We start from the raw sequence: 55,920 nt of genomic DNA on the forward strand, positions 1-55,920 counted from the left end.
GCCTGGAGAGTATTGTCCACGTTGAAGCGCGGGCGGTCGACGCTTTGGATCTGGAGGGTGACTGGTCCGATCAGGGTCTGGTGCTGACCAATCCTCCCTACGGCGAGCGGTTGAGTGAGCGCAGGGAGCTGGGCGCCCTGTATCAGGCCCTGGGTGATGCAGTGAAACGCACGGTTCCGGGCTGGCGCCTTGGCGTATTTACCGGCGCCCCGGAATTCGGAAAATCCATCGGTTTGCGGAGCTATAAGCAATATCGACTTTTCAACGGGAAGTTGCCCGCTCAGTTGCTGCTGTTCGAGATCAATGACGTCAGCGCCATGACACCGCGGGCACCTGATATCCCCGGTGAGATTACTCCTCGCATTGCCAACGAGGAGCGCGCGGCCATGCTCCGCAACCGCCTCAGGAAAAACATGAAAACCGTTGGCCAGTGGGCAAGAAAGCAGGGCATTGGTTGCTACCGCCTTTACGATGCCGACATGCCGGAATTTGCCCTGGCAATCGATATCTACGAGGGCAGGGTTCACGTGCAGGAATATGCCGCGCCGAAATCGGTGGACGAGCGTTCCGCTCGTGAGCGCCTGGCCGAAGCTCTTGCGGTGATTCCTGAAGCACTGGGCGTGGAGCGGGAAGAGATGGTGTGCAAGCAGCGCCAGCGCCAGACGGGCACCAGCCAGTACGAAAAGCAGGCGGCCAGTGGCGAGTTCTTCAAGGTTCACGAACATGGCTGCGTGCTGAAGGTGAACCTGAAGGATTACCTGGACACCGGTCTGTTCCTCGATCATCGGCCGGTGCGGCACTGGATTCAGCAACACTCGGCAAACCAGCGGTTTCTGAACCTGTTCTGCTATACCGGCGCGGCTACCGTTCATGCCGTGGTTGGAGGCGCCAGCCGGTCTCTGAGCCTGGATATGTCAAAGACCTATGTCGGCTGGGCCGAGGAAAACCTGGCCCTGAACGGCGCCGATCCGAAGAAGCATCGGGTAGAGCAGGCGGATTGCCTGGCTTGGCTGGCAGACCGGAAAACGGCGGAACAACGGTTTGATCTGATCTTCATGGATCCGCCGACCTTTTCGAATTCCGCCCGCATGGCCGGCGTTCTGGATATCCAGAAGGATCATCCGACGCTGGTCAGGCAGGCCATGGCAAGGTTGAGTTCCGACGGGTTGCTGATCTTTTCCAACAATTTCCGACGCTTTAAGCTGGACGAAGCGCTGGAGAATGAGTTCGAGGTTGCCGAGGTTACCCGGGATACCCTGGGCAAGGATTTTCAGCGTAACGCCCGGATCCACCGGTGCTGGCACATTCGCCACAGGGCGTAACGGGTATCGAATAGTAGGTCGAATGGTAGGTCGGATTAGCGAAGCGTAATCCGACAAAATATAAGCGGCATTACGTATCAGCAGATTGTCGGATTACGCTTCGCTAATCCGACCTACAGTTAGAATTCGTAGCGCACGCCGCCGGAGAACTGGAAGGTGTTCACATCCGTTGCGGTGTCTTCAAACAGCTTCCCGCCTTCAAAAACCAGGAAGGTGTCGTCCGTCACTTCAAAGTCGAGACCGGCAATCCAGCTGACACTGAAACCGCTGTCCGGAAATTCGCCGTCGAGATCAAGGTAGGCGTTGTTGCGGTCATTCGCCGGATCGCTAATCTCGCCTTCACCGTGGATGTAGGAAAAGCCGAACTGGCCGTAAAGGTTGGCGTAGTCGGTGATAGGGTAGTGCAGGCCCATGTACCAGCTGGCGTAATAGTCAACGCTCAGGGTGAGGTCGCTGTTCGGGACCTCGGCGTCTTTGAAACCGCCGCCGGCTCGCAGCTCGGCGTGGAACAGATCGGTGATATGGCCACCCAGCACCAGGGTTCCGCCAGTGCCCCAGGCGGTTTCCTTGGTGTTTTCACCGATGGTGCGGTGGTTGTAGGTGGTTGCCAGCAGACCGATGTAGTGTTTGTCGGCCCTCGGGGTCTCCTGGGCCAACGCGACCTGAGAGGCGAGAAGCAGGCCAGGGACAATCGGGCAGATGAGGGGCGTTCGCACAACCTTGTTCATTGTTATCGGGCTTCCTGACGTAGGCGAATACGGGCTGATTCTGCCTCGTGTAACCGTTTGTTACGTCGACCCGTGTCACACTTCCCTGTGTCGGTTTTGCCCGGTTAAAGGTCTTCGTCGAACAGGCCTTCTTCCCTGGCCATCAACAGCAGGGCGTAGACGCCGTTTTCAGGCAGCTGGGGTTCCAGGCTCTCTTCGAACAGCAGCTGGCGACGACGATCTTCCAGGGTTTCGCTGTCCAGGCCCGTTATTAGCTCACTGATGGGGGCGATTTCGAATGGGGCCTCCTGCGCCACAGCAGTGAAGATCAGGTCTACCAGAATCTCGTCCGGATCAAGGCCGTCCACGAAAACGGTCTGGTCTGGCAGGTCCTGGTGCAGTTCCCGGGCTAGTTCGATCAGGGGCACGCCCTGTTCTTCAAGATAGAGAAGGTCGATATCGCCCAGATCACCGTCCTCCGGGAGCCAGTCATCGGAAGGGGCGATCACCACGGTTTTCATTCGGCCGTCTTCCAGCGACCAGGCCATGGCGGTTGGGAACAGGGCGTCATCGGTCTGGCAATATTCAATGTCGAGAAATCTCGGTGCAGGCACGTTGGGCTCCCGGTGATGGTTGATTTGTGACCCGGTTATAGGGAATGTCCGTTGACCCAGTATGAGGCTTTCCGGCTTCATGCCATACTGTTGAAGCAATTATCTTTTAATCAGGGACATCATGGAACACGCTGAATTTAACAAAGATTTATTGAAGTTTCTGAACACTTCCCCCACGCCCTGGCATGCGGTCGACACCATGAAGCAACGGCTCAGTGCGGCCGGATTTCAGGAACTGGATGAGCGGGAGGACTGGTCACTGGCCAGCAACCAGGGCTACTACGTGGTTCGCAATGGCTCCTCAATCGTCGCCTTCCGTACCGGCAGCAAGGATGTCACCACCTCCGGCATCCGCATGGTGGGTGCCCATACCGATAGCCCCTGCCTGAAGGTAAAACCCAATCCGGAGCTGCGCCGCAAGGGCTTTTTCCAGTTGGGTGTCGAGGTTTACGGCGGCGTTCTGCTTAACCCCTGGTTTGATCGGGATCTTTCCCTTGCCGGCCGGGTTACCGTGCTGGACGAGGACGGCAAGGTTCGGGATACCCTGGTGGATTTTCGCAAGCCAATCGCCTTTATTCCCAGCCTGGCCATTCATCTGGACCGCGAAGCCAACAGCAATCGGACGGTCAACCCCCAGACGGATCTGCCGCCGGTTCTGATGCAGGTTCCGGAAAGCGACACGACCAGCTTTGTTGATCTGCTCTCACAACAGGTCAGGACCGAATCCGGAATTAGTGCCCGCAAGGTTTTGGGTTATGAGCTGAGCTTCTACGATGCCCAGGAAGCGTCGTTCGTGGGCTTGCGCGATGATTTCATTGCCTCGGCGCGCCTGGACAACCTGCTGAGTTGTTACATTGGCCTGCAATCGTTGTTGAAAGCCTCCGGTGACGAGGCCGCGCTGTTGGTCTGTAACGATCACGAAGAAGTTGGCAGTATGTCGGCCGAGGGCGCCCAGGGGCCGTTCCTGACCGCGGTTCTGGACCGCTGGGCCGGTGCTGGCAAGGCGCGAGCCATCGCTCGTTCGATGATGGTGTCGGCGGATAACGCCCACGGGATTCATCCGAACTACATGGATAAGCACGATGAGAATCACGGGCCGATTCTTAACCAGGGCCCGGTGATCAAAGTCAATCACAACCAGCGCTACGCGACCAATAGCCGCTCTGCTGCTGTTTACCGTCACATCAGCGATGAACTCGGGCTGCCGCACCAGACCTTCGTGGTTAGAAGCGATATGGGTTGTGGCAGCACCATCGGGCCGTTGACGGCGGGGAATCTGGGCGTGACCACACTGGATATTGGTGTGCCTCAGTTCGGTATGCATTCCATTCGGGAACTGATTGGTACCGAGGATGGTTTCACACTGTTCCGCGTGCTGACCGAATTCATGCAGCGCGAACAGATTTTCTGAGGTCGGAAACGAAAAATGCCGCTGATTCATTTGAAACAGCGGCATTTCGGAATAAGTGGCTCCCCGAGCTGGGCTCGAACCAGCGACAAACGGATTAACAGTCCGTTGCTCTACCAACTGAGCTATCGGGGAACAGCATCAAGTGGCGCGCATATTAAGCGCTTTGATTTACGGGGTCAACCCCCTGATATGAAAGGCTAAAAATTGTACGAAAGCAGGACCCTTCACTACCGTCCACCGCCCTGGTTGCGCAACGGCCACGTCCAGTCTGTCTGGCCCACGCTGTTTCGCAAGGTTCCGATGGTGGATCCGGAACCGGAAACTATCGCCACACCGGATGACGATGAACTGCATCTGGACTGGTACCGGCAGGGCAGTGATCGCCTGGCCATCGTATCTCACGGTCTGGAAGGTCACAGTCGCCGGCCCTACGTACTTGGCCTAACCCGGGCCCTGCTACGGGAGGGCTGGGACGTTCTGGCCTGGAACTTCCGCTCCTGCGGCGGTGTGATGAACCGACAGCCAAGGTTTTACCACAGTGGCGCCACCGAAGACCTCAGCCTGGTGATTGATCATGGTCTGGCCGGTACCTACGACACTTTGTTTCTGTCGGGGTTCAGTATGGGGGGCAACCTGACGCTGCTCTATTTGGGGGAGCAGGGAGAGCGGGTGGACAGCCGGATCTGCGGTGCCGTTGCCTATTCGGTTCCCTGTGATCTGGCCGGTAGCGCCGATATGCTGGCTTTGCCCAGTCGAAAGATCTACATGCAGCGCTTTCTTCGGGATCTGAAGGTAAAAATGCAGGAAAAGGCGGAAAAGTTTCCGGATCTCATAGATGTTTCGGGGTTTGATGCCATCCGCAGCTTTCACGAATTTGATGATCGTTACACGGCGCCTCTGCATGGCTTTCGCGATGCCCGGGATTACTGGGCCCAGTGCTCGGCACTGGGGCGCATGCGCGATATCAGAGTGCCGGCGCTGATGGTGAATGCCGCCGATGATCCGTTCCTGTCGCCGCAGTGCTTTCCGGAGTCCCGCTGGCAGCTTGGTGCACATGTGCGCTTGGAAGCCCCTCGTTGGGGCGGCCATGTGGGGTTCGTCGAGCATGCGAAGGATGGCTTCTACTGGTCAGAGCGGCGGGCCCTGGCTTTCCTGCAGGGATTAAGCTGATCCGGCTTTATTGCAGGATCGGTTCGAGCACAGGCCAGACGTTTTCGAGCAGTTTGGCCTGGGCTTCCTCGGTAGGGTGAATGCCATCGTCCTGCATCAGCCCGTCCTGGTTGTAGATGCCGTCCAGGAAAAAGGGAACCAGAGCGGTGTCGTAGCGGTCTGACAGCTTCGGATAAATGTCAGCAAACATTTCGGTATACCGCTGTCCGTAGTTCGGTGGTATTTGCATGCCCACCAGCACAGCACGGGCGCCCGAGCTCTGGACCTTTTCGATCATGGAGGCGAGATTGGATTCGATCACGTTGGGCGGAAAGCCGCGAAGGCCATCGTTGCCACCCAGTTCGATAATCACCACTTCGGGGTCGTTCTCCTCAAGGAGTTCGGGCAGCCGGCGAGCACCGCCATCGGTGGTTTCGCCGCTGATGCTGGCATTGACTACCTCCCAGTCTGTTAGCCCGTTGTTCTCCAGTCGGTTACGCAGCAACTGAACCCATGCAGTTTCGGAGGGCACGCCATAGGCCGCACTGAGGCTGTCGCCGACAATCAGCAGCGTGCTCTGGTTGGCCGCTACCGGCAGGGCCAGCAGGGTAACTACAAGAAAAAGAATTGATCTGACGTATACCAATGCCGTATGCATAGACAACCAATACACCTTTAAGCCGTTTTCAGGACCCAGGATCGGGAGATTCCGTGAACCAGATGACCAATGTTAACCCGGATAGCCAGAGCCCAATGTTACGGGTAAATAGCCTGACTCACCGCGTCAGTGTTGAAACCGATACGCTCACGATCTTGCAAGGGGTCACTCTCGAAATCAATCGGGGAGAGTCCGTAGCTATTGTCGGGCGCTCCGGTTCCGGCAAAACCACGCTCCTGGGTTTGCTCGCGGGCCTTGATACGCCCACTGAGGGCACGGTTGAGCTGGACGGCTCGGTGATCAGCAAGCTCAGCGAAGACGAGCGGGCAAAGCTTCGGGCGCACCGGGTCGGGTTTGTGTTCCAGTCGTTCCAACTGTTGCCAGCGCTTACCGCGCTTGAGAATGTCATGTTGCCACTGGAGCTTGCCGGTATGCAGTCACCGGAAAAGAGAGCCCGTGAGCTACTGGAGCGGGTGGGGCTTGGCGAGCGACTGACCCACACACCCAGGCAGCTCTCCGGTGGTGAGCAGCAGCGGGTGGCCATCGCCCGGGCGTTTGCGTCTGACCCGTTGATCCTGTTTGCCGATGAGCCGACGGGCAACCTGGATAACCGAACCGGCCAGGCAGTTTCCGATCTGCTGATGGCGCTGAACCGGGAGCAGGGCACAACCCTGGTGATGGTTACCCACGACGAACATCTGGCGGCACGCTGTAATCGGCAGTTCCATATTGAAGCCGGCGTTCTTACCGAACCGGAAGCAGCTCAGGAGATGGCGCACTGATGGCTGCTGCAAAGAAGCTTATGTCGGTCCGCCGGGACTGGCGGGAACGAGATGTTCGCGTCGTTCTGGCTGCCCTGATCATTGCCGTTGCCACGGTTGCCACCATCGCCCTGTTTGCCAGCCAGCTGCAGCGCACCCTGGTTTCCTCAGCCAGTACGTTCCTGGCGGCGGATCGGCAGCTCGAAGCGGAGAATGGTCGCCCGATACCGGATTCCTGGCTGCAGGAGGCGACTGATCAGGGGTTGGCAACCGGCCGGATGGTTGAATTCTCCACCATGGTGTTGGGCGCCGATAATTTCCAGCTGGTGTCGGTGAAAGCGGTCAGCAACGAGTATCCGCTTCGGGGTGATATCGAAATACAGCGGGAGCCAACGGGGCCCAGGGAACTGGTAAATCAGGGTCCCGGGCCTGGCGAAGTCTGGATCAACCCGCGCCTGCTCAGACTGCTGGATCTCGAAATCGGCGAGTCCCTGGAAGTCGGGAATCTGAACCTGACGGTCTCCGGCCTCCTCATTCGCGAGCCCGATGGTGGTTTCCGGCTTTCGGCGCTGGCGCCACGGGTGATGATGCACGTGGATGATGTCTCAGCCACCGGGGTCATTCAGGAGGGCAGCCGGGTTGAGTACATCTACCTGTTTGCCGGCGAAGAAGCCTCTCTGGAATCTTACTATCAGTGGCTGCAGCCCCGGATGGAGCCGAGTCATGAATGGGAAGGGGTGCGGGATGGTGAAACCTTCTCCCGTTCCCTGGAGCGTGCTGAACGATTCCTGTTGCTGGGCGGCAGCCTTGCGGTTCTGCTCGCAGCTGTGGCGGTGGCCGTGGCAAGTCGGCAATACGCCCTGTCCCAGCGCGACACCGTCGCACTGCTGAAAACCCTGGGCCTGAGCGGGGCCGGAATTGGCGGTCTGTACCTGAGGCGTCTGGCACTCTGGGGCGTAACCGGTATCGTCGGTGGTCTGCTGGTGGCCATACCGCTTTATTGGTTGCTGATTCGTATGCTCAGCGAGGTACTGGAGCGTCCCGTGGACTTCCAGCTTGACCCTGCCGCTCTGGTGCCTGCGCTGTTGACGGCCCTGGTTTCCCTGTTTGCCTTTGCCTATCCGCCGGTGCGTCGGCTTCGGAATGTTCCAGCCATGCGTGTATTGCGCAGCCAGCCTGGTGAAACCGGGCGTGAGGCTTTGCCGGATATCGTGATCGCCATTGTGGCGGTCTTCGGGCTGGTCTGGATGTACGCCGGAGAACTGGCCCTTGTTGTTTCCCTGCTCGGTGGTCTTGCCCTGCTGCTTGGCGCGCTGGGCCTGGTGGGCTGGCTGATGGTGGCGACCCTGCGCAAGGTCCGTGGAGGCGGCAACTCCTGGCGACTTGCCCTGGTTGGCCTGTACCGGCATCGCCGGGCCAGTCTGTCCCAGATCGCCGTATTTGCGATGACGCTGATGCTGGCTGCCACACTGATACTGGTGCGGACGTCACTGCTGGCGGACTGGCAGGCTCAGTTGCCCGAGGATGCTCCCAATCATTTCCTGATCAACATCGCACCGGAAGCGGTAGAGGAAGTGGATGCGTTCTGGCAGGAGCGTGGCCAGCCGCTGGACAAGCTTTACCCGATGGTTCGCGGGCGCCTCACTGAACTCAACGGTCAGCCCGTCAAGCAGGCGGTCAGTAAAGACGAAAATGTAAACGCGCTCAATCGTGAACTGAACCTGACCTGGATGTCGGCCTTGCCTGAAGATAACGAGATTATTGAAGGCACCTGGTTCGACGAGAACCAGAAAGATGGCGTCTCGGTGGAAGCTGAACTGGCCCGGCAGCTTGGCCTGTCACTGGGCGATGAGCTCACCTTTACCATCGGCTCCGAGAAGGTGACGGAAACTGTCACCAGCATCCGCACGGTTCAGTGGGACAGCATGAAGCCCAACTTCTACATGGCCTTTCCGCCCGAGGGCGGCCTGACGGACATGCCTGCAACATGGATTACCAGCTTTTACCTGCCCAAGGACAGGAAGGATGCATTGAATGAATTTTCCCGGCAGTTCCCGACCGTATCGGTACTGGAAATCGACCACATTATCGAGCGAATCCAGGAAATCGTCCGGCAGGTAACCCAGGCGATTGAAGCAATTCTCGCGCTGATTCTTGCCGCTGCACTTGTGGTGATGGCAGCGGTGGTCAGTGCCACGCTACGCGACCGTCAGAGGGAAGGCGCGTTGCTGCGAACACTGGGCGGACGGCAGAGTCTGCTGGTGCGAAGCACCATGCTCGAGTTCGCATTGCTGGGCGGTTTTGCGGGTTTACTGGGCGTGGTTGCCGCCGAGGCGGCAGTCTGGGCACTTCAGTTCCGGATGTTCGAGGGGGCGTTCCAATGGCACTGGCACGTGGTATTGCCTATCCCGCTGATAAGCGCTGTCGTCCTGGCCCTGTTTGGCCGCTGGCAGCTCCGTCCGGTTCTGAGCGTGTCGCCGATGCTGTTGCTCAGGCGTCTGGAGTAACGGCGGGGACTATCGGTAATTGGCGAGAATGGCGTCGAGTTCGCCATTCTCCTTCATCTTCGCCAATTCTTCATTGAATCTATTGGCAAAAGAATGCCAGTCCTTCCGTAGCATCAGCCTGAATCCGTAATTACTGATGCTCTCGCGGGTTATGTCGAAGTGCTGTCTCAGCCCCTCGTTCCTGAGGATCCATTTGCCGACGAGCCGGTCGGCGACAGCGGCGTCGAACCGGTCGCCATGCAGCACGAAGGTGAACATGTCTTTGTCCCGGGAAACATCAAAGCGGCGAATCCGACCTTCTTCGAAGTAGGGCTCGAGCAATGGGTATCGGTAGCCAAGATGAGTGACGATGGTTTTTGAAACCAGATCATCGGGGCTCTCGTACGAGAAGCCCGATTGCGCTGGAACGAAAAACACCTCTTCAATGTCCACCACCGGGTCAGTAAACAGGAATTGCTCCGGATCGTCGGCCCACTCCCGGGCCCTCGGCGTTCCGTCGATGTACCCCTCAAGCAGCATCTGATCAACCCGTTTTCGCGGTATCTGCTCCGCGATTACCGTGTAGCCAAGGCGGCGGGCAACCACGGACACCACATCCCACATGATTCCTGAGGGTTGGTTCTGATGCACGATAAGGTAAGGCGGGTAACCGTTTGGAGAAACATTGAAACGGAAAACCTGCTCTTCCTGAGAGATTTCTTGAGAAGCAAATGCAGAGGGCGAAAGTGTCACCAGAGCAAATAGGAGGGTGCCCAGAGTGGCAGATAAACGGCAGGAAAGTCGGTTTTGCATGCGGAAGGGGCTCTCTACGGAACGGTACTGTAGGTGGAAAACGAACCCGGCTATCATCCCTGCCAGAAGATCTTAATTGTCCTCTGTTCCTTTGTTAATTTCAATGATTTGATTTCTATCTTCAGACTACCCGAGCAGAGGGCCCCTGGCGAGGCCCCTGCATGACAGGTCAGGCCCAGGCACGTCGCAGGACGGCGCGGGCATCTTCAAGGGTGACTTCCTTCGGATTGAACATGATGGAGCCATCATCCAGCGCCATTTCGGCGATGTGGTCCAACTGGTCTTCGGTTACCTTGCCGGTTTCTTTCAGAGTCCGTGGCAGTTGGCATCGCTTGTACAGGGCGTCCCGCAGCTTGCGAATAGCAGAAATGCTGGCCTCGGCCCTTCGGCCCGCTGGCGTCGCTGCGAATACTTCCGGGCCTTCCAGATACAGCAGCAACTCGCTCAGGGGTTCCCGGATGGTCTCCAAGTTGTATTCCAGCACGTAGGGCAGGTACAGGCTCATACACAGGCCATGGGGCAGGTGGCAGATAGCGCCGGTGGCGTGCCCGAGCGCGTGCACCAGACCTACCATGGAATTTGAGAAGGCAATGCCGGCCATGGTCGACGCCTGGGCCAGTTCCAACCGGCCGTCACTGTCTTTCGGGTTGTCCATAACGTGGAGAAGCGAGTGGCTGATCTTTTTGATCGCCGACGTGGCGTAGGCATCGCTCAGCGGGTTCTTGGCCATGCAGGTAAAGGCTTCCGTTGCATGGGTCATGGCGTCCATCGCTGTTGCCGCGGTGATGTGGGCCGGCAGGGTGAGGGTCATACGCGGGTCAATAATGGCCGCGTTCGGAAGCAGGAACGATGACGTAAAGGGGAGCTTGACGCCCTTGGCCTCATCGGTAATCACGGCAACAGAGGTAACTTCGGAGCCGGTGCCGGCCGTTGTCGGCACAACGAAAAACGGCTTCAAGGGGTGCTTGAGCACGCCGGCACCGCTGTATTTCGCAATATCGTCGCCACCCTCGGAGACCAGAATATTGACGGCCTTGCCGGTATCGATCGCCGAACCGCCGCCGACGGCGATGATGGAGTCGCACTTCTCCTGGCGATAGATGCCGGCGATATCGCGCACCACGGTGGTGGACGAGTCTGGCGGAACATCATCATAGATGGACGTAATCTCCAGTCCACTTTCCTCACAGGCCGCGATAACGGGTTCCAGCAGGCCGGCAGCCCGTACGCCCTTGTCGGTTACGATCATCGGCCGCTTGGCGGCCATGCCGGTGAGTTCGTAAGGAATATGTTCAAGGGCGGCCTTGCCGGCAATGACTTTTACCGGGCAGAAGAACTCATAGTATTTATTGGTCATTACGCTCTCACTGTCTCGACGAAATTGGTGGCAACTTTCAGGTAAATACGCGCGGCGCTGATCAGTTTTTCCGGAAGGTGCAAGTCGGCCGGGTATTCCTTGACGGCCCGCTCGGCAATCAGTTTTGGCAGAATGAAGGACTCAAGCCGGTTCAGCACCCGGGTCATCCGCACTGCATAGCTGATGTCGCCATCGACCAGCATGCGGTCATTGGCGAATGCAACCGAGGTTTTTTCCTGGAAAGACAGCACCAGAAACGCATGGGCAATGTGTTTGAACTGAATCGACAGGTCGACCGGGCGGGGTGCCTTGTCGCCGTGATAACGGAAACGTCCCTGGCCGGTGTGCTCGACAATCAGCTTCGAGCCGTCCGGCATCACCATCATCTCAAACAGAAAGCCATCAGGCAGAGCCCTGGCTTCGTTCTGCACCTTTTCGTCCACTTCACTCACAGCCTGCAGGGCTCGCCCCATTACCTGGAACATCAGTTCCACATACAAGCGACGCGCCTGGAAAACCATGGGCTGGATACGTTTCGCTAACATGTCCGTCATCCAATCATTGTTGATGTCATCTGATTTTTAGAGTTATTGCTCTAAAAGTCAATGGAGCTGATGACAGAAGTTGCGCGTCAGCCCAGCAATCTTGATTCCGGACAATAAAAAGGCCGGAATCCTTCAGGACTCCGGCCTTTTCAAGTCAACGATTCAGGGGACAGTTATTGCGTGAGCGCCGCCAGTTTGCGTTTGGCCTCCTCGGCAACGTCCCCGCCAGCTTCGGCAGCCTTGCTGTAATAGGCAATAGCCTCATTTCGATTGTTCTGCTTCACTGCAACATCGCCCAGGCGCAGAAACGCAATGGAGGTGGGCACCGTTTCATTGGCTTTGGTGAGGTTTTCCCTGGCCTTGTCGAGATTGTTGAGTCTCAGAGCATTCAGGCCATTGTACAGACGATACTTGAACATCTCGGGGTAGAGCTCCACCGCCTTTTCAAAGTCGGCAGCGGCTTTCTCGGCTTCCTTCTGATCCTGATAGATGCGGCCGCGCAGCGCATAGAACATGGCTTCGCGCGGTAGCAGGCGGATGGCCTCGTTGACCTTGTCCAGCGCAGCCTTCATCTCACCCTTGGAGGCCAGCTCCATGGCTTTGTCGTGGGCATCATAAGCGGGCTGCAGCGAACGGAGTTTGGCCATCTTTCGCTTGTAGACATCCTCGCCACGATAGCCGCCGGCACCAACTTTCTTAACCAGTTCGCGGTTCTCTTGAACCCGTTTTGCCGAGGGAGGGTGGGTAGCGAACAGGCCATCAATGAAACTGGACTGGCGGCCTTCGGAGAGTTTCAGAAAGAGCTCCTGCAGCTCCACAGCCGCCTGGGGGTCGTAGCCCGCCTCTTTCATGTAGAGAATGCCGTAGTGGTCTGATTCCAGTTCATCGCCCTGGCTATACTGCGCCAGCGCGAGCTGGGCTCCCAGTGCAGCGCCACCCATGATCAGCCCGGCCCACTCGTTATCCGACAGGGCAAAACCGAGGCCGGCAACACCGGCACTGATCAGCATTCCCTGCTGCATGCGCTGGACACTGTGTCTGGCGGCGGCATGAACAATCTCATGGCCAAGAACGGAAGCCAGCTGGGCTTCGTCTTCAAGTTCTGTCAACAGCCCGCGGTTGATCGCAATCTTGCCCCCGGGCAGGGCCCAGGCATTCGGTACGCTGCTGTTAAGGACCACGAACTCATAGGGCAGATCCGGCCTGTCACTGACCTCCGCCATTTTCTGGCCAACCTCGCTCACATAAAGCGTCAGTTCCGGGTCCACATAAAACCGGCCGCCCTGGGTTTGTTGGGTGGGCACGTATTGCTCCGCGCCCATGGCGAGTTCCTGACTTTCCCCGATCAGCGAAAGCTGCTTTTCCCCGGTAACCGGATTGACCGAGCAGCCACTGAGCGTCACCGCCAGGGCAAGAGCAACGACGCTGGTTTTAATAGCAGACAGGTTCACAATGAGCTCCCTTTTCGATAATGCGATGTCGGGCACTGCCATAAAACTTTGCCCGATTCCTGAATGGCCAGTTTATAGCACATGATTGCCCCCGGGTGGATTACCTCACCCTGTTCAGCGGTGGTGGCGAGCAGGCCCTTGGCGTATCATAAGCCTCTGTTCCCGCACTGTTTCGCCAATTTCGAACCTAAGGCAACCCATGGGTAATCTACTCGAATTAATCGCTTTGCTCTGGTTCCTGGTTTGCTGGCTCGGCTACACCGAATACTCCAAACGCCGAGCCGCAGATCGTCCCTGCCTCTCCAACACGCTCGATCTTTACCGGGAAGACTGGATGCGCGTAATGCTGCGCCGGGAAAACCGGATTGCCGATGCCTCGGTGGTTGGCAACCTGGAGCGGAACGGCGCCTTTTTCGCCTCCAGTTGCCTGCTGATTCTGGCGGGTATTATCACCGCTCTTGGCTATACCCAGGAGGTGATGGAAGTGTTCAGCACCATGCCATTTGGCACATTACCCACCCGGGAAGTCTGGGAACTGCGCATGGTTGTTCTGTTGGTCGTATTTATCTACGCCTTCTTCAAATTCACCTGGTCCATGCGGATGTACAATTTTGTGTCGGTGATGGTGGGCAGCGCCCCGCCACCGGACGATACCAAAACCAGCCCGGCAGGGCGGGAGGCGTTTGCCCGTAGTGCCGGCAATATCTGTAATCTCGCGGGCGATGCCTTTAACCTTGGGCTGCGATCCTACTATTACGCACTTGCCGTGGTAGGCTGGTTTATCCATCCGATCGTTTTCATGGCGGCATCCACCCTGGTGGTGATCGTCCTTTACCGCCGGGAGTTCTGCTCCACGGCTCTGGAAGCGTTGAGGGCAGGGAAGGTGTTTGAGGAGCCAGTGCCCGGCAAGGCGGAAAACAGCCCGAAACCCAAAAGTTGATCCACAGGTTGAACCTGAATGAACGATGATATCCGACGGAAACGGGTCACCCGTTTTATCGACACCCTCAATCAGGCCAAAGAGCTGGGTCTGACGGTTACCGAGGCGAAAAAAGGCAGCCTCACACTTTGCCTGCCCTACAGCGACCAGATTATTGGTAATCCGGACACCGGCGTGATTCATGGCGGCGCCATTACCACATTGATGGACACCACTTCAGGCTGTGTGATCCTGTGTGCGTTGGAAGATTTTGAACTCTGCCCGACGCTGGACCTGCGTGTGGACTACATGCGCCCGGCACAACCCAGAAAGCCGGTCTATGCAAGGGCTGAAACCTACCGGGTAACCCGAAACATCATTTTTACCCGCTGTGAGGCCTACCAGGAGGGCGGTGAAACCATTGCCAACTGCGTTGCCACCTTCATGCGTATCGGCAAGGATGCCAGCCCGAAACACTATCGGGACCTGATTACCGGAGGTGAAGAATGACCGATCCTGAAATCCTCCGCTATACCCAGGAAACCGGTGACTTCAGCCGAATGCTCAAAAGCATTCCCTACGCCACCTGGATTGGCCTTCAGTGTGAGCGGTTCGGCGACGATCTGATTTTCCGCCTCCCCTGCAAGGACTCCAACCTTGGTAACCCGATCCTGCCGGCCATTCACGGTGGCGTCATTGGCGGCTTCATGGAAATGTCTGCCAATATCTACCTGATCATGTCCCAGGAAAGCCTACGCATGCCGCGCATCGTCGACTTTTCCCTAGATTACCTCCGTGCCGGTTTGAATCGCGAAACTTACGCCGAATGCCGCCTGACCCGCCAGGGCAATCGGGTTGCCAATGTTATGGTCAGCGCCTGGCAGAAATCCCGTTCGCAACCCATCGCAACCGCCCGCGCCCATTTCCTCCTCGAAGACTGATTTGCTGATGCGCTGGGGCTTGAAATGCCCCGGTGCGCCCCCACTTTTTGCTCAGACTGAGATTTTTGTGCAGGAGCGAGCACGGAGGCCGTTCCGAAACACGCTGTGAATACGTCCATGTACGCTCGGCTCCGCCATCCATGGCTCCGCACGGTTTCGGAACGGCCTCCGCGCTCACTCTCCAAACTATGAGGTAACTCGGGCGCCCCTCTTTGCCCGTTTATTTGTATCAGGAGACATAAACGTCATGACGGTTGAAGCCAATAAAGAGACGCTTGGATTCCAGACTGAAGTGAAGCAACTGCTTCACCTGATGATTCACTCGTTGTATTCCAACAAGGAAATCTTCCTTCGTGAGCTGATTTCGAACGCCTCAGATGCCGAAGACAAACTGCGCTTCGCGGCGCTGAAGGACGACAGCCTTTATGAAAGCGATCCTGAGCTGAAGATTCGCCTGGATTTTGATGAAGAGGCGAATACCGTCACGCTGACCGATAACGGTATCGGTATGACCCGTGACGACGTCATCCAGAACCTCGGCACCATCGCTCGCTCTGGCACAGCGGAGTTCCTGAAGCAGTTGTCCGGTGACGAGAAGAAGGACAGCAAGCTGATCGGTCAGTTCGGTGTTGGTTTCTACTCGTCGTTTATCGTGGCCGACAAGGTGGATGTTTTTACCCGCCGCGCTGGTGCGCCGGCCGAAGAGGGTGTGCATTGGGAGTCCAAGGGCGACGGTGAGTTTTCTATCGAACAGGTCAAACTGGAAAACCGCGGTACCCAGATCGTGCTGCATCTGAAATCAGACGCCAAGGAATTCGCCAACGGCTGGAAGCTGCGCAGTCTGGTGAAGAAGTACTCGGATCATATTTCCTTCCCGGTCGTCATGAAGGCCGAATCCGACGAAGGTGAAAAGAAAGACGAGTACGAAACTGTTAACGATGCGACCGCGCTCTGGACCCTCCCGCGTACCGAGATCAAGGACGGGGAGTACAAGGAGTTCTACAAACACATTGCCCACGATTTTGAAGATCCGCTGACCTGGTCCCACAACAAGGTGGAAGGAAAGCTGGACTACACCAGCCTGCTGTATATCCCCGCCCGGGCACCGTTTGATCTTTACAACCGGGAAGCGCCCCGTGGCCTGAAGCTGTATGTGCAGCGTGTGTTCATCATGGATGACGCCGAGCAGTTCCTGCCGCTGTACCTGCGCTTCGCCAAGGGTGTGATCGATTCCAACGATCTGTCCCTGAACGTGTCCCGTGAGATCCTGCAGAACGACAGCACCGTGGAAAGCATCCGTACCGCGCTGACCAAGCGGGTTCTGGATATGCTGTCCAAGCTGGCCAAGAAGGATCCGGAGCAGTACCAGAAGTTCTGGGGCGAGTTTGGCACTGTATTGAAGGAAGGCCCGGCGGAAGATTTCAGCAACCGCGAGAAGATTGCAGGTCTGCTGCGTTTTGCCTCCACTCATACCGGCGAGAGCGTGCAGAATGTGTCGCTGGATGACTACATCGGCCGCATGAAGGAAGGCCAGAAGAAGCTCTACTACATTACCGCGGACAATTTCACGGCGGCCAAGAGCAGCCCGCACCTGGAAGTGTTCCGCAAGAAGGGCATTGAGGTGCTGATCCTCACAGATCGCATCGACGAGTGGATGATGGGTTATCTCAGTGAGTACGACGGCAAGCAGTTCCAGGACGTCGCCCGCGGTGATCTGGATCTCGGTGAAGTTGAGACCGAAGAGGACAAGAAGCACAAGGAAGAGGCGGCTGAAGAGCACAAGGACCTGCTGGAGCGCATCAAGAATGCCCTCAGCGACCGGGTTCAGGAAGTGCGGGTGACCAACCGCCTGACCGATTCACCGGCCTGCCTGGTTGTAGGTGATTTCGACATGGGTGCGCAGATGAAGAAGATCATGGAAGCTGCCGGCCAGAAAGTGCCAGACAGCAAGCCGATCTTTGAGATCAACGTTGATCATCCGCTGGTTCAGCGCCTGGAAAGCGAGAAGGGCGAAGAGCGGTTCAACGAGCTCTCGGCGGTCATTCTGGACCAGGCCACCCTGGCCAGCGGCGAGCAGCTCCCGGACCCGGGCGCCTACGTTACCCGCCTGAACCGTCTGCTGCTTGAACTGGCGAACTGATAGCCGATGCAGCAGATTATTGTGGATATCAGCATCAGCCCTGATGAGTGGATCAAACTCTATCAGGGCGTTGCCACCGATGTTCACACCACGGCCCGGGACGGACGCTCCGTCCGGTTCCCGGCCCGTATCCTTTCCCGTTTTTACCTCCGCGACGGTATTTGCGGCAGTTTCCGCATTGTTTTTGACGATGCCGGCAAGTTCTCGTCGATCGAACGGCTTTAAGTAGCCGACGCGCCTCCCATAAAGAAAAACTTTCACAAATTTATTTTTAATTAATTGTATTGGGCGTTCGACCTCGCGCTATGGTGGAGGCGTTCTCGTTAGGCAGGAGCAGATCCATGTCCAATGCATTTTCACTTAGCCGTTCTATCGCCTGGCCGGATGTTCTCGGAATCCTGTCGGATTATTCAAGTGATTACGCTTGTGCCCATTAACGGAATGAAGCCCGCAAAGTATGCGGGAAACGCTATAGGCACACGCTATCCCGGAGATAAGAAATACTCAGAGCAGAGTATTTGTTGTGTCCTATAGTTAGAAGTGCCTGAATCGAAGCAGTGTCGTTTTGCCAACCCCAATGAGGAGAGAGAAATGACCGACAATAACAGTGCGGGTGGAAAGTGCCCCGTAATGCACGGCTCGAACACACAGGAGAAGGCCGATGTGGCCGCCTGGTGGCCTGAAAATCTGAACCTCGATATTCTTCATCAGCATGATCGGAAAACCAATCCTCTGGGTGAGGATTTCGATTACCGCGAAGAGGTCAAAAAGCTCGACCACGAAGCGCTTGAAAAAGACATGCATGAGCTGATGACCAACAGCCAGGAATGGTGGCCTGCTGACTGGGGGCATTACGGCGGCCTGATGATTCGTCTGGCTTGGCATGCGGCTGGTACCTATCGACTGGCCGACGGTCGCGGCGGTGCAGGTACTGGTAATCAGCGTTTTGCTCCTCTGAACTCCTGGCCCGACAACGGCAACCTCGATAAGGCCCGCCGTCTGCTGTGGCCGCTCAAGAAAAAGTATGGCAACAAGGTAAGCTGGGCCGATCTGTTTATCCTGGCCGGTAATGTTGCCTATGAGTCCTTCGGCCTGAAGACCTTCGGTTTCTCCTATGGACGGGAGGATATCTGGCACCCGGAAAAAGACATTTACTGGGGTGCGGAAAAAGAGTGGCTGGCGCCGTCTGACAGCCGCTATGAAGACGTCGACAAGCCCGACACCATGGAAAACCCACTCGCTGCGGTGCAGATGGGTCTGATTTATGTGAATCCTGAGGGCGTGAACGGTCAGCCGGATCCACAGAAGACTGCCGAGCAGGTGCGTGTCACCTTCGCTCGTATGGCCATGAATGACGAAGAAACTGCAGCCCTGACCGCCGGTGGCCATACTGTCGGTAAGGCCCACGGTAATGGCGATGCCGATGCACTTGGGCCGGAGCCGGAAGGAGCAGACGTTGAAACTCAGGGCTTTGGCTGGATGAACCCGAACCTGGACGGTAAGGCGACAAATGCCGTGACTTCCGGAATCGAAGGCGCCTGGACAACTAACCCGACCAAGTTCGATATGGGCTATTTTGATCTGCTGTTCGGCTACGAGTGGCAGCTGACCAAGAGCCCGGCTGGTGCAAATCAGTGGGAGCCGATCGACATCAAAGAAGAGCACATGCCGGTTGATCCGACCGACCCGTCCGTCCGTCGCAAGCCGATGATGACGGATGCGGATATGGCGATGAAAGTCGATCCGAAGTACCGCGCAATCTGCGAGAAGTTCATGGCAGATCCGGAATACTTCAGGGACTGCTTCGCCCGGGCCTGGTTCAAGCTGACGCACCGCGATATGGGGCCGAAGTCCCGTTACATTGGTCCGGGTGTGCCGGATGAAGACCTGATCTGGCAGGATCCGGTTCCCCAGGGCGAGACCAATTACATCGAAGAGGTGGTGAAGGAAAAAATCGCCGGAGCCGGTCTGAGCCTTAACGAACTGATCTGTACCGCGTGGGACAGTGCCCGCACATTCCGCGGGTCGGACATGCGTGGTGGTGCCAACGGTGCCCGTATTCGCCTGGCACCCCAGAAGGATTGGGAAGGTAATGAGCCTGATCGTCTGGACAAGGTGCTCAAGGTCTACGAGCAGATCTCGGCCGACACCGGCGCCAGCGTTGCAGACGTGATCGTACTCGGCGGTAACCTCGGTATCGAGATGGCGGCGAAGGCAGCCGGCCATGAAGTTCATGTTCCCTTCCTGAAGGGCCGTGGCGACGCCACCGACGAGATGACGGATGCTGACTCCTTCGATCCCATGGAGCCGCTGGCTGATGGCTTCCGTAACTGGCAGAAGAAGGATTACGTGGTCAAGCCGGAAGAAATGCTTCTGGATCGTGCCCAGCTTATGGGCCTGACCGCGCCTGAAATGACAGTCCTGCTCGGTGGCATGCGGGTACTTGGAACCAACTATGGCGGTACCAAGCACGGCGTATTCACGGATCGCGTTGGCCAACTGACCAACGACTTCTTCGTGAATCTGACCGACATGTCGAACCGTTGGGAGCCTACTGGCAAGAACTCGTACAACATCGTGGATCGCAATAGTGGCAATACCAAGTTCACCGCGACCCGTGTTGACCTCGTGTTCGGTTCCAACTCCATCCTGCGAGCCTACGCAGAGGTGTACGCCCAGGACGACAACGAAGAGAAGTTTGTGAAAGACTTCGTTGCAGCCTGGACCAAGGTCATGAACGCCGATCGATTCGACGTTAAATAAGACCTGTAAGCAGATGGTTGGGCGCCCCGGTAACGGGGTGCCCGTCTATCAACTTCCCGCCAAATTCCTTACAATCCGCTCCGTCTGATTTTTGATCAGTCTCACCCTGAACAGACCCTGTTAAGACTGGAGCACTCATGCGGATTATTCTTGCCCCGATGGAAGGGCTGGTTGACGCACCTATCCGTGAAACCCTCACCGGGGTAGGCGGTATTGACCGGTGCGTAACCGAATTCGTCCGCGTGACCCACGGCATGCTGCCGCCCAGAGTGTTCTACAAATACGCCCCCGAGCTACATAACCAGTCTCTCACCCAGGTGGGTACCCCCGTTGCCGTCCAGTTACTGGGATCTGACCCGATCCAGATGGCACGCCATGGTGTGCGGGCTGCGGAACTGGGCGCCACCCAGGTCGATATCAATTTTGGCTGCCCGGCGAAAACGGTGAACAAGCACAAAGGTGGTTGCGTCCTGATGCGCGAACCGGAGCTCATGCATGAAATTGTGGCCGCCGTACGCCAGGCGGTGGCAGGCCACGTGCCCGTCACGGCCAAGATGCGACTGGGCTATGACGACCGTTCCATGGGTGTGGCCTGTGCCCAGGCCCTGGAGGCCGCAGGGGCTGAAGAAATTGTCATCCATGCCCGCAGCAAGGTGGATGGTTACAAACCGCCTGCCTACTGGGAGGAAATCGCCCGGGCACGGGAAGCGGTAAAGACCCATATCATTGCCAATGGCGAAATCTGGACAGTGGCGGACTACTGGCGATGCCGGGAGGTCTCCGGCTGCGACGATGTCATGATTGGCCGTGGGCTCATAGCCAGGCCAGACCTGGCTCGTCAGATCAAAGCCAGCCAGCAGGGCGAAACATTACCGGATATGACCTGGCCGGAAGCGGTGGCCCTGGTTCGTGAGTACGCCACGGTTCTGCAGGGCTGGCTGGAAGACCTCTATGTGACAGGCCGCATCAAACAGTGGCTCAACTTCCTTCGCCAGGGCTTTGCCGAAGCTCAAATCCTCTGGCCCGAGGCCCGCAAGATCCGCCAGGTGGCACCCATGATGGCCTGTCTTGAACAGCAGGTTTCAGTTCCAGGTTCCCGCGCTGCCTGATACCGATATCCCCCTTGTCAGTTTTCCCCGGCTACACTGGTATTAACGGTTGTGTCGTTCGTATCAATGTCAGCACCAACAATAAAACGAGTGGGAGGACGAACACCATGCTATCAACACGTTTACGCCACACCCTGGCGTTTGCCGGCGCCGGTGCCTGCATGCTACTTGGCGCGGCCATGCCGGCTGCCGCTGATGATCACGCGGTGAAGGTCACACCGCTGGGCAGTCACGATGGTGAGTTCTGCAGTCGGGACCGGGCGCTGGTGTTTGAAGATCCAAATGGCACCCGAATTCTCTACGACGCTGGCAGAACCGTCGCCGGGCCGGACGATCCCCGTCTGGGCAAGATTGATGTTGTTCTGGTTTCCCACATGCATGGCGACCACGTGGGTGACCAACGTATCAGCAAGACAAACGAAGGCACCTGCGGGTCTCCGGACACTGGTGTTTCAACGCTGCCACAGTCGAACACCGTGGACATTGCGGTGAAGCATGGCGCGAAAATAGTGACCGGCAGTGAAATGCCCGCATTCTTTGCCGCCAAGCTCAAAGACGCGGGCGGTGACCCTGCAAACTCCATGCTGGTGCGTTTCGGTGGCGAACGTGAGGTCGGCGGGGTGGCAATCACCACGGTGCCGGCGGTTCACAGCAATGGCGTTTCGCCTTCCTTCCTGACCGGGCCATTGGCGGAATACCTGGCGGCTGCCGGTGTCGGCGCGAGTGTCGGGCCACCAACCGGCTATGTGCTGAAGTTTTCCAACGGGCTGGTGGTTTACCTGTCTGGTGATACCGGCATCACAGCAGAGCAGAAACTGGTGGTGAAGGATCACTATGGCGCCGGCTTGGCGGTGATGAACATTGGCGATACGTTCACCACCGGGCCGAAACAGGCGGCTTACGTCATCAATGACCTGGTGCAACCGAAGGCGGTCATTGCCTCCCATGCGAACGAACCGGCTACCTCAGGTGGCAAGGTGCAGGACGGCACGCGCACGGCCCTGTTCCGGGATTCAGTGACCGTGCCGGTCCATGTGCCCCTCAGTGGCCGTACCATGGCATTCAATAGCATGGCGAGCTGCGTCTCTGGCTGTAACTGAGGAAACACGCCCACGCAGGGCAGTTGCCGATCAGTCTTCCATTTCCGGTCGGTAATTGCCCGAGCGCGCTGCACCGTTCAGGCGGGCGCGCTTCAGCATCGCTGCCTGCGCCTCTGGACCATTATCCAGACTACCGGCCCAGGCTTTCTGGGCCGGTTCCTGAAGGGCCCGACCATAGGAGAAGCTGAGCTCCCAGGGCTGAGGCCCCATGCTGTTCATGGCATTCAGGTTGATGGTCGCTTCTTCCGCGGTCTGGCCGCCCGAGAGGAAGAAGATGCCGGGTACCGCCGCCGGCACCGCCCTGCGAAAGACATCAAGGGTTGCTGTGGCCACTTCCTCCGGTGATGCCTTGGGATTTTCCTTGCCCGGTGTCACCATGCTGGGCTTCAGGATCATGTGTTCCAGTTGCACTTTATGCCGAAAAAGGGCCTGGAAAACTTCGCGAATCACCGCTTCACTTACTTCCGCGCAGCGCTCAATGGTGTGATTGCCATCAATCAGTACCTCTGGCTCGACGATGGGCACGATGCCCAGGGATTGGCAGATGGCAGCATAGCGGGCAAGAACCTCGGCATTCGCCTCGATGGCCTGCCGCGAGGGCAGGGTGTCGGAGATGTGGTACACATCGCGCCATTTGGCAAACCGAGCACCCTGGTTCTTGTAGATTTCCAGGCGATCTTCCAGACCATCCAGGCCAAAGGTGATTTCATCACCGGGGGCATTAACCAGGGGGCCCTTGCCCTTGTCTACCTTGATTCCCGGCACGATGCCCTTGCTGGCCAGAAGCTTCGGCATGGCCACATTATCCAGACTGTTCTGGCCCAGCGTTTCTTCGAAAAGAATTACCCCACTGATGAATTCTCCGAGCCCGGAAGCAGAGAAAATGAGGCTCCGGTATTCCCGGCGTTTATCTTCGCTGGATTCTACGCCAACGGCTTTGAAGCGTTTGGCAATGGTGGGGTGACTTTCATCCGCCGCGAGAATTCCCTTGCCGGGCTGAACCAAATCCCGGACGGTGGTGTTCAGTTCTTCCTGAATGGTCATAGTGAGCTCCTGGTTGATCCTTGAAGGTCTGATTGGTCGTTCGGCCCGCCACCTTATTGTAGACGTTGAATAGCGGTCTGGAATTTGATCTGGGCTAAGGCATAAACCGGTCCTGTGATTTACGCTGTAAAGATAACAACAGGGAAAAGGGAAGCCTGAATATGAAAACCGTTGTCAGTGTCAGCCAGGGATCTTCAGAATACGATTACGATCTGGAAACCTCCTTCCTTGGCCAGCCTTTCAGGATTATCCGTATTGGCACAGACGGCGATCTCTCCCGTGCCGAGGCGGTTCTGGAGTCGGTGCACACGCAGGCAGACGCCATTGGTCTGAGCATGGTCCACGATCACTATGAGGTGGGCCGGGAGCAGCTTGAACATCCGGATACCGCTCGTCTGGAGGCCTGTGTACCGGACAAACCCGTTACCACCGGTGCGGGCCTGAGGGCGATCCTGCAGGAATGGGCCGTACGCCATACCCAATCCGAACTGGGGCATTTCTTTGACAATGCCCGTGTGCTGTTCATGAATGGCCAGGCCGGCTATCGAATCGCGAGGGCGCTATCGGAGCATACCGAAAATCTCTACTTTGCCGATCCTTACACGGATTTCGGAGTGCCCAGGCTGCTGACTTCCCTGAAACAACTGGAAACCTATACCTCGCTGACCGCACCCATCATGTTCAGGCCGGCGGCCGTGAAAGCTGTGGAGACCATTCTCCGAACACCGCTGTATCGATTGGGTGAGAATTTGGTGAAAGGGTCTCTCCATCATGCTGTATCGGAGGCCCATGTCATCGTGGCTTCCATTGGCGATCTGGAGAACTTCACTGAGAAAGAGTTGGATGGAAAAACCGTGATTACCTCAAGGGTCACGGATGCTGCGTTGGACTGGATGCGTTCCCGCAAGGTTGCCATGGTGGTGGACTACAGTCCGTGGCTGGAGGGCCGGCCCGTGGGCGTGAATGTGATGGAGGCGATGATCAGTGCGGCGCTTTCCAGGACACCGGACCAGTTGGGACCCGACGACTATCTGGATGTTATTCAGAGCCTGGAGATTGAGCCGCGGATCCTTTACCCGAACGGTTATCGCCGGGTTAACCGGTTTGCGTTTGTCATTCATCCCCTGTCGCAGCAATACCTCACCAAAACACCGCCGCTGGACTGGATTGCTAATGTTTCGCCGCCTGTGGTGATGAACCTGGTGGAAAAGGCCATCGCCTATTCACCACCGTTCATCTACTCCAAGGTATCCGGAATCCGGTCACCAAATGGTGATGAGGTGGAGGGCTGGCTCATTACCGTGGGCGGCACCCCCCGCGAAATCATGGCCCACGGGCCGGAATTTACCTACGCCAGGCTGCTACAGGCGGCAAAACTGGCGAAGAAACTCGGTGCCCAGATCATGGGCCTGGGTGCGTTCACCAAGGTTGTGGGAGACGCTGGAATTACGGTGGCCAAACGGGCACCGCTGCCGATCACAACCGGCAACAGCTATAGCGCCTCCGGCGCACTCTGGGCGGCCCATGACGCCATGAAGAAAATAGGGCGGGTGAGTATTGGTCCCAGTGGCAAAGCGGCCGGCAAGGCCATGGTGGTTGGCGCCACGGGTGCTATCGGTTCCGTCTGCGCCAGATTGTTGGCCAAGGCAGTGGACGAGGTTTACCTGGCCGCACCGGAGCCGGCGAAACTGCTCGCGCTCAAGGAAAGCATCGAACAGGAAACGCCTGGGGCCATCGTGCATGTGGCCGGTTCTGCCGAACGCGATCTGGCTGACATGGATATGATCGTGACTGCCACCTCCGGCGCCGGCAAACGTATTCTCGACATCATGAAAGTGAAGCCCGGCTGTGTGATCACCGACGTAGCCCGTCCCCTGGATATTCCGGCAGAAGATGTGGCGAAACGTCCGGATGTGCTGGTCATCGAATCCGGCGAGATACAGCTACCGGGCGAGGTGCACATGAAAGACATCGGGCTGCCAAAAGGTATTGCCTATGCCTGCCTCGCAGAAACCATTGTGCTGGCCCTGGAAGCGCGTTTCGAGAACTTTACCCTGGGTCGGAACATCGAGTGGGAAAAGGTGCGGGAAATCTACAAACTGGGCCTGAAGCACGGCATGAAACTGGCCGCCATCTCCGGGGTGAACGGTGTGTTCACCGAGGAAGACTTCGAACGGGTTCGAGTCCTGGCGGCCAGTGCAGAAGAACCTCAGGCGGAGGAATCTCAGGCAGAGGGATCGAGCACGCCGGCGTAGCGTACGCCGCTGAGCAGGGCCATCTCCCGATGCCAGGTAGACAGGTCATCAATATTCAGTTTGCTCAAGCTGTCGTGCCCGCAGGCCCGTGCCATAACCTGCATCAGTGAGACTGAGGCCTCGAGGAAGTTCTGCAGCTGTTTGGCAGACTGCTCAACGTTCAACCGTTGGCGCAGATCCTTGTTCTGGGTTGCAATGCCCGCCGGGCAGTTGTTGGTGTTGCAGATACGGGCGGCAACGCAGCCAATGGACTGCATGGCACTGTTGGCAACGGCAATACCGTCAGCGCCCAGGGCCATGGCCTTCACGAAATCAATGGGCACACGCAGCCCTCCCGTCACGATCAACGTGACTCGTCCGCTGGCGCCGCGATTATCCAGATAGCGACGGGCGCGAGCCAGGGCCGGAATGGTGGGCACACTGATATGGTCCCGGAAGATTTCCGGGGCAGCACCGGTGCCGCCGCCACGGCCGTCCAGAATGATGTAGTCGGCGCCGGCATCCAGTGCGAATTGTACGTCCCGCTCGATGTGATTGGCGCTGAGCTTGAAGCCCACGGGAATACCACCGGTAATTTCCCGAACATGGCTGGCGAAGCGCTGGAAATCCTCAACCGAGCGCAGGTCTTCGAACGTGGGCGGGGAAATGGCCGCTTCACCCTCCGGAATGTTGCGAACCTCGGAGATCTTGCCCGTATTTTTGTTGCCGGGCAGATGGCCGCCGGTGCCGGTCTTGGCGCCCTGGCCACCCTTGAAGTGGAAAGCCTGGACTTTCTTCAGCAGCTCTTCTTTGTAGCCAAACTTGGCGCTGGCCAGTTCATAGAAGTAACGGGAGTTTTCCTGCTGCTCTTCCGGCAACATGCCGCCCTCGCCAGAGCAGATGCCGGTGCCCGCAAGCTCGGCGCCCCGGGCCAGGGCAATCTTCGCCTCCTCGGACAGGGCTCCGAAACTCATGTCTGATACGAACAGGGGCATACTCAGGGTCAGAGGCTTTTTGGCCTCAGGCCCGATCACCAGCTCTGTTGATACCTCGGCATCATCGGCCAGCGGTTTACTGGCCATCTGCGCTACCATCAGCTGAAGATCGTCCCAATGGGGCAGGGTGTGGCGGGGTACGCCCATCGCAGTCGTGGGGCCGTGGTGGCCCATGTTGCTCAGCCCTTCACGCGCCAACTGGTGAATAAATTCAACGGTGGGTTCTTCTTTGGTGGATTTGGCTTTCGGTGCCGCATCGGACTTGTCGTCGCCATCATCGTTGGAATCCGGCGCCTCCGTGCCAACCTGGTCATCGCTGAACTGCTGGTGGGTGCCATCGCAATAAGGAGCACTGCCGGTCTGTTTGCATTGGCACAGCACCGCCTCCTCGTCTTTCTCCGCTTTGAAGACTTTGGGCTTGAACCCCGTGTCTCCGTGGGAACCGTCGCAGAAGGGCTGGTTTTTGGAACGGCCACAAACACAGAAGGCGTATTCCTTGCCTTCTTTCAGGCTGACTTTCTTGGGCTTGTTATCAGCGATCACCGGATTGCTCATTGCAAGGCTCCTTGTTTGGCGTATGCCGGTAAATGTACAAAGGTGTACGGGCATTAAACGCAAATAGGCTACTTGTAATGATCCAGTGTGGATCAGGAATGTCCGCGCCGCCAATGCGGCGCGGTTGGCTCAGCGTCCTGTTACTGCCGCAGGCCTGCCCTGGCTGCACGGGCGGCATGCAGCTTCCGGTAGCTCTCAATCAATCGCTGGTGCTTCTCCAGCCCGTCCAGTTGCATGTTCGTGGGCTCCAGGCCGTGGAAACGAACGCTGCCATCCACCGAGCCAACAACGGCTTCCATGGTTTTCTCGCCGAACATGCGGGTGAAGTTGGTGATGTAGTCGTCCAGCTCCATCTCGTCATCGAGAGTGACTTCGAGCACTGCGTACATGGCGCGGTAGAACAGGCCACGCTCAACGGTGTTGTCGTTGAACTGCAGGAACATGTCGACGAATTCCAGCGCCTCCTCGTGCCACTGCAGGGCAAGGCAGATCAGGATCTTCAACTCCAGGATGGTGAGCTGGCCCCACACCGTGTTCTCATCGAACTCCACGCCAATCAGGGTGATGATGGTCATGTAGTTGTCTAACTGGCTGGCTTCCAGGCGTTCCACCAGGTCGGCCAGTTGCTCATCGTCCAGACGGTGCAGGTTGAGGATATCTTCCCGGTAGTCCAGGGCCATGTTGGTGTTATCCATGATCAGGTCTTCCACCGGATACACCTCGGAATAGCCTGGAACCAGAATCCGGCAGACCGGCGCGCCCAGTTCCTCGTAGACGGCGACATACACTTCCTTGTCCAGATCCCGAAGAATGCCGTACAGGCACTCGGCTTCCTCGGCGTTGGTGCCGGAAAAGTCCCATTCCACAAAATCGTAGTCTGATTTCGCGCTGAAGAAACGCCAGGAAACAACGCCGGTGGAGTCGATGAAGTGTTCTACGAAGTTGTTCGGCTCGGTCACCGCCAGACTGTTAAAGGTTGGCGCCGGCACATCGTTCAAACCTTCAAAGCTTCGGCCCTGCAGTAGCTCGGTAAGGCTCCGCTCAAGGGCCACTTCGAAGCTTGGGTGGGCGCCGAATGACGCAAACACGCCACCGGTTCTCGGATTCATCAGGGTAACGCACATTACCGGGAACTGGCCGCCAAGGGAGGCGTCTTTCACCAGGGTCGGGAAGCCCTGGGCTTCCAGGGCTTCAATGCCTTCCAGGATGTCCGAGTATTTTTCCAATACCTCCCGGGGTACGTCTGGCAGCGCGATTTCCTCTTCGATGATCTGCTTCTTCACCGCCCGCTCGAAAATCTCTGACAGGCACTGGACCTGTGCTTCGTTCAGCGTGTTGCCCGCACTCATGCCGTTGCTGAGAAACAGGTTTTCGATCAGGTTGGAAGGGAAGTACACCACCTCGCCGTCAGATTTTCGAACGTAGGGCAGGGAGACGATGCCCCGGTCGGCTCTGCCGGAGTTGGTATCGATCAGGTTGGAGCTGCGCAGCTCGCCGTCCGGGTTGTAGATGGCGAGGCAGTGGTCATCCAGAATCCCGTCGGGCAGCTCGTCGTTGGGGCCGGGTTTGAACCACTTTTCGTTCGGATAGTGGACGAACTCGCTGTTGGCGATTTCCTCGCCAAAAAACTGGTCGTTGTAGAAAAAGTTGCAGCTTAGCCGTTCGATGAACTCACCCAGGGCAGAGCACAGGGCGCTCTCCTTGGTAGCACCCTTGCCATTGGTAAAGCACATGGGTGAGGCCGCGTCGCGAATATGCAGGGACCACACGTGGGGCACGATGTTCCGCCAGGACGCAATCTCGATCTTCATGCCCAGCTCTTCGAGGATGCCGGTCATGTTGGCGATGGTCTGCTCCAGGGGCAGGTCCTTGCCTTCGATAAAGGTCTGGCTGCCGCCTTCCGGCTGGGTCATCAGCAGTGCCTGGGCATCTGCGTCCAGGTTCTCGACGGTTTCAATTTCGAAGGTCGGGCCGGTCTGGACCACTTTCTTCACGGTGCAGCGATCGATGGAGCGTAGAATGCCCTGGCGGTCTTTCTCGGAGATGTCCTCGGGCAGCTCCACGGAGATCTTGAAGATCTGGTTGTAGCGGTTCTCCGGGTCCACGATGTTGTTCTGGGACAGGCGGATGTTCTCGGTGGGAATGTCCCGCGCCAGGCAGTAAACCCGAACGAAATAGGCCGCGCACAGGGCAGAGGAAGCCAGGAAGTAATCAAACGGGCTGGGCGCCGAGCCATCGCCTTTGTAGCGTATAGGCTGGTCCGTTACCACCGTGAAATCGTCAAACTTGGCTTCTAGTCTGAGGTTCTCGAGAAAGTTGACGTTGATTTCCATTACACAGAGTCCTGGATCGGAGAATTTGGCGCGCCATGGCTTTTAATGGCCGCCATTATCCAGTTTTTGCAGGCGTTCGTCTTGGTCGGTCTTCTACGGATGGTTCAATGCCAGTTCGACCGCCTGGGCAGCGTGTATTTCCGTGGTGTCGTAGAGCGGAACCCCGGTGTCGGCCTGGCTGATCAGCAAGCCGATCTCGGTGCACCCGAGGATCACCGCCTGCGCGCCGCGCCCGGAAAGAGAAGAAACAATGTCCAGATAGGCATTGCGCGAGTCCGAGTTGATCTCGCCCCGGCAAAGCTCTTCGTAGATGACACGATGCACCTCATCCCGCTGGTTTTCCTCCGGGATAAGAACTTCGATACCGGCTGCCTCCAGGCGGTCCCTGTAGAACGCTTGCTCCATGGTGAATCGTGTACCCAGAAGGCCCACGCGGGTAACGCCATCCTGCTTGAGAACCTGGGCTGTGGCATCGGCGATGTGGAGTAATGGAATCCCGATCGCCTGTTCAATCTCTGGAGCAACCTTGTGCATGGTGTTGGTGCCAATAACAAGAAAATCCGCACCGGCTTTTTCCAATGACAGGGCGGCTCCGGACAGAATGTCGGCAGTAGCCGACCAATCACCTTTGTGTTGAAGCGCTTCGATCTCGGCGAAATCCACGCTGAAGAGCACCAGCTTCGCCGAATGCAGCCCGCCCAATCGGTCTTTCACGCCCTCGTTGAGCAGCCGGTAGTAGGTTTGGGTGGATTCCCAGCTCATGCCGCCGAGAAGGCCAATCGTTTTCATGGGTAATCTCCTTATTATCCGCTAATTGTCACGATAATCAGCGCCACTGCATAGACCGAAAGCATCAGGGCGCTTTCAAACCCGATCTTGCCAATTCCATAGCGTTGGCGCCGGACCATTCCCATTAACAACGTGGCTGTCATCAGTATGCTGACAAGCCCCCAGGTCATCTGTATCGGGGTAATGTCGTGATAGATGGAACCGCCAGGGTAGCCCACATCGGCTGAAGCGATCACCAGCATATTAAAACAGTTGGTGCCGAATATATTGCTTACCGCCAGGGTCAGCGCGTTCCTGCGGATGGCAGCAATGGTGGTGACCAGCTCGGGTGAGGAGGTAGCGAGCGCGGTAAACAGGCCGCCAATCAGGGTATCGGACAGGCCCGTTTCGTCACTGATCACTTTGGCCCCTTCCATCAGTACCCATCCAGCTATGCCTGTAATTGCCGCCAGAATAATGAAAGTGACCCAGGCCTGGGCAAGACCGCCGCGAAGATAATGACCAGGCTTGTCGGGAACGGTCTGGCGGGTCAGTCGGGGAAACCACATGGGTTTACTGTCTGTTGTGCGAACCAGGTGAAGCCCGAACAAATACGCTGCGGTAATCACGGGTGTGATTGGGTGTATTCCCCAGAGGGAAACTGGTGGACTCGCAATTGCCAGTAGCGGCAAAGCCAACAGAACGATCAACAACGCGGCCAGCATCAGGTTGGTGGAAGATGCAGCTGCGTGCTCCAGGTTGGCCTTCCGGTACATGATGTCTGCAATGCCCAGAAACACCAGGTTCGCAGCCATGCTGCCCATGACATTGCTCATGGCCAGATCCGGCCTTGAATCCATGGCCGCGCTCAGCGTGGCGGCGAAGTCGGGCAGTGAGGTTACCCCGGCCAGCAGAAAGATGCCGAACAACGCCTCGCCCAGACCTGTGCGATCAGCGAGTTCATCGGCGACCCGCGCAAGTCGGCTGCCGGCTGTCACAATAACGACGGATGCGATGGCAAAAGCTATGATGCCGGTAGTCAGTGATGGAAACACTCAAGGCCCCAGACTGTTGCGATTGCTTGAATTGCTTACGGTAACTATAGCGGTTGCGGAATGGCCAGGATGAATATCGGTGCCCGGAGAAAGATTCCGGCTTCTATAATAGATTCAGGAAACCGGGTGACAGGGTCGGGGCAAAACGGGAGCGATGCATGAGCAATCTGATGAATACTGTTGAACAGAACTGTGATTCGGCCGATGCGCCGTGCAGCGCCATCGAAACCATTTTGAGCCCCCGGGTTGCCAATCTGGGCGGCTTCTCCGTACGTCGGCTGTTGCCAACCGCGAAGCGGAAAATGGTAGGCCCCTGGGTATTCTTTGACGAAATGGGCCCGGCGGAATTTCCGGCTGGCCAGGGTATCAACGTACTGCCGCATCCCCATATTGGTATTGCCACGGTTACCTACCTGTTTGAGGGCGAGATACTGCACCGGGATTCCGTTGGCAGCTATCAGCCAATCCGGCCCGGCGATATCAACCTGATGGTAGCCGGTAGCGGCATCACCCATTCTGAGCGGGAGCGCCCCGAAGTCACCGCAATGGATCACCATTTGCATGGGCTCCAGCTCTGGCTGGCTCTACCAGAAAGCCACGAGGAAACGGAGCCAGCGTTCCACCACTATCCAGACGATGACATCCCGGCAATTGAGATCAATGGCGTGCCGGTTCGAGTCATGATCGGCAGTGCTTACGGAGTCACTTCGCCGGTGCGCCAGTTCAGCGAAACCCTGTATCTTGAAGCCACGCTAGAAGCCGGCCAGACCCTGATATTACCCGAGGCGCCTGAGCGTGCAGTTTATATAGCCAGCGGGGCCCTGCGAGCCCATGGCTCCGAACTTCCCCCCCATAGCATGACAGTCTTTTCGAGTGAGCCCGGTGTTGCCATTACCGCCACGGAGGATGCCCGCATTGCAGTCATTGGTGGCGAGCCGCTGGGTAAGCGGTTTATTGAGTGGAACTTTGTGTCCTCCAGCAAGGCCCGCATTGACCAGGCCAGGGGAGACTGGCGGGCAGGGCGTTTTGAAAAAGTGGTGGGCGATGAGGAGGCATTTATTCCCTATTAGTCTCGGTTTTCCACGGGCTATGTGTCTTGTATCCCCGGAGCACAGTCCTCAGTCTTGAATCAAGACACTTCTTCAGCAAAGGGGAAACCAGAGTCCATGGAGCCCGTTACCAAGAAACCCTGCATCGACGTCTGCGAGTTCAACAAAAAAGCCATATGCAAAGCCTGTGGCCGAACCAGGCAAGAAAAAAAGGAGTGGAAGCAGCTCTCTCCTTACCAGAAGCAGGCGATCTGGACACGTATTCTGGAGTCTCACGGCTCGGGTAAAGGGAAGAATCCCAAAGCATTGCGGGAGTTATACGAGAAGGCGAAAAAGAAGAGGAATAAGAAGAACTGACAAGGCTCTGACGAGCGAGTTTGACTAGATAGCCATCAAATCTGCAGCCGCCGCTTGTGAGGTGGACGACTGCACTGAGCTAATTGCTCTTACAAGGCGGCTGGAGCCTTATGGCTGGGGTGGTGTGCACTTACGTGCCGCAGGAAATCCATGGTCTCCGTTGAGGAAATCTTCTTGTCGCCGGCTTTCTTCGGGGTCTCAGTGCCGGTGAATGAAACGATATCTCCCATGCTTACCATGCCGCAAAGCTGGTTGTATTGATTGACCACCGGAAGACGCCGCACCTCATGTTTTTCCATGAGCTGTAGAACTTTTTTGATGCTGTCGTCTGGTGAACAGCAATACAGTTCACGATTACTGCAGATATCCTCGGCGCGAATATCCCACAAAGGCCTGTGTTGCAAAGCCGCGCCCATGGCGATATCCCGGTCTGTGATTATGCCCAGTGGGTGTTCCATATCATCCACCAACGGAATGGCGCCGCAGTCGTTGTTCCACATCATCATGGCAACGTCCTGTAAAGACATCTGTGGGGAGCAGCTCGCCACTTCGGTAACCATCACTTCATTGACTTTCATTAGGATGTCCTCCTTCCTGAGGTTTGGCTGTCCAATGAATGCCGTCAGCAATTCGCCCCTGCGACATCGGATCCTGCATACTTCCTTGGGCCGTTCATCCTGAAGGCAGCGCCCTGGATATTTATCCGGCGCCATGATCAATGTATTCCCGCCCATGTCTAATGTCCATGGTCCGATTTTGACAACCCCGAAAGCTTCTATTTCCACCAACCTCAATTTTATTCAATAAACTCTCCGGACTTCAGGCCAGACTCATCCCAAGACACGAACGGAGAATAAAACCATGAGTCTTTCCCTGATCCTGCCAATGTCCGCGTTTGCTCTGGCCGCCTCTATATCTCCGGGGCCGGTCAACCTTGTCTGCCTCAGTAGTGGTACCCGCTATCCGGTTTCTCGCGGTCTTGTTTTTGTGACCGGAGCTACGCTGGGTTTCATTGCCCTGTTCATTGCTGTGGGTCTCGGCCTGTATTCGCTATTAACCATGCTGCCCATTTTTGAGGAGGTGCTCCGCTGGGCGGGCGTCGTTTTCCTGCTGTACCTGAGCGTGAAGTTGGCCACGGACAATGGCCGCTTGCCAGAGGGAGAAACCCGGAAGGCCCCCGGTTTCGCGACTGGGGCACTGATGCAGTGGCTCAACCCCAAGGCGTGGCTGGCCTCGGCCTCCGGTATTGGTGCCTATACCAGCGCCAACGATCTGGATCAGATTCTGATGTTTGCCTTCGTCTATCTGCCGATTTGCTGGCTGTCGCTGGCCTGTTGGGTATACGCCGGTGCTTTCTTGCGAAGGTACGTTCAGCGACCAGAGGTGCTGGTAACGGTGAACCGCATTCTGGCGCTATTACTCGCGGCCAGTTGTCTGTATTTGGTGATCGGGTGAGAGTCGACGGTACTGATTTGGCGTTGCGGCCATTAGCCGTTTGAAAGCACGCTGGAAATGCGGCTGATCGGCAAACCCTGCGTTCAGGGCTGCTTCGGCGATAGGAATGCCATTTTTCAGATCCACCCGTCCCAGTTGCACGCGACGGTTTACCAGATAGGCGTGAGGTGTCAGGCCAAAATACTGCTTGAACGCCCGAATAAGATGCCCGGGACTGTATCCGGAAAGCTCGCAGAGTGTGTCCAGCGAGACATCTTCTGCGGCATGGTGGTCCAGGTAACGGGCAAGGGCTGAGAGAGTGTCTGGTGCCCGGGATTCGGCAGCAACTGGTTGCTCGGCCAGTTTTTGCATCAGGTCCGACATGAACTCGACCACTTCGGTTTGTTTCTCCAGCAAATCACTCCGGGGATCAAGAAGACACTCTGCCATTCGGCAATAGCGCTCATACCAGATGGTTTCAGATATTGTTGCTGTGGAAATATCCTGCCAGAGAGGTTCTTGCAGAAGCCCGGCGCGAAACCGGAGATCCGTCAGCCAGTCGGCATCCACGTAAAGCATCAGGTAGGCCCAGGGCTGATTGTCAATAGGATTGCAGGCATGAACCCATTCCGGATTCATGAGTACCAGATCACCGGCGCGTACGCGATAACGGTCATCCCGGTACTTAAATGTGCTATTGCCGGCCGTAATAGCACCAATCGACCATTGGGTGTGGCTGTGAGGGTCATAACAGACCTTGCGACCATCGCCCACCTTCCGCAATTCCACATGGGGGATTCGGGCATCCCGCCAGAATAGGGGCTTGCTTTCCATGTTGGCAATATGTGACATAGCTTCCTCGATGCAAACGCCTTGCACAGAGTGTAATGCTAGCACGACATCCACAGCCCGTAAGCTGGCTGCAGATGTCGCTGGATATCGGAAGGATTAGAAGCGATATTTAGCGTTTGCATTCACAGTGCGTCGCTCGCCGTAGCCGCAGTCTGCGCCTTCGGAGCGGCACCAGGTGATGTACTCCTCATCGGCCAGGTTCTTGGCATCTACGGTGAAGTCCCAGTTCTGCCAGGTGTAGCCAATCATGGCGTCGTAGAGGGTAACGGAAGGAACCACGGGCCCGCCGCCTGAGCCAACGTTGTCACCCACGTAGCGCACCCCGGCACCGACCCGCCAGTTGCTGGCGATGTAGAGCTGATTCCACCAGGAGGCCTGACGCTCGGCCACATAGGGCAGACGATTGCCGGAGGCGTCGTCCTTTGCATTCAGATCGGTGTAGGCCAGCTGTGTTTCGAAACGCTGCCACCGCTTGTTCACCTGCAGCTCCCAGCCGTCGATCACCGCGCCGGTCTGCTCCACACCACCGGGGGTGCTGCCATCGCTGATCCGGTTTTCTTGGGTAATGTCGAAGTAGGCGGCGGTAATGCCGAGGGACTGGTCTGGGGAGACGTACTTCACGCCCGCTTCCTGTTGGTCGCCGGTGGTGGGTTCCAGTGTGTTGGCCGCTGCGGTGCCATCGGTACCGAGGTTCATGCTGAAGGCTTCAGCGTAGCTGATGTACGGGGAGATCCCGTTTTCGAATCGGTACATCAAGCCCGCCCGACCAGTGGTGGCCTCTTCGTCGCTGACGGTGTCCGCCCCGGAGACGGCAAGGCTGCGGTTCTCTGCCCAGTCGTGACGAAGACCAGCGGACACGACGACGTTGCCGATCTCGATGTGATCGGCAACGTAGAGGCCGATCTGCTCGATCTCGTTGTCTGGCCGGTCAGTCGGATTGATGACACCGTCATTCAGGTTGCCGTACTGTGGATCATACACATCGAAGGTGCCACCCAGGCCATAACCGTAGAAGTAGTTGTCCTGTTTCCAGAGGGCGTCCTGGCGGTCGGCGCCGATAATCAGACGATGGCGGGTCATGCCCAGCTCAACATCGCCTTCGAGGCGAGCATCCATGTTGAAAATACGAGTTTCCGAGTCCGCCGTGAAGATAGTACGTGGCACTTCGCCATTGGCATCGGGGACACTCGGAATGGTAATCCAGTGTTCACGGGTCTCGGTGCTGGAGCGGGTGTAACGGGCCGTAGCGGAAAGCGCCCAGTTGGTATTAAGTCGATGATCAACAAACAGGGTAGCTTCGGTCTTCTCCCGGTCATAACGATCCCAGCCTGGTTCGCCAACGAACCGCTCGGAACCGATGAAACCCTGAGAACCCGGTTCCAGGGTGCCGGCCTGCGGCAGGAACTGGGCAGACACCTGGCCTTTGTTCTCCTGACGGTTCAGGAGCAGCGTAACGCTTGTGTCATCGGTGGCGCGCCAGGTCAGGGAAGGGGAGAGCACGTAGCCATCGTCTTCCACATAATCCACCTGGGTGTCACTGTCGCGTCCTAAGGCGATTAACCGGTACAGCAAATCACCGCTCTCGTTGACGGGGCCGGTTACATCCACGGCCAGTTGCTTACGATTAAAGGTGCCGTATTGGGCCCAGATCTCGCCGCCCGGTTCCTCTTCCGGGAGCTTGGATACCCCATTGATGATGCCGCCCAGGTCACTCTGTCCATAAAGCATGGATGAGGGGCCTTTGAGCACTTCGATGCTCTCCAGGGCGTACACATTGGTGCGCACGGTGTTGTAGGAACCGTAGATCTGACGCAGACCATCTTGATAGCGCCCGGCATCAACCCCACGAACTTTCGCGGAATCAATTCGGGTGTCAAAGCCAAAGTTGCCTGCGTAGACACCCGGAGTGTAGAGCAGGGCATCCTGTATGTTCTTGGCGCCGGAATCTTCGATGAATCCGCGATCGACGATTGAGACGGAATAGGGTTGCTCCTCGACAGGCACATTGAGCTTGCCGACTTTGGGCGTCTTTTCGAGAGGCATGTAGTCGGGTGCGGTAATGGCATCGGACACCACATCGAGAGCCTCGAGTGTGGTGGCGTTGTCGGTCTGGGATTGTGCAGTGGCCAGGGAACTGGCGCCGAGCAGGGAAGCGAGCGCGACGAAACTGCGGCGTCGGGGGCTTGGGGCTTTCATGAGTGTTTTACGCCTCGGTTATGAATACGGAGGCGAATGATAACAATTATTATTAAAGTTACAAGAACTGACGCGTCAATCGTCAGATAAGTTCAGTCCACGGTAAACGAGAGAATCCTCGAGAGATGGCTGTAGGGCAGGCCGCTCTCATCATGCCAGCGATTGAAGGCTTCCTGGGCCTGCATAAGCCCCTTCTTGCTGGTGGGAGAGGCGTCCAGTAGCTCCTCACGGTGCAGCGCGGCAATCACATCGCGGGAGAGGATAAAGCCGTCCCAGCCCACACGGCGCAGAAAATACTGGGCGCTGTTGCCGCCGAGCCGCGCACCGTTGCGTTTGAGCCACATAAGTAGACCGGCCTGGTCACTACTGGGCCAATGAGCCAGAAACTTGCCGAAGCTGCCGTGTTCCCGGGCGGCATCCACAATCATTCGGGCATTCTCGGGCACGGTCTGAATCTTCTGGGCGTTCCGCACAATCCTTTCATCGCCGGCCAGCTGCTCAAGTACCTCGGGTAGGACCTGTTGCCAGTAAAGCGGAACGAACCCCTCAAACGCCTCTTCAAACTTTGGCCATTTGTTTTCGATCACCCGCCAGACGAATCCTGCCTTGAAGACGCATCGGGTGATTTCCGAGAGGTTGCGATCATCACCTAGAGCCTCCAGTTCGCCGGTTGCTGCCACTCTTGGGAGCCGTGCGCGAACTTCGTTCTCGCCGCTCTTCTGGAGGACGGCTTGTTCATAAATACGGGAAAAAGACATAGTGCTCTCTGAATCAGTCGAGTCTGTTAAGCGATTTCCGCCGGCCTAGGCGCGACAGACCGGCCATCGAGGCACCCAGCAATGCAAGAGCTGGCCGCACGATGAATCGGAATACCCAGCTGCCGACGTACAAGACGGGCAGCAGTATCAGCATCCATCCGAGAAACTGCACCAGCTTTACCGGGTAACCCAGGATTTCGGACACCTCGGCCAGAACGTCGTTGATAATACCCGGGTGCGTGACCACCAGGTATCCGACGCCAACTACCGCGGGCCACTTTGCGTATCGGGCAGTCGTCATCAACATGCGCCCGCTATTGGCCAGGCGAGCGCCAAGGGCTGCAGACCGGGTACCAGCGGCGGCACTTCTTGAAGAAACCGCAACCGCCCGTCCTGCCCGAAGCACCTTCAGTGCGCTGGCAAAAACCAGCACATCCACCGATGCCCAGCCAACGTCAGCGGCGGACACGTCCTCACCCGTGCGATGCTGAATCTCCAGGTTGCGGATGCCGCTGGCGAAAAACTGATTGATATTTTCCAGTACACGTTCCGTTCGAACCCAGATAATGTCGCCCTGATCGTTCACCACGAATTGGCCCAGGAAATCATGTCCCTCTTCCTGGATGAAGCGTACCGCGTACCACCCACGCTCTTCCCGAGTCAGCTTCTCCTTTCCCGGACTGCTTTGCTGGCCGGCTGTATCGCTGTCGGATTTTCCGCTCCCGGTTAAGAACTCCACAGCCGCCTGGTATTGAGTGGCCAGATCGTTCATCAGCTCGATCGAGCCAATCGGGTTGCTCAGGAAATAGTGGATGGGCGGAAGAATGCTTTCGCCATACAACCGGAGAATTTCCCGGAACTCAGGCTCGGGCCCGTAAACCGGAAAGATCTCACGGGTCATGGCAGGGTATCGCAAATAGGCCGCGCGAGCCTTCAGGAGAAGAAGCTCGTCGTCCGCCATATCGAGCAATGCGGCCTGAACTTCCAGTGGCTCCGATTCGATGCGAGGGAACTCCCGGAGAGTATCCTCCGCCTGAATCCGGATCAGCCTCTCTTCAATCAGCATAGGCCGTGAGCCGACAGTGGCTACCAGCGCGATCATCGTAGCAAGGCAAAGGATCAGAAGAAGTTTTCTCATCATCGCTTGGCCTGAATACTCACTCGACCAATGTTGTTCCGGTGCGCGTGCCTCATAGAAATCCCGGTGCAATTCAAATCAGGTTTGTTGTTGAAACTAACCTGCAGCCGAAATTATTCCAAGAACAGTTTCAAGGACTTTGCTTTTGTAGCGGGATCAACCAGCGACTAAGCTTTGAAGGTTAGCTCTACACAGCGGTCTAACGGGAGTTGCACGTGGCTGGAAAGCACACGAAGCGTGGATTTGTTATCAGAGAGGCCTGCGAAGAGGATCTGCCCGAAATGGTGGGATTCCTGGCCAAACTGGCCCTGCATGTTTCGGGCGCGCCCCCTCATGAGCTCAAGGAAAGCGAACGTAAGCGACTTCTGCGAACGTTGCACTCCTCGCTGGACGATCCCAACAAACTGTTGCTTGTGGCGGAGAATAAAAACTCGGGTCTCGTGGGAATGGGCTATGTCTATATTTGGCGAAGCCAGGGCATCTGGGAGCAGTCTGAGTCCACAGAGTTCAAGTCTGGCGTTATTGACGATATCTGGGTAGAGCCGGAATTTCGGGGGCACGGAATCCTCAAGGCCTTGTTGCGGGACCTGGTGACCTTCGCAGAGGCGCATCACGCCTCGGAGCTGATCCTGGAGTATTCCGCTTCAAACAAGGAAGCCAAGGCCGCCTGGACCAAACTGGGTTTCAAACCGACCGGCGTTCGAGCGGCGGCATTCACCTCTGTAGTGAAGCAAGCGCTGACAGCATCATAGGGATAAGAAAAGGAAACAGATCATGATCGGCGATCGCAGTGTGAATGTGTTTTACGATGAGATCATGCTCGGGCATAACCCCGAGGTGGATCTTCCGTTCATGCCCAGCCGAGTGGAAAAGCGGGTGCGCTCCATTCTTCAGGGGCTGGACTTCAAATGGAGCTATCCGGAACACCCGGGGCGGATCAGCGCCATCAAGACGTATCTGGATGAAAACCCTGTGGCAGGTACTCAATTCAAATCGGGTGCGGCTGCCGCAACATACGATCAGCTGGCACGGGTACACACCACCTCCTACCTTGACCACATCTTCTCACTGGACGGCAAACGGGCGTGGCTTGATAAAGACACTACGGCGGTGTCACCCGACAGCATCAAAGCCGCCACGGCTGCGGCCGGCAACGCCATTGCCGCCGTTGAAAGCGTTGTTAAAGGGGAATGTGACAGCGCGTTTGCCCTGATCCGCCCGCCCGGCCATCATGCCGAACCGGTTCGGGCACGGGGATTCTGCCTGCTCAATAATGTGGCCATTGCTGCGGCCCATGCCCAGGCCAAACTCCGCTGTGAGAAGATTCTGATCATCGACTGGGATGCCCACCATGGCAACGGTACCCAGGATATTTTCTGGGCAGACCCCGATGTCCTGTTTTTCGATACCCACTGCGCGGCGCCGTTCTATCCCGGATCCGGTCACCTGGAGGAGATCGGTGATGGGCTGGGGGAGGGCTACACCATCAATGTGCCACTGCCGGAAACGGCTGGCGACGTTGCCTTCGAGAAAGTGTTCCGGGAGATCCTGATGCCGGCGGCGGATTACTTCAAGCCGGATCTGGTGCTGGTCTCTGCCGGCTTTGATCCGCACAGAAACGACATGGCCCTGAACCTCACCTACGATGGCTTCAAAGTGATCACTGGTATTGTCCAGGCGATTGCCGACAAACACTGTGAGGGACGGCTAGCGCTGGTTCTGGAAGGTGGCTACAGCCTGAGTTCGCTGTCCAAGGGGGTACACGCTGTGCTCGAAGTGCTGGCCGGAGGGGAGGTGCCGGAAGTGCATGAAATCGGTGTACCGGAGGCCGAGGAGGCAGCGGAGTTCCATCGGTCTGCTTTCAGTGATGAGGACTGAGCCCGCTTTGAACACGAGCGACACTGTTAGTTGGTTGAAAACACCCGGCTGGCGGCTTCCACAACAATCCCGTGCCGCTTGGCCAGTTTCACCCGGTTGTCATCGTAGCCGCCGCCAATCACCGTCGCTACCGGAATGTCCCGACGTTTCAATTCACTGAGCACCTGAAAGTCCCGCTCAAAAATTCCCTGTTCGGAAATGTTTAGCCGGCCGAGGGGGTCATCCCTGAATACATCCACGCCTGCGTCATAGAGCACGATATCCGGCCGCGATAACGCCAGTGCTTTGTGCAGCGTTTCGCTGACAACCTCAAGATAGGCCCCGTCTTCGAGGTCATCCGGTAAGGCGACATCGAGATCGCTCATCTTTTTCTCGAACGGGTAGTTGCGCTCACAGTGAATCGAGCAGGTAAAGGCATTCGGCTCATTCGCCAACAAAGCAGCGGTACCATCACCCTGATGCACATCAACATCGAAGATAAGCACACTTTCAATGCCCTCCTGTTGCAACAGCACATTGGCGGCGATCGCCAGATCGTTGAGGATGCAGAAGCCGGCGGCGTAATCGTAATGGGCATGATGGGTACCACCGGCCAAGTGACAGGCAATGCCATGCTGAAGGGCCAACTGCGCCGTCAGAACTGTGCCTGAAGGAGCCAGGAAAGTGCGTCGGACGAGGCCCTTGCTCCAGGGCAGATTCATCTGCCGTTTCTCCCGCGCCGAGAGTTGATCGCCGGCGAAACGGGCAAGGTAATCCGGGCAGTGGGTACGGGTCAGCCACGCCTGCCGGCATGGAGCAGGGCGAAAGCTATTGGCTTGAGTGAGAAGCCCTCTCGAGCGGGCGTAATCGGCAAGGAGCCCGAATTTTTCCATGGGAAACCGATGCTTTGCCGGGAATGGGAAGCTGTAGTCTGGATGGTGAACCACGGGTACGGGCATTGGATCGTCCGGCTGCAGTGGATTTGCGACGTCAGAATGTTATTTGGCAGGCACGGCTGCGATGCCAGAATCACACATCGCCTGGATTTCTTCGGCGGAATACCCGCACTCTGCCAGCAGTTCGCCGGTTTGCTCGCCGAGGCGCGGAGCTCCCTGCCAGTGCTGCTCCGGTGCGGCCGAGAATCGCGACGGCGCCCTGGCCTGGCGGAGTCGGCCAGCCTGGGGATGGTCATAGTGTGAAAGCAGGTCGTTGGCCAGTACCTGGGGATGGTCGAGTACCTGGGTGCGGGTCAACACCGGGGCGCAGGGTACTTGCTCGGCCTCAAGCCTTGCCAACCAGTGTTCGGCCGTATCGGTTTTGATAACCGACTGGATCAGCTCCAGCCTCGCATCAATATTCTCCTGGCGCAGCCGGGCAGTCAGGAACCTTGGATCCTCCGCCCACTCTGGCCGGTCCACAGCACGAATAAGGGCTTGCCACTCTCGATCGCTCTGAATCGCAATGGTGATGTAGCCGGTTGTGGTCTCATAGATGAGATCCTGAAGGCTCGCAGCTTCCTGCTGTGGCACCTCACTGTGGACAAAGGTCTGGCTGCCCATGTCGGAGCTCCAGAGAAACGCGATGATCGCGTCCAGCATGGACAGCCGGACATGCTGGCTTTCCCCGGTGCGTTCCCGGGCAAACAGAGCCGCGGTAATCGCCTGGGCTGCGGTTACACCGGTGAGCTTGTCGGGCAGGATGGTCCTCACCAGTTGCGGACGCAGTTCATCGGCGCCCGCCTGAACGGTGGCCAATCCGGAGAGGCCCTGAATCAGCGGGTCGTATACCGGTCGCTGGGAATAGGGGCCGGTGTCACCGAAGCCACTGATTGATACCATCACGAGATTCGGGGCCACCTTGCGCAGCTGCTCTTCGCCGAGCCCCATCCGCTCAATGACGCCCGGCCGGAAGTTCTGCACAAAGACATCGGCCGACGCTACCAGTCGAAGCAGCGCATCGCGCCCCTCCTGCTCTTTCAGGTTCAATGCCACCGACTTCTTGTTACGGTTGTTGTTGAGATACAGCGCCGACATATCGCCCTGCCGATTGGCCGCGGAGCGAGTAAAGTCGCCACCCGCCGGATTCTCGATCTTGATAACCTCGGCACCCTGATCTGCCAGTATCATGGTCGCGAGAGGCCCGGAAATCATGGCTGTCAGATCGATAATGCGGATGCCATCGAGCGGTCCGGTCATGGTCAGGACTCCTGTTTTTCCATGGAGGCGCCAAAAAACGTGAGTGCGCCACTCTTAAAAAGGGTTCGTACTCTAAACTTTATGCGGATGCCGATCATTTACCAGTACGCAGCAGAGCAGGAAATTCATCAAACCAGAGGAGCGCCAGTGTCCACCAGTGTTGAAATGACCGACATTTTTCTAGAGTACCCCACAGAGTCCGGCAAGGTTGCTGTACTCAAAAATGCCTCCCTCATGGTGCCCCCGGGAGAAACACTGGCAATCACAGGCCCCTCTGGCAGCGGGAAAACGTCCCTGCTTTTGTTGCTCTCCGGCCTGCAGCGACCGACCAGTGGAGAAATTCTGGTCGGCGATCAACGTCTGGGCGACATGGACGCCAATGCTCTGGCCGACTGGCGAAGTGAGCACCTTGGCATTATTTTCCAGTCCTTTCACCTGCTGCCTGGCCTCACGGCCCTGGGAAACGTGAGTCTGCCGCTTGAGATTGCCGGCGAGGCTCGGCCGCGGGAACGAGCTCTCGCCATGTTGGAGGCCGTTGGTCTCAGCCATCGGCTGCAGCACTACCCGGGGCAGCTCTCTGGCGGCGAGCAGCAACGGGTTGCGATCGCTCGGGCACTGGTTCACCAGCCAAGCCTGTTGTTGGGAGATGAGCCCACAGGCAATCTGGACCATGAAACCGGTGAGAAAGTGCTCTCCCTGCTGTTCGACTTGCACAAGGACAGCAAATCCACGCTGGTACTGGTGACCCATGACGAGCGCGTTGCCGAGCGTTGTCAGCACAGGGTCCGGATGGACGGTGGGCGTCTCTATGCCTCCTGAACGCTCCACAAACCCGCTCTGGATGCTCCGATTCGCGATCACCGACCTGCGGTCACGTATCTCTGCGTTGAAGATTTTCCTGGCCTGCCTGATTCTCGGCGTTACCCTTGTGGCTGCGACAGCCAGCCTCTACCGGGTGATCGAGCAAAGCTTGCTGGCGGATACCCGCGCCCTGCTCGGTGGCGATGTGGAGCTGGATACCAGCGAGCCGCTGCCCGATGATGCGCTCGAATGGATTCGTGCTACCGGCAAGATTTCACTGGTTCGGGAATTCGATACCATCGTCAGCGGAAGCGGCGGCGACGGCTTCTTCCGGGCGGAGATACTGGTTCCGGATGCTCTCTATCCCCTCTACGGCGAGCTGGAGTTAATGCCGGATGAGCCTCTGGGGGCGCTTACAGGCCAGAAGGAAGGGCAGTGGGGCGCTATCATCGATCCTTTGCTGGCAGAACGCCTGGGCCAGTCGGTGGGTGACCAGATTGAGATTGGCGCCGCCACCTTTCGAATCAGCGGCCTTATCGAGAAGCAACCGGATCGGAGCCTGAACGCCAATTGGCGAGGTCTGCCGATCATGATTTCCGAGCAGGCCGTGGAGGCAACCGGATTGATTCGCCCGGGTAGCCGCGTGGATTACGAATACCGGGTTCAAACCGAACAGAATCTCGACACTTGGCTTGAGGAATTCGAGCAGGCATTCCCGGATGCGCGATGGGAAATCACTACGTTTGCCGAGCGCAGCGAACGGATTTCCGAGCGTCTGGACCAGATTGCCACAGCACTCATCCTTATCGCTTTCACTACATTGTTCATCGGTGGCCTCGGGGTTGCCAACAGCATCCACGCCTACCTCGATGAAAAGCTGGGCACAATTGCCACCTTGCAAACACTTGGCCTGCGTCGCAAACCGCTTGTCGGCATATACCTCCTGCAGATTGGTGTATTGGGCAGCCTTGCAGGGCTTATTGGCGGTAGTATCGGGCTGGGGCTTTCCGCCCTGGCGATCCACCTGGCGGGCGATGCTTTTGCTCTGGCGGGGCCCGATGGGGCCGGCGGCTGGTTGTCCTTGTGGTTGGTTCCCTTGCTGCTGAGCTGGCTGTTCGCTGTTCTGACTGCTTACGTGTTCGCACTGCCGGCACTCGCTCGAGCCCTCGCTGCTGCACCGGCCGGGCTTTTCCGGGGGCAGGTCGAGGCGGCTCCCAACGAGCCTCGCAGCTGGCGGATTGCCAGCTATCTACTGCTGGCTGTCTACATCGGCGCTACTCTGTTCTGGCTCCCATCGCCTCATCTGGGCTTTCTGTTCCTGCTGGCGGTTACTCTGCTCTGGGGCCTCCTGGAGTTTTTGATCAAGGGGTTGCGCCGAGGTGCCAAGGCTCTGGAAAACGGTGGTTTTGCCGACCGCAGGTTTGCCCGGCGGTTGGCCCTGGCCAATCTGCACCGGCCGGATTCGCCGCTACGGGCAACGCTGCTGTCACTGGGCACCGCACTAACGCTTGTGGTGGCCTGCACGTTGATGGTTACCACGCTCCTGAGGGCGCTTGAAACCACCATACCGGAACAGTCGCCGGCGCTAATCCTCTATGAAGTGTTCCCGGACCAGATGGAACCGCTGCAAAACGGCCTGGAAGCGTTGGATGCTTCCAGCCGCGTCGAGTTGCTCCCGATGGTCCGTTCCCGCCTGGACACTATTAACCAGAAGCCGATTGCGGAGGTTCTCGCCGATAACGCCGAAGCTCGGCGAGAAGCCATGGGAGATGAATACAAACTGAGTTATCTCTCGGGAAACCCCGAAGCACTGGAACTGGTGGAAGGCAGCTGGTGGGAATCGCCGGCCCCCGAGGGGGAGCCCGCGTACATGGCCATGGAGGATCGGGAGGCCTACCAACTTGGACTGGGGGTGGGCGACCAGCTCACCTTTACTGCACAGGATAAGAGCATCGACGTCGAAATCCGTGCAATTTACCGGCAAAAAGGGCTGCAGACCCGATTCTGGTTCGAGGGCATATTGCAGCAAGGCGCACTGGACGACTTGATCAGCCTCTACGTTGGTGCGGTCTACCAAAGCGATGAGGCGGCCAGGGAATCCCAGCAATGGCTGGCACAGACCATCCCCAATGTAATCACGCTGCGCACCGCTGACTGGCTGGAAACCGCAGGCGATCTGCTGAACAAGGCAGCCGCGGGCCTGGCGGCTGTGGCATCGGTCAGTCTTCTCGCCAGCCTGCTTGTGCTTTCCAGCGTGGTCAGTGTCAGCCGCAGGCGGCAGCTTTACGAGGCCAACCTGTTGCACTGCCTTGGCGCCCGTCACGGAGCCATCCGCCAATCCATGCTGCTGGAAACCGGTTTGCTGACCTTCCTGGCAACGGTTTTCGCGACGGCGCTTGGTGCGCTAATTGCTTTACCTGTAGCTGACCTGGCCTTGAAGCTGCCGGCAGGCGATTTATGGTGGGTTGGGGCGCTGGTTGCCGGAGGTGTGAGCTCGCTGGCGCTGCTGGGTGGACTCCTGCCCACGCTCAGGGCAATGCGGTTAAACCCCGCGGTGTTGCTCAGAGACAGTTAAAATGGCCTGCTATAGTAATAAATTCGTCTTTTTGATTAAGGAGGTGTAAACATCAGTTAAATCATAGACCTAAGAATATGAAAAATGACTCTTTGTTCGTTTTTTGGCCGCTATCACGAGTTGCAGGCTCAAAAAATCCGGTTATATTGAGGAAAATAAGGAAAATTGCCTACCAAATGGCAAATTTCAAAAATTTTCACTAAATAATCTACGGTAGTATTTTTACGTATGCTTTTTGCACATAACTCGTGTTGTGTAGGCATAACGGACACACACTTTTCGCCCACGAAAGAAAAAGAGAGAATAACTATGATTCGCAAACTAGCACCGCTTGTATTCGCTTGTGCTGCGGTAACCTCCGTAAGCGCGACAGCCGATCAGCTGGACACCGTGATTCAACGTGGCACTCTGAACTGTGGCGTGGTTCTGGATTTCCCACCAATGGGATATTTTGACGAGAACAACGAGCCTGCAGGCTTCGACGTCGATTACTGTAACGACCTCGGCGAGGCGCTCGGCGTAGACGTTAACGTTCTCAACCTGACCTGGGGCGAGCGGATTCCCTCCCTGGTGTCCGGCAAGACTGATGTGGTTATCGGTTCTACCTCCGATACACTGGAGCGCGCCAAGACCGTTGGCTTCACCTACCCGTACTTCGTGTTCAAATTCCAGGTTATCGCCAACGAGGACAAGAACATTGAATCCTTCGACGACCTGAAGAACCTGAAAGTCGGTGCGGCACTCGGCACCACCTACGAAACCGAATACCTCGCGTATGCCGAGCAGCAGGGCTGGGGCAAGGACAACTACACCTCCTTCAAATCCGAGAATGACGCTTACCTGGGTCTGTACCAGGGTAAGGTCGATGCGATCATATCCACCAACACGAACATCGCGACCAAGCTGCGTAGCGAAGAGTTCGAAGACTTTGAAGCCGGCCCCTACGTACCCAACTACGACGACGTTGTGGGCATCATCGCCAAGCGTGATGAGGTTGCCTGGATCAACTACCTGAACCTGTTCCTGGTACGCCAGATTCGCGACGGCAACATGAACGAAGCTTACAACAAGCACTTCGGTACCGATGCGCCGGCCGATCTGATTCAGTCCCTCCGGGACAACAAGTAAGCGCCGAACCGACGGCCGCCAAACAGGCGGCCGTCATTGCATTGGTTCCCGGGTCGGGCACTCACCCTCGGGTGTCCTGACCTAAAATTCTGATCAAGGCCCTTCTTACCGGGCTCTGGTCGAGTTTCCTACCATTCATAAAATGGCCAAGGTATGGACTACGAATTTCACTGGAACGTTGTGTTCCAGAACATGCCCCAGCTGCTGAACGGTGCCTTCGTTACCCTGCACGTATCCGTTCTGGCGATGCTTCTGGGCGTTGTGATCGCAATACTGTTGGCGATCGCCAAAATGAATAACACGAAGTTCTTCAGCCAGGTTGCTACGGTCTGGGTCGAGATCGCCCGGAATACGCCGGCCCTGTTCCAGATCTACATGGCCTATTTTGGCCTTGGAGCATTTGGTATCCACCTCAGCCCCTACGTGGCGGTACTGAGCGCACTGGTCTTCATCAACGCGGGCTACCTGACAGAGACGTTCCGGGGTGGTTTCCAGTCGATTCCGAGCACCCAGTACAGCGCCTCCAAGTCGCTGGGCATGACCAGTATCCAGACGTATCGATACATCATCCTTCCGCAGATGCTGAGACGCATCTACCACCCGATGACCAACCAGTTTGTCTGGTCCATCCTGATGAGCTCTCTGGGCATTCTGGTGGGTATGAGCGAGCTTTCTGGCACGACTCAGCGTTTGCAGTCACTGTCGTTCAGAACGCTGGAGTTCTTCATTGTGGCGGCCGTGATGTACTTCGTTATCACCAAACTCGTGTTGTTTGGGTCATCACTGCTTGCTCGTAGACTCTTCAAGGGGGAAATCTGATGAATTCTTTATTCACACCCCTGTCCTGGAGCGATAGCGGTCTGATCCTGACCGGTGTCTGGAATACCATCATCATCTCCGTTGTCGCCATCGTGGTGGGCACTATTCTGGGATTGATCGTTGGCTTTCTCCGTGCCGAGAGCAACAAGGCCGTCAATGTCCTTTTCGGTAGCGTGCTCGACGTGCTGAGAAGTGTTCCCCTGATCATCCAGCTTATTCTGTTCTCCACCTTTGTCGGTGCGATGGGGAATCCACTGGCGCCGTTTGTTGCGGGCTCCATTGTGCTTTCGCTCTATACCATGGCCTTCATGAGCGAGGTATTCCGCAGTGGCTTTGAGAGCGTCAGTCCCTCAATGCAGACGGCAGCGCGCTCACTGGGCATGACCAAATGGCAAACCATCTACCACATTCGGTTGCCGATTGGTTTGCGTGCTGTGTTCCCCTCGTGGCTGGGTGTTGCACTCAGTGTCATCAAGGACTCGGCCCTGGTCTCGGTCATCGGTTACATGGAATTGCTGCGCACGTCGGAGCAACTGATTTCAAGAACCCAGCAACCGCTCGAGATTCTGATCGGTGTTGGTATCTTTTACTTCATTATTTCGTACCCGCTGTCCCACTACGGCCGGTATGTTGAGAGGAAAATGGCAATATGATCAGCGTACAGAATGTCCATAAATCCTTCGGCGATCTTGAAGTACTGAAAGGCGTGAGCCTGGATGTGAAGAAAGGCGAGGTCGTGAGCGTTATCGGGGGCTCCGGCAGTGGCAAGTCGACTCTCCTGTATTGCATCAATGCCATTGAGCCCATCAACAAGGGCAAGATTCTCGTTGATGATGTGGATGTCCATGCCAAAGAGACCAATAAGGACAAGCTGCGCCAGAAACTGGGCATGGTCTTTCAGCAATGGAATTCCTTTCCTCATATGACTGTGCTGGAGAACGCCGCCCTGGCGCCCAGAATCGTCAAGAAAATGAGCAAGGAAGAGGCAATTGAAATTGCCAAGAAAGAGTTGGAGCATGTCGGCCTGGGTGACAAGTTCGACGTCTATCCCACCAAAATGTCCGGCGGCCAACAGCAGCGCCTGGCGATTGCCCGTGCTCTGGCCATGAAGCCCGACTACATGCTGCTTGACGAGGTGACCTCTGCGCTCGACCCGGAGCTGGTCGGCGAGGTTCTGGATACCCTGCGCCTGTTGGCAGAAGAGGGGATGACCATGATCTGTGTGACCCACGAAATGGGATTCGCACGGGATGTCTCTGATCGGGTGGCTTACTTCCACGAGGGTGTGATTGCAGAGATCGGTGAAGCACGCCAGGTGATTACCGATCCGCAAAACCCGCTCACCCAGAAGTTCCTTTCAAAAGTGCGCTAGAAAGTCGCCACAGGCGTGGCGCTGGTTGGGGGAGTTTTTGGACCCGCTTCCCCAGCCATTTTTCAGCCCCAAGACGCGGGTGAATCCTCCTGGCCCAAAACTGACAGTGTCAGTTCCGGCTCTTCAGAACTTTGTAGATGCGCGATATCGCTCCATCCTGCACCTCTTTTTCGACTAAATCCTCTAGTAGTTCCAGCACCCGTTTCTCATCGTTGCTGCGAAACCCTGGCCAGTATACATAGGGCACTAAATCCGGATTGCTGATAAAGAACAGGGCGGTTTCTTCCGGTTTATTCTCTATGTCTCCCCGCAGGCCCACGGTAAAGTGACGGCCTTCATTGCCCCGAAGAGTTACCAGGAGCGAGGTGTCCCGTTCGATAAAACGGGTTTCCTCAACAGAAATGGGCTCTGCCAGGTCAGGCACCGACGTGATGTAGTACTGAAAACCCAGAAAGGCCACCAACACGACAAGCAGTGTGGCCAGGGCAATGGATTTGAACATTAAAAGGATCTCAAACTGGTTACATGGCTCTCGCGAAGATCCCGAAGGGCAGGGCCTTCAACACGTAACTCAGCGGTGTCCAGGGCCACCACGGCACATAGGCGCGGCGCTTTTCGGATTCGATGGCTTTCACCAGGGCTTTCACGCCGGTTTCCAGATCCACCCGGAAGGGCGCGTTTTTGGTATCCCGGTTAATATCCGTGAGAATGTAGCCGGGCATAATGTTGCTGACGTTGATCGGCTTTCCCTTGGTATCGAGTTGCAGACCTTCCGCCAAAGAGGCCACGGCAGCCTTGGTGGCAGCATATACGTTCAAAGGCCCACGGAAACCGCGAACTCCACTGACTGAGGACATCAACACCAGGTGACCGCTGTTCTGCTCGCGGAAGATCTCCATGGCCGCCTCGCTCTGGGCAATAGCGGCGATGAAGTTGGTCTCGGCGGCGTGTCGGTTGGCAGCAAAGTGCCCACGGCCGATGGGCTGTGAGCTGCCAATACCTGCGTTCACCACCACCCGATCAAGACTTCCGAGCTCATCCCGGAAGCCTCGGAAGACTTCGAACACCTGATCGTAATCGCAGACATCAAGGCCGCGAACCAGCACCCGGATACCCGGATTGGCCTGCTGCAACTCCCGCTGCAGAGCCTCCAGCTTGTCAGCCCGCCGTGCGCAAAGCGCCAGATTGCAGCCTTTGGCGGCCCATTCGCGGGCCATGCCTTCCCCGAGACCGGTGCTGGCACCGGTAATCAGAATGTTCTTTCGCATCAGCTATCCCCTGGATTCGTTCGGGTTATTTGCGCTCACAGTACCATGATCGAACGCCCAGGGGATTGACTGAAATGCAACTCTGCACTGGCCATTCCGTTCAGGGTAGAACGTTATTCCACCATCACCGTGATCTTTTCGGAAACCACGGGCGGGTTATGCGGCACGTGCATGTGATCACCCACCAAAAGCTGAAGCGTGTGTTTACCCGGCGATAGCGTGATCTCGGTTTCGGTTTGTCCACCACCAAAGTGTTTGACCTGATCGGTGGCCGGCAGGGGCTTGCTCAAGTCGGACGGTACCTCGGTATCGATCAGCAAGTGGTGGTGCCCCGTACCTGATTTCTCGACACCAGCAGGCGCCACGCCCATATTCCGCAGGCCAAAGACTACCTTGAAGGTTTGGTCGACGGTTGCACCATCGGTTGGCTGGACGAAATACACGCCGGCGTTGGCCGGGGCCTCGGACGTCATGCTCTCTGCGAATGCGGCAACTGGCGCGGTCAACAGAGCTAAAGATAGGGTAATTGCGATCCTGTTCATTTCATTACCTCCCTGGTGTTTGCCACAGGTGAGTATAGTTGAGGAAATGAAGCTCTGACGGCCTTGTCCGTTCTCAAAGGCCCGAGACCTTTAAGTCACCCTTATAAGTATTGGTGGAATTGGCTTCTGACACAGTCTTCCTCCTTTCTTCGGGGTTATCGTTAATGCCAAGTTGGACAATATCGTGTAAAGAGGGGGGCACTAATTCACTGCAAAGGTAAGTGTTTGCCCATCCGCAGGAATCAGCAATTTGCCCTGAAGGTTTTCACGCTGGCAGAGTCTGGCCAGGTTTTTACGACTGACAGGGCAATGATCCAGGGCCTCGAGGTGATTGGCGACAACAATCCCAGAGCTGAGATGACTGGCCGCAATCACCTCATCTCCACCCATGATGATTTCATCACCCAGATCAAACCTCGCTCCACCAGCAGGCAGTACCGATACATCCGGTTGGCGATGTGTTAAACACTTTTTGACCTCCTCGGTCAGAACAGTGTCACCGGCGATGTAAAGCGACGGCTCACCCGGAAGCCGAATGAAAAAGCCATGACCGTGAGCCATCAGGTTACCGACAAGGCCGTAACCATGAACACACGGAATGGGCAAAATCGTGCCCCCCAGGAACGCCTGCTCGTCGTCTCGAGGTTCCAGCACTGACACCTTCAACCCTTTTCGTACAAGGTAATCTGCATCGTCTTGCATACAGATCGTAGGCACCTGGTGTTCCCGCAGCCACTTGACTGCGGCTCTGTCGAGATGATCGAAATGACCTTTCTGACAATGGGTGATCAGGCAGTGCGTCACACGCTCCAGCAAAGCGTTTGCGTTTTCTGGCAGCTCTACCAACGGATTTCGTTGTCGACGCCTGGTGAGATACTTCAGTGCAGGAATCGACCCCTTGGGCGCTAGCATTGGGTCAAGCAGAATAACCCTGTTATTTGCCTCGATGATCACAGTGGCATTGCGCAATTGAGTTATCTTCATGGTTATCTCCTGTAGTACGAGCGTCATTGTAGGAACCTCAATGCCTTGCTAGCATGTCTGTAAATGACATAAAACATACAGTTTTGAACAATGAAGATAGGCTTACTGCTGTATTCCGACTGCATCCCTTCCGGTTTGTTTGCCTTTTCAGATCTGTTGAATGCAGCGAACTTGCGGATGGGAAGCTCCGTGTTCGAATGGTGTTGGCTAAGCTTGCATGGCCAGCCTGTAAGCTGCGCCAATGGCTTGGAACTGTCTGCGGGTAAGCTTGAGAACGCTGAGGTAGACGCCTTGCTGATCCCCGGGGCCTGGCGTGACCAATCGAGTATTCATAGCCCTAAAGACGCGAGCCTAGTTCAGGCCCTCAAGGCACTCGGAGAGATTCGGTTCAAGAAGCAGGGTAAGAAACCGGCCATACTAAGCTACTGCACTGGTGTTTATTTGGCCGCCAGTTCCGGCAGACTGAACCACCAAACCGCGACTACCACGTGGTGGCTGCTGGATACTATTCGTGAGCAGTTTCCGGACGTGCAATGGCAACTCAATCGCACCTTCGTTATGGATGAAGACAATGCAACGGCTGCCGGGGTCAATGGCCATCTCCCAATTGCGTTATCACTGATCGAGAAGCACTGCGGCAAACAGGTTGCCAGCGAGATTCAACAATACATGGTTCTGCCACGTCCGGTTGAGCGCAATACACCCTTCCAGAAGTTACCAGAACTTATCCAACAAAACGCTTTCGTTCGGGAGGTATTTCATTGGGTAGAGCAAACTCCTTACACCCGCTTGAAGACCACAGCACTCGCTGACCACTTGCACATCACACAGCGTACGCTTAGCAGGAAAATTGACAGTTTGACCGGTTATAACACTGCCCAGCTCATGCGGCTGATTAAACTCAATCAGATAAGCGAGCAATTGATCAGTACCAACAAGTCGATATACCAAATCAGTGACGAACTCGGGTTCGCCGATGACACCAGCTTGCGCCGCAGCTTCAAACGGATAACAAACATGACACCTGGAGAGTACCGGCAGGCATTTGGTTAAGTGGAACGCCCGTTGGACTATGTGGACCGCGGCGCAAACATGATGATCGCCATGCCCAGCAACGCAACACCGGAACCCACCAGGTCCCAGACGGTTGGTCGGATACCATCAACAGCCCAAAGCCAGAGAATGGCCATGAAGATATATACGCCACCATAGGCCGCATAAACCCGCCCGGCGGCCGTAGGATGCAGGGAGAGTAACCAGGCAAATGCCACGAGGCTCAGAGCACCTGGCACCAGAAGCCAGATGGACTTGCCTTCACGAAGCCAAAGATAGGGCAGGTAACAGCCAACGATTTCAGCCAGGGCGGTGACGAGAAACAGACCGACGGTTTTCAGTTCAGGCAAGGGAATTGACCTCTGGAAACTTTAAATGCCGTACTCACGCTCCACCTTCGCAACACGCACGCGAAAGGTCGAATACCATTTTTGATGACCCAGACGCTGGGCTTCCCGATGTTCTGCGTTTTTCTTCCAGTTGGCGATCTCTGCCATCGGTGTCTCTGCATGGTTGTGTTTCCGGTTAGGTGCTGTCGCTTTACCGAGTATCTATTTGTCTATTAGGTAGTAATGGCCGAACTCGCCATCCTTCGTTGAACTGCGGATAATCTGCCAACCCATTTTGTCGGCGCCCCTTTTACTGGCTTCATTGTCGTCCGCGATGAATACCTGTGCGGTAGCAAGATCGACTTCATGTGCCAGCTTTTCGATGGCCAGTTCACAGGCCCTGGTTGCGATGCCATTACCCCAGAATTCCGACCTGATGAAATAGCCGAAATCGAGAATGCCATTAATCTCCTTAATGCCGCAAAACCCAATGAATTCATCAGATGTAGCATCGGAGATAACAAAGCGGGATGGACCTTGAAGAGCGTCGTTAAACCAGGCGGCTCCCTCATCATCAGAAAGAGCGCGGCGGGGGCCTAAAAACCGCATGACCTCAGGATCTGCGAGCATTGAGAGGACCGCAGGTTTATCTCTCTGATTGAGGCCCCGTTGTTTCTCGGGTCCGGATCAATCAATGCAACGACAACCCGGTTAATCCCTTTGGTGATTAGAGCGTCCGCACAGGATGGGGTTCTTCCGTGAAAAGAGCAGGGCTCGAGTGTCACGTAAGCGGTGAGATCGGAAAACGACCCAGCGTAATTTGCCAGTGCATCAGCCTCGGCATGATAGCGACCTGGCGCTCTCGTGTACCCCGTAGAGACCACCACATCATCTTTTACCAATACGCACCCAACGGGAGGATTCGGCAAGCAGTGTGGCAGGGCCTTTTGCGACTCGGAGAGAGCGAGTGCCATGAATGCTTCGTGTGATGCCAATATTTTTCCTTACGTCAAAGCTTGGGCATGTGTTTGGTGGAGCGAATTAGGCCTGCCGCCGCTCCCAAGCCTCCTGCAGTTGGGTGCAGGTCAATAAGTGCCTAATTCCTGATCTCACACAGATCTACAGGAACCCGTTCGATCTGCTGTGTGTTCGATGTTTTCCCGGCAACGGGTATTACCAGGAAACCAGTGCCGGCGAAGGCGGTCGACTGGCTGATGCGGCCCTGGCCTGAGTCATCCAGCCCCAGCAGCGTTTTGCTGGTGACCACACCGATGAAAGGGTTGCCCGGTTCTCGGGCGCCGGAGGCAATGTAGTCCCGCTTTAGCTCAATTCGCCCGGCCTTCAACTCGAAATCCTTGCCTTCCCGAAATTGGGACTGCTTGAGCACCGTGCCATTCGATATTGCAGATGCGACCAGACTCTTGCCATCGCCTTGCTGAATGTAAACCGCCTGAGGTCGCGTTTCAGCCGTAAACACGTCGGGCCAGATGATGGAGGTCAAACAGACGGGCGCTGAGCCGTCCGAAGGATCACTGCAGTTCCTGTAACAGCCAATAAAGGCTTCCAGACTGGGTGATTCTGCGAATCCAGTGTCTTCTTCCGCGACTTCTGTGGAGGCACAGCCCGCACAGAACAGGAACATTGCGATTGGAGCGACCTGTCTCATTTTCAACGCCAACCCCTCTTCGACTTTCAAGAAAAAAGATTTCTACCCGTTATTTGGCCAGTCGTTTCACGCCTCATGTTCGGTTGATGGCGTTCTTCAGAGCCGCGAGGCTTTCTGGCCCCGCCTCAAGGCGGATGCATTCCCCGGAATCATGTTCCCAGGATGCAGCTGAGCTCATGTGGAGATGCACGTTCACAGCCGCTTCAAATGATTCCTCCAAAAGTCCAGCGGGAACCCAAATAACTTCTATGCCCCTCAGTTGGTTTGGTACTGGGCTACCGCAGACCGAGCAGAAATCACTGCGATAGCCTGTTGAC

General features: G+C 56.8%; 54 protein-coding genes, 1 tRNA gene and 1 pseudogene (2 of these 56 only partly in view). 26 read left to right on the forward strand and 30 right to left on the reverse strand.

Annotated elements, in window-relative coordinates:
• Positions 1-1,322, forward strand: partial view of a bifunctional 23S rRNA (guanine(2069)-N(7))-methyltransferase RlmK/23S rRNA (guanine(2445)-N(2))-methyltransferase RlmL gene (gene rlmKL / locus ACO06L_RS01540; protein WP_265103084.1) — the 3' portion only. Its footprint begins 871 nt before the window's first position; 1,322 of the gene's 2,193 nt are visible here — the last part of the coding sequence; its start codon lies beyond the left edge, outside the window; it ends in the stop codon at positions 1,320-1,322.
• Between the two features lie 119 nt (positions 1,323-1,441).
• Here rlmKL and ACO06L_RS01545 read toward each other — a convergent pair whose 3' ends face one another.
• On the reverse strand, positions 1,442-2,050 hold the full coding sequence (locus ACO06L_RS01545; protein WP_202346796.1) for an outer membrane beta-barrel protein: 609 nt from the start codon (positions 2,048-2,050) through the stop codon (positions 1,442-1,444).
• Positions 2,051-2,154: 104 nt separating this feature from the next.
• Complete coding sequence (locus ACO06L_RS01550) at positions 2,155-2,643, reverse strand: hypothetical protein (RefSeq protein WP_202346795.1); 489 nt, start codon at positions 2,641-2,643, stop codon at positions 2,155-2,157.
• Between the two features lie 121 nt (positions 2,644-2,764).
• On the opposite strand from ACO06L_RS01550, the gene ACO06L_RS01555 reads away from it, so the two are divergent.
• Positions 2,765-4,054, forward strand: coding sequence for a M18 family aminopeptidase (locus ACO06L_RS01555; RefSeq protein ID WP_202346794.1), 1,290 nt, complete (start codon positions 2,765-2,767; stop codon positions 4,052-4,054).
• A gap of 56 nt (positions 4,055-4,110) precedes the next feature.
• Here ACO06L_RS01555 and ACO06L_RS01560 read toward each other — a convergent pair.
• A tRNA-Asn gene (locus tag ACO06L_RS01560) sits at positions 4,111-4,186 on the reverse strand.
• 72 nt (positions 4,187-4,258) lie between these two features.
• Between ACO06L_RS01560 and ACO06L_RS01565 the strand changes: the two genes are divergently transcribed.
• Complete coding sequence (locus ACO06L_RS01565) at positions 4,259-5,224, forward strand: YheT family hydrolase (RefSeq protein WP_202346793.1); 966 nt, start codon at positions 4,259-4,261, stop codon at positions 5,222-5,224.
• 7 nt (positions 5,225-5,231) lie between these two features.
• Here the strand turns inward: ACO06L_RS01565 and ACO06L_RS01570 are convergent, their stop codons facing one another.
• A complete protein-coding gene (locus ACO06L_RS01570) occupies positions 5,232-5,861 on the reverse strand; it encodes an arylesterase (protein WP_202346792.1) in 630 nt (209 codons plus the stop codon).
• Positions 5,862-5,923: 62 nt separating this feature from the next.
• Between ACO06L_RS01570 and ACO06L_RS01575 the strand changes: the two genes are divergently transcribed.
• Together ACO06L_RS01575 and ACO06L_RS01580 are read left to right on the forward strand one after the other, a co-directional pair.
• Positions 5,924-6,643, forward strand: coding sequence for an ABC transporter ATP-binding protein (locus tag ACO06L_RS01575; RefSeq protein WP_202346828.1), 720 nt, complete (start codon positions 5,924-5,926; stop codon positions 6,641-6,643).
• Positions 6,643-9,129, forward strand: a complete 2,487-nt coding sequence (locus ACO06L_RS01580; protein WP_202346791.1) for an ABC transporter permease — start codon at positions 6,643-6,645, stop codon at positions 9,127-9,129. The genes ACO06L_RS01575 and ACO06L_RS01580 overlap by 1 nt, the downstream gene beginning before the upstream one ends.
• 9 nt (positions 9,130-9,138) lie before the next feature.
• Here ACO06L_RS01580 and ACO06L_RS01585 read toward each other — a convergent pair whose 3' ends face one another.
• From ACO06L_RS01585 to ACO06L_RS01600, 4 genes are all read right to left on the reverse strand, one after another.
• Positions 9,139-9,921 carry a substrate-binding periplasmic protein gene (locus tag ACO06L_RS01585; protein WP_202346790.1) on the reverse strand — a complete coding sequence of 261 codons (783 nt, stop codon included), beginning with the start codon at positions 9,919-9,921 and terminating at the stop codon, positions 9,139-9,141.
• 169 nt (positions 9,922-10,090) lie between these two features.
• A complete protein-coding gene (locus ACO06L_RS01590) occupies positions 10,091-11,278 on the reverse strand; it encodes an iron-containing alcohol dehydrogenase (RefSeq protein ID WP_202346789.1) in 1,188 nt (395 codons plus the stop codon).
• The gene (locus tag ACO06L_RS01595; RefSeq protein WP_064226907.1) at positions 11,278-11,823 is read right to left on the reverse strand and encodes a hypothetical protein; all 546 of its coding nucleotides are present in this window, start codon (positions 11,821-11,823) and stop codon (positions 11,278-11,280) included. The genes ACO06L_RS01590 and ACO06L_RS01595 overlap by 1 nt, the downstream gene beginning before the upstream one ends.
• Positions 11,824-11,996: 173 nt before the next feature.
• Complete coding sequence (locus tag ACO06L_RS01600) at positions 11,997-13,274, reverse strand: M48 family metalloprotease (protein ID WP_202346788.1); 1,278 nt, start codon at positions 13,272-13,274, stop codon at positions 11,997-11,999.
• A 199-nt stretch (positions 13,275-13,473) separates the two neighbouring features.
• On the opposite strand from ACO06L_RS01600, the gene ACO06L_RS01605 reads away from it, so the two are divergent.
• The 8 genes from ACO06L_RS01605 to ACO06L_RS01640 all read left to right on the forward strand — a co-directional run bounded on the left by ACO06L_RS01605 (position 13,474) and on the right by ACO06L_RS01640 (position 22,246).
• Entirely contained in the window at positions 13,474-14,214 is a 741-nt protein-coding gene (locus ACO06L_RS01605; RefSeq protein ID WP_064226822.1) for a DUF599 domain-containing protein, read from the forward strand.
• A gap of 18 nt (positions 14,215-14,232) precedes the next feature.
• On the forward strand, positions 14,233-14,703 hold the full coding sequence (locus ACO06L_RS01610) for a PaaI family thioesterase (protein ID WP_202346787.1): 471 nt from the start codon (positions 14,233-14,235) through the stop codon (positions 14,701-14,703).
• Positions 14,700-15,134 (forward strand): PaaI family thioesterase, encoded by a 435-nt coding sequence (locus ACO06L_RS01615; RefSeq protein ID WP_064226824.1) that lies wholly within the window; start codon positions 14,700-14,702, stop codon positions 15,132-15,134. Before ACO06L_RS01610 ends, ACO06L_RS01615 begins: the two co-directional genes overlap by 4 nt.
• A 247-nt stretch (positions 15,135-15,381) precedes the next feature.
• Positions 15,382-17,274, forward strand: a complete 1,893-nt coding sequence (htpG, locus tag ACO06L_RS01620) for a molecular chaperone HtpG (protein ID WP_202346786.1) — start codon at positions 15,382-15,384, stop codon at positions 17,272-17,274.
• Between the two features lie 6 nt (positions 17,275-17,280).
• The gene (locus tag ACO06L_RS01625) at positions 17,281-17,499 is read left to right on the forward strand and encodes a DUF2835 domain-containing protein (protein ID WP_064226826.1); all 219 of its coding nucleotides are present in this window, start codon (positions 17,281-17,283) and stop codon (positions 17,497-17,499) included.
• Positions 17,500-17,865: 366 nt separating this feature from the next.
• A complete protein-coding gene (katG, locus tag ACO06L_RS01630; RefSeq protein ID WP_064226827.1) occupies positions 17,866-20,037 on the forward strand; it encodes a catalase/peroxidase HPI in 2,172 nt (723 codons plus the stop codon).
• 137 nt (positions 20,038-20,174) lie between these two features.
• Positions 20,175-21,146 carry a tRNA dihydrouridine synthase gene (locus ACO06L_RS01635; protein WP_202346785.1) on the forward strand — a complete coding sequence of 324 codons (972 nt, stop codon included), beginning with the start codon at positions 20,175-20,177 and terminating at the stop codon, positions 21,144-21,146.
• Positions 21,147-21,253: 107 nt separating this feature from the next.
• Positions 21,254-22,246: an MBL fold metallo-hydrolase gene (locus ACO06L_RS01640; RefSeq protein ID WP_227715802.1), complete on the forward strand. Its 993-nt coding sequence runs from the start codon at positions 21,254-21,256 to the stop codon at positions 22,244-22,246.
• A 30-nt stretch (positions 22,247-22,276) separates the two neighbouring features.
• On the opposite strand, the gene ACO06L_RS01645 is transcribed toward ACO06L_RS01640, so the two are convergent.
• Positions 22,277-23,290, reverse strand: coding sequence for a class I fructose-bisphosphate aldolase (locus ACO06L_RS01645; protein WP_202346784.1), 1,014 nt, complete (start codon positions 23,288-23,290; stop codon positions 22,277-22,279).
• Between the two features lie 161 nt (positions 23,291-23,451).
• Here ACO06L_RS01645 and ACO06L_RS01650 point away from each other — a divergent pair, with 161 nt between their 5' ends.
• Entirely contained in the window at positions 23,452-25,545 is a 2,094-nt protein-coding gene (locus tag ACO06L_RS01650; protein WP_202346783.1) for a dehydrogenase, read from the forward strand.
• On the opposite strand, the gene ACO06L_RS01655 is transcribed toward ACO06L_RS01650, so the two are convergent.
• The 4 genes from ACO06L_RS01655 to ACO06L_RS01670 form a co-directional block, all read right to left on the reverse strand.
• Entirely contained in the window at positions 25,515-27,074 is a 1,560-nt protein-coding gene (locus ACO06L_RS01655; protein WP_202346782.1) for a glutamate synthase-related protein, read from the reverse strand. The two genes, ACO06L_RS01650 and ACO06L_RS01655, sit on opposite strands and share 31 nt — an antisense overlap.
• A 140-nt stretch (positions 27,075-27,214) precedes the next feature.
• A complete protein-coding gene (locus ACO06L_RS01660; RefSeq protein ID WP_202346781.1) occupies positions 27,215-29,407 on the reverse strand; it encodes an OsmC domain/YcaO domain-containing protein in 2,193 nt (730 codons plus the stop codon).
• Between the two features lie 93 nt (positions 29,408-29,500).
• On the reverse strand, positions 29,501-30,196 hold the full coding sequence (locus tag ACO06L_RS01665) for an aspartate/glutamate racemase family protein (RefSeq protein WP_202346780.1): 696 nt from the start codon (positions 30,194-30,196) through the stop codon (positions 29,501-29,503).
• Between the two features lie 14 nt (positions 30,197-30,210).
• A complete protein-coding gene (locus ACO06L_RS01670; protein WP_008171986.1) occupies positions 30,211-31,230 on the reverse strand; it encodes a sodium:calcium antiporter in 1,020 nt (339 codons plus the stop codon).
• Positions 31,231-31,388: 158 nt separating this feature from the next.
• Between ACO06L_RS01670 and ACO06L_RS01675 the strand changes: the two genes are divergently transcribed.
• Both ACO06L_RS01675 and ACO06L_RS01680 read left to right on the forward strand, forming a co-directional pair.
• Positions 31,389-32,300 (forward strand): pirin family protein, encoded by a 912-nt coding sequence (locus ACO06L_RS01675; protein ID WP_202346779.1) that lies wholly within the window; start codon positions 31,389-31,391, stop codon positions 32,298-32,300.
• Positions 32,301-32,396: 96 nt separating this feature from the next.
• The gene (locus ACO06L_RS01680) at positions 32,397-32,636 is read left to right on the forward strand and encodes a DUF1289 domain-containing protein (RefSeq protein WP_202374529.1); all 240 of its coding nucleotides are present in this window, start codon (positions 32,397-32,399) and stop codon (positions 32,634-32,636) included.
• A gap of 89 nt (positions 32,637-32,725) precedes the next feature.
• On the opposite strand, the gene ACO06L_RS01685 is transcribed toward ACO06L_RS01680, so the two are convergent.
• Complete coding sequence (locus ACO06L_RS01685) at positions 32,726-33,214, reverse strand: CBS domain-containing protein (protein WP_064226842.1); 489 nt, start codon at positions 33,212-33,214, stop codon at positions 32,726-32,728.
• A 283-nt stretch (positions 33,215-33,497) separates the two neighbouring features.
• On the opposite strand from ACO06L_RS01685, the gene ACO06L_RS01690 reads away from it, so the two are divergent.
• Entirely contained in the window at positions 33,498-34,091 is a 594-nt protein-coding gene (locus ACO06L_RS01690; protein ID WP_064226843.1) for a LysE family translocator, read from the forward strand.
• Here ACO06L_RS01690 and ACO06L_RS01695 read toward each other — a convergent pair.
• From ACO06L_RS01695 to ACO06L_RS01710, 4 genes are all read right to left on the reverse strand, one after another.
• Entirely contained in the window at positions 34,053-34,922 is an 870-nt protein-coding gene (locus tag ACO06L_RS01695; protein ID WP_227715803.1) for an AraC family transcriptional regulator, read from the reverse strand. The genes ACO06L_RS01690 and ACO06L_RS01695 overlap by 39 nt on opposite strands.
• Positions 34,923-35,018: 96 nt before the next feature.
• On the reverse strand, positions 35,019-37,118 hold the full coding sequence (locus ACO06L_RS01700) for a TonB-dependent siderophore receptor (RefSeq protein ID WP_202346777.1): 2,100 nt from the start codon (positions 37,116-37,118) through the stop codon (positions 35,019-35,021).
• A 92-nt stretch (positions 37,119-37,210) separates the two neighbouring features.
• Complete coding sequence (locus tag ACO06L_RS01705; RefSeq protein ID WP_202346776.1) at positions 37,211-37,876, reverse strand: DNA-3-methyladenine glycosylase I; 666 nt, start codon at positions 37,874-37,876, stop codon at positions 37,211-37,213.
• Between the two features lie 13 nt (positions 37,877-37,889).
• Positions 37,890-39,017: a hypothetical protein gene (locus ACO06L_RS01710; protein WP_227715804.1), complete on the reverse strand. Its 1,128-nt coding sequence runs from the start codon at positions 39,015-39,017 to the stop codon at positions 37,890-37,892.
• A gap of 212 nt (positions 39,018-39,229) precedes the next feature.
• Between ACO06L_RS01710 and ACO06L_RS01715 the strand changes: the two genes are divergently transcribed.
• Entirely contained in the window at positions 39,230-39,766 is a 537-nt protein-coding gene (locus tag ACO06L_RS01715; protein ID WP_202346775.1) for a GNAT family N-acetyltransferase, read from the forward strand.
• A 22-nt stretch (positions 39,767-39,788) separates the two neighbouring features.
• Complete coding sequence (locus tag ACO06L_RS01720) at positions 39,789-40,892, forward strand: histone deacetylase (protein WP_202346774.1); 1,104 nt, start codon at positions 39,789-39,791, stop codon at positions 40,890-40,892.
• Between the two features lie 26 nt (positions 40,893-40,918).
• On the opposite strand, the gene ACO06L_RS01725 is transcribed toward ACO06L_RS01720, so the two are convergent.
• Both ACO06L_RS01725 and ACO06L_RS01730 read right to left on the reverse strand, forming a co-directional pair.
• Positions 40,919-41,830: a histone deacetylase gene (locus ACO06L_RS01725; protein ID WP_202346773.1), complete on the reverse strand. Its 912-nt coding sequence runs from the start codon at positions 41,828-41,830 to the stop codon at positions 40,919-40,921.
• A gap of 39 nt (positions 41,831-41,869) precedes the next feature.
• Positions 41,870-43,066 (reverse strand): CaiB/BaiF CoA transferase family protein, encoded by a 1,197-nt coding sequence (locus ACO06L_RS01730; protein ID WP_202346772.1) that lies wholly within the window; start codon positions 43,064-43,066, stop codon positions 41,870-41,872.
• 165 nt (positions 43,067-43,231) lie between these two features.
• Here ACO06L_RS01730 and ACO06L_RS01735 point away from each other — a divergent pair, with 165 nt between their 5' ends.
• The 6 genes from ACO06L_RS01735 to ACO06L_RS01760 all read left to right on the forward strand — a co-directional run bounded on the left by ACO06L_RS01735 (position 43,232) and on the right by ACO06L_RS01760 (position 49,761).
• A complete protein-coding gene (locus ACO06L_RS01735; RefSeq protein WP_206076561.1) occupies positions 43,232-43,885 on the forward strand; it encodes an ABC transporter ATP-binding protein in 654 nt (217 codons plus the stop codon).
• On the forward strand, positions 43,875-46,442 hold the full coding sequence (locus tag ACO06L_RS01740) for an ABC transporter permease (RefSeq protein ID WP_202346770.1): 2,568 nt from the start codon (positions 43,875-43,877) through the stop codon (positions 46,440-46,442). The genes ACO06L_RS01735 and ACO06L_RS01740 overlap by 11 nt, the downstream gene beginning before the upstream one ends.
• A gap of 309 nt (positions 46,443-46,751) precedes the next feature.
• Positions 46,752-47,570: a transporter substrate-binding domain-containing protein gene (locus tag ACO06L_RS01745; RefSeq protein ID WP_064226851.1), complete on the forward strand. Its 819-nt coding sequence runs from the start codon at positions 46,752-46,754 to the stop codon at positions 47,568-47,570.
• Positions 47,571-47,723: 153 nt separating this feature from the next.
• On the forward strand, positions 47,724-48,389 hold the full coding sequence (locus ACO06L_RS01750) for an amino acid ABC transporter permease (protein WP_008169533.1): 666 nt from the start codon (positions 47,724-47,726) through the stop codon (positions 48,387-48,389).
• A complete protein-coding gene (locus tag ACO06L_RS01755) occupies positions 48,389-49,042 on the forward strand; it encodes an amino acid ABC transporter permease (protein ID WP_008169529.1) in 654 nt (217 codons plus the stop codon). Before ACO06L_RS01750 ends, ACO06L_RS01755 begins: the two co-directional genes overlap by 1 nt.
• Positions 49,039-49,761 carry an amino acid ABC transporter ATP-binding protein gene (locus tag ACO06L_RS01760; protein WP_014576841.1) on the forward strand — a complete coding sequence of 241 codons (723 nt, stop codon included), beginning with the start codon at positions 49,039-49,041 and terminating at the stop codon, positions 49,759-49,761. The genes ACO06L_RS01755 and ACO06L_RS01760 overlap by 4 nt, the downstream gene beginning before the upstream one ends.
• A 109-nt stretch (positions 49,762-49,870) precedes the next feature.
• On the opposite strand, the gene ACO06L_RS01765 is transcribed toward ACO06L_RS01760, so the two are convergent.
• From ACO06L_RS01765 to ACO06L_RS01780, 4 genes are all read right to left on the reverse strand, one after another.
• Positions 49,871-50,263 carry a hypothetical protein gene (locus tag ACO06L_RS01765; RefSeq protein WP_202346769.1) on the reverse strand — a complete coding sequence of 131 codons (393 nt, stop codon included), beginning with the start codon at positions 50,261-50,263 and terminating at the stop codon, positions 49,871-49,873.
• Positions 50,264-50,282: 19 nt separating this feature from the next.
• Positions 50,283-51,029 carry an SDR family oxidoreductase gene (locus ACO06L_RS01770; RefSeq protein ID WP_202346768.1) on the reverse strand — a complete coding sequence of 249 codons (747 nt, stop codon included), beginning with the start codon at positions 51,027-51,029 and terminating at the stop codon, positions 50,283-50,285.
• Between the two features lie 113 nt (positions 51,030-51,142).
• The gene (locus tag ACO06L_RS01775; RefSeq protein ID WP_227715824.1) at positions 51,143-51,502 is read right to left on the reverse strand and encodes a DUF4399 domain-containing protein; all 360 of its coding nucleotides are present in this window, start codon (positions 51,500-51,502) and stop codon (positions 51,143-51,145) included.
• Between the two features lie 270 nt (positions 51,503-51,772).
• Positions 51,773-52,555, reverse strand: coding sequence for an MBL fold metallo-hydrolase (locus tag ACO06L_RS01780; protein ID WP_202346766.1), 783 nt, complete (start codon positions 52,553-52,555; stop codon positions 51,773-51,775).
• Positions 52,556-52,645: 90 nt separating this feature from the next.
• Here ACO06L_RS01780 and ACO06L_RS01785 point away from each other — a divergent pair, with 90 nt between their 5' ends.
• On the forward strand, positions 52,646-53,608 hold the full coding sequence (locus ACO06L_RS01785; protein WP_202346765.1) for a GlxA family transcriptional regulator: 963 nt from the start codon (positions 52,646-52,648) through the stop codon (positions 53,606-53,608).
• 17 nt (positions 53,609-53,625) lie between these two features.
• On the opposite strand, the gene ACO06L_RS01790 is transcribed toward ACO06L_RS01785, so the two are convergent.
• From ACO06L_RS01790 to ACO06L_RS01815, 6 genes and pseudogenes are all read right to left on the reverse strand, one after another.
• Positions 53,626-53,958 carry a YnfA family protein gene (locus ACO06L_RS01790; RefSeq protein WP_202346764.1) on the reverse strand — a complete coding sequence of 111 codons (333 nt, stop codon included), beginning with the start codon at positions 53,956-53,958 and terminating at the stop codon, positions 53,626-53,628.
• Positions 53,959-53,979: 21 nt separating this feature from the next.
• Positions 53,980-54,096 (reverse strand): annotated as a pseudogene (locus tag ACO06L_RS01795) (antibiotic biosynthesis monooxygenase); the annotation flags it as partial.
• Between the two features lie 63 nt (positions 54,097-54,159).
• Positions 54,160-54,567 carry a GNAT family N-acetyltransferase gene (locus ACO06L_RS01800; RefSeq protein WP_202346763.1) on the reverse strand — a complete coding sequence of 136 codons (408 nt, stop codon included), beginning with the start codon at positions 54,565-54,567 and terminating at the stop codon, positions 54,160-54,162.
• The gene (locus tag ACO06L_RS01805) at positions 54,534-54,932 is read right to left on the reverse strand and encodes a bifunctional diaminohydroxyphosphoribosylaminopyrimidine deaminase/5-amino-6-(5-phosphoribosylamino)uracil reductase RibD (protein WP_265103085.1); all 399 of its coding nucleotides are present in this window, start codon (positions 54,930-54,932) and stop codon (positions 54,534-54,536) included. The genes ACO06L_RS01800 and ACO06L_RS01805 overlap by 34 nt, the downstream gene beginning before the upstream one ends.
• Before the next feature lie 101 nt (positions 54,933-55,033).
• Positions 55,034-55,603 carry a hypothetical protein gene (locus ACO06L_RS01810; protein WP_202374530.1) on the reverse strand — a complete coding sequence of 190 codons (570 nt, stop codon included), beginning with the start codon at positions 55,601-55,603 and terminating at the stop codon, positions 55,034-55,036.
• 73 nt (positions 55,604-55,676) lie between these two features.
• Positions 55,677-55,920, reverse strand: the 3' portion of a protein-coding gene (locus ACO06L_RS01815; RefSeq protein ID WP_202346761.1) for a GFA family protein. The gene runs 185 nt beyond the window's last position; only the last 244 of its 429 coding nucleotides appear in the window; its start codon lies beyond the right edge, outside the window; its stop codon occupies positions 55,677-55,679.

This window comes from Marinobacter sp. (assembly GCF_965229985.1).
Classification (GTDB): Bacteria; Pseudomonadota; Gammaproteobacteria; order Pseudomonadales; family Oleiphilaceae; genus Marinobacter.

What these genes read in the sequence shown, in the direction of transcription:
- ACO06L_RS01640 (WP_227715802.1), top strand. Translation starts at nt 21,254, where the DNA reads ATGCTATCAACACGTTTACGCCACACCCTGGCGTTTGCCGGCGCCGGT.
- ACO06L_RS01810 (WP_202374530.1), bottom strand. Translation starts at nt 55,603, where the DNA reads ATGAGACAGGTCGCTCCAATCGCAATGTTCCTGTTCTGTGCGGGCTGT.
- ACO06L_RS01605 (WP_064226822.1), top strand. Translation starts at nt 13,474, where the DNA reads ATGGGTAATCTACTCGAATTAATCGCTTTGCTCTGGTTCCTGGTTTGC.
- ACO06L_RS01725 (WP_202346773.1), bottom strand. Translation starts at nt 41,830, where the DNA reads ATGCCCGTACCCGTGGTTCACCATCCAGACTACAGCTTCCCATTCCCG.
- ACO06L_RS01675 (WP_202346779.1), top strand. Translation starts at nt 31,389, where the DNA reads ATGAGCAATCTGATGAATACTGTTGAACAGAACTGTGATTCGGCCGAT.
- ACO06L_RS01660 (WP_202346781.1), bottom strand. Translation starts at nt 29,407, where the DNA reads ATGGAAATCAACGTCAACTTTCTCGAGAACCTCAGACTAGAAGCCAAG.
- ACO06L_RS01720 (WP_202346774.1), top strand. Translation starts at nt 39,789, where the DNA reads ATGATCGGCGATCGCAGTGTGAATGTGTTTTACGATGAGATCATGCTC.
- ACO06L_RS01735 (WP_206076561.1), top strand. Translation starts at nt 43,232, where the DNA reads ATGACCGACATTTTTCTAGAGTACCCCACAGAGTCCGGCAAGGTTGCT.
- ACO06L_RS01785 (WP_202346765.1), top strand. Translation starts at nt 52,646, where the DNA reads ATGAAGATAGGCTTACTGCTGTATTCCGACTGCATCCCTTCCGGTTTG.
- ACO06L_RS01575 (WP_202346828.1), top strand. Translation starts at nt 5,924, where the DNA reads ATGACCAATGTTAACCCGGATAGCCAGAGCCCAATGTTACGGGTAAAT.
- ACO06L_RS01545 (WP_202346796.1), bottom strand. Translation starts at nt 2,050, where the DNA reads ATGAACAAGGTTGTGCGAACGCCCCTCATCTGCCCGATTGTCCCTGGC.
- ACO06L_RS01740 (WP_202346770.1), top strand. Translation starts at nt 43,875, where the DNA reads ATGCCTCCTGAACGCTCCACAAACCCGCTCTGGATGCTCCGATTCGCG.
- ACO06L_RS01730 (WP_202346772.1), bottom strand. Translation starts at nt 43,066, where the DNA reads ATGACCGGACCGCTCGATGGCATCCGCATTATCGATCTGACAGCCATG.
- ACO06L_RS01665 (WP_202346780.1), bottom strand. Translation starts at nt 30,196, where the DNA reads ATGAAAACGATTGGCCTTCTCGGCGGCATGAGCTGGGAATCCACCCAA.
- ACO06L_RS01775 (WP_227715824.1), bottom strand. Translation starts at nt 51,502, where the DNA reads ATGACGTCCGAGGCCCCGGCCAACGCCGGCGTGTATTTCGTCCAGCCA.
- ACO06L_RS01705 (WP_202346776.1), bottom strand. Translation starts at nt 37,876, where the DNA reads ATGTCTTTTTCCCGTATTTATGAACAAGCCGTCCTCCAGAAGAGCGGC.
- ACO06L_RS01610 (WP_202346787.1), top strand. Translation starts at nt 14,233, where the DNA reads ATGAACGATGATATCCGACGGAAACGGGTCACCCGTTTTATCGACACC.
- ACO06L_RS01760 (WP_014576841.1), top strand. Translation starts at nt 49,039, where the DNA reads ATGATCAGCGTACAGAATGTCCATAAATCCTTCGGCGATCTTGAAGTA.
- ACO06L_RS01780 (WP_202346766.1), bottom strand. Translation starts at nt 52,555, where the DNA reads ATGAAGATAACTCAATTGCGCAATGCCACTGTGATCATCGAGGCAAAT.
- ACO06L_RS01555 (WP_202346794.1), top strand. Translation starts at nt 2,765, where the DNA reads ATGGAACACGCTGAATTTAACAAAGATTTATTGAAGTTTCTGAACACT.
- ACO06L_RS01695 (WP_227715803.1), bottom strand. Translation starts at nt 34,922, where the DNA reads ATGTCACATATTGCCAACATGGAAAGCAAGCCCCTATTCTGGCGGGAT.
- ACO06L_RS01690 (WP_064226843.1), top strand. Translation starts at nt 33,498, where the DNA reads ATGAGTCTTTCCCTGATCCTGCCAATGTCCGCGTTTGCTCTGGCCGCC.
- htpG (WP_202346786.1), top strand. Translation starts at nt 15,382, where the DNA reads ATGACGGTTGAAGCCAATAAAGAGACGCTTGGATTCCAGACTGAAGTG.
- katG (WP_064226827.1), top strand. Translation starts at nt 17,866, where the DNA reads ATGACCGACAATAACAGTGCGGGTGGAAAGTGCCCCGTAATGCACGGC.
- ACO06L_RS01580 (WP_202346791.1), top strand. Translation starts at nt 6,643, where the DNA reads ATGGCTGCTGCAAAGAAGCTTATGTCGGTCCGCCGGGACTGGCGGGAA.
- ACO06L_RS01625 (WP_064226826.1), top strand. Translation starts at nt 17,281, where the DNA reads ATGCAGCAGATTATTGTGGATATCAGCATCAGCCCTGATGAGTGGATC.
- ACO06L_RS01750 (WP_008169533.1), top strand. Translation starts at nt 47,724, where the DNA reads ATGGACTACGAATTTCACTGGAACGTTGTGTTCCAGAACATGCCCCAG.
- ACO06L_RS01765 (WP_202346769.1), bottom strand. Translation starts at nt 50,263, where the DNA reads ATGTTCAAATCCATTGCCCTGGCCACACTGCTTGTCGTGTTGGTGGCC.
- ACO06L_RS01800 (WP_202346763.1), bottom strand. Translation starts at nt 54,567, where the DNA reads ATGCTCGCAGATCCTGAGGTCATGCGGTTTTTAGGCCCCCGCCGCGCT.
- ACO06L_RS01585 (WP_202346790.1), bottom strand. Translation starts at nt 9,921, where the DNA reads ATGCAAAACCGACTTTCCTGCCGTTTATCTGCCACTCTGGGCACCCTC.
- ACO06L_RS01570 (WP_202346792.1), bottom strand. Translation starts at nt 5,861, where the DNA reads ATGCATACGGCATTGGTATACGTCAGATCAATTCTTTTTCTTGTAGTT.
- ACO06L_RS01650 (WP_202346783.1), top strand. Translation starts at nt 23,452, where the DNA reads ATGAAAACCGTTGTCAGTGTCAGCCAGGGATCTTCAGAATACGATTAC.
- ACO06L_RS01700 (WP_202346777.1), bottom strand. Translation starts at nt 37,118, where the DNA reads ATGAAAGCCCCAAGCCCCCGACGCCGCAGTTTCGTCGCGCTCGCTTCC.
- ACO06L_RS01745 (WP_064226851.1), top strand. Translation starts at nt 46,752, where the DNA reads ATGATTCGCAAACTAGCACCGCTTGTATTCGCTTGTGCTGCGGTAACC.
- ACO06L_RS01615 (WP_064226824.1), top strand. Translation starts at nt 14,700, where the DNA reads ATGACCGATCCTGAAATCCTCCGCTATACCCAGGAAACCGGTGACTTC.
- ACO06L_RS01755 (WP_008169529.1), top strand. Translation starts at nt 48,389, where the DNA reads ATGAATTCTTTATTCACACCCCTGTCCTGGAGCGATAGCGGTCTGATC.
- ACO06L_RS01590 (WP_202346789.1), bottom strand. Translation starts at nt 11,278, where the DNA reads ATGACCAATAAATACTATGAGTTCTTCTGCCCGGTAAAAGTCATTGCC.
- ACO06L_RS01770 (WP_202346768.1), bottom strand. Translation starts at nt 51,029, where the DNA reads ATGCGAAAGAACATTCTGATTACCGGTGCCAGCACCGGTCTCGGGGAA.
- ACO06L_RS01710 (WP_227715804.1), bottom strand. Translation starts at nt 39,017, where the DNA reads ATGATGAGAAAACTTCTTCTGATCCTTTGCCTTGCTACGATGATCGCG.
- ACO06L_RS01595 (WP_064226907.1), bottom strand. Translation starts at nt 11,823, where the DNA reads ATGTTAGCGAAACGTATCCAGCCCATGGTTTTCCAGGCGCGTCGCTTG.
- ACO06L_RS01645 (WP_202346784.1), bottom strand. Translation starts at nt 23,290, where the DNA reads ATGACCATTCAGGAAGAACTGAACACCACCGTCCGGGATTTGGTTCAG.
- ACO06L_RS01655 (WP_202346782.1), bottom strand. Translation starts at nt 27,074, where the DNA reads ATGAGCAATCCGGTGATCGCTGATAACAAGCCCAAGAAAGTCAGCCTG.
- ACO06L_RS01635 (WP_202346785.1), top strand. Translation starts at nt 20,175, where the DNA reads ATGCGGATTATTCTTGCCCCGATGGAAGGGCTGGTTGACGCACCTATC.
- ACO06L_RS01685 (WP_064226842.1), bottom strand. Translation starts at nt 33,214, where the DNA reads ATGAAAGTCAATGAAGTGATGGTTACCGAAGTGGCGAGCTGCTCCCCA.
- ACO06L_RS01680 (WP_202374529.1), top strand. Translation starts at nt 32,397, where the DNA reads ATGGAGCCCGTTACCAAGAAACCCTGCATCGACGTCTGCGAGTTCAAC.